Below are 57,671 nucleotides of genomic sequence, written 5' to 3' on the forward strand. Positions count from 1 at the left end.
TGTGAATGACCTGAAAACGTAATAACTTGTGGGTATTCTTTTAATACCGCATTAATTTTTGCGCTATCTTGTGTTCCCCATTCATGACTACCGTATACTGTCTCTTTAATGTGTTGATGTAAAAATACAAAAATCGGTTTTTCTGGATCATCTTTTTGCGCTTTTGCCATTTCTTCTTTTAACCAATTAATTTGCTTGTCCGAATAATAGCCATGAGTTGTTCCATTCTCTGGAGACATAACAAGGAAGTGATAACCTTTTACCACTTTATGATAATAAATTGATTCCATACCTGTTTTTTCTAAGAAACGCTTCTGCGCACCTTCTACAGATAAACCGTTCCAATAATCATGGTTACCAAGAGAATTCATTCGCACAGCATCTTTATTTGCATTTTCATTGTACACTTGCATGAAACGATCATATTGCTGCACCGATCCTGTATCCGTGAAATCACCTACAATAACAAATGCATCTTGCTTCGGTGCTAATGTATTAAACTGTTCGATCGCTCTTTTCCAGCGAAACGTATCATCTGTTCCACTATTTTTAATATGCACATCACTTACAACTGGAAAAACTATCTTCTTCTCACTTGATGCCTTTTCTTGCTTTTTCTCTTCCGCCTTGACTGATGTACTCCACGGAAATGATACGAACGCTAATACAAAAACCATTAATAATCCAATAAGGCCTTTTACTTTTCTTAAAGCATTTCTGTCCACGTGAATCCTCCTCATAATAATTGATTCATTACAAGGGCTATTTTATCTAATACATGTTAATGTCGTTTAAATAACAAATGAATTTTATTAGATTTTTGTAAATATACAGTTAATTAGAAATTAAGTCCAACATTCCTCGTACTATTGTATACAACCACCTTTTGTCTAAAAGAGTCTGATCATTCTTTTCCTATGACTATTCACATATAATCTTTTCTATAACGCTAATGATAAGTTAAGGTTTAAGCCTATTAGACAATCTTAATTTTTAATATTTCCTTCTTTTTTTAACACATCGGCCATGCTTTTACATTTAATAGTAGTAAAAAACAACTTAAAAGGAGGGGTTGTATTGAAGAATAAAAAAAATATCGGCTGTTTCGCTCCTTTATCTATTATTTGTCCAGACCCTTGTCCACCGCCCCCTCCTCCAAATCCAAATTGCGAGCGAGTAACAAATGAATTTGCAGGGAATTTCCTCATAACTAATAACACCATCCCCTCTGCCAAAGATGCATCACAATCAATGATACTATGGCAAAGTGATGGGATACTACTTATATCAGGTACTGTCTCGGTTTACAATAGTACTAGCAGCACCGAAGCAATTACAATTCAAATCGTTGGAACAGTAACCAATATTTTCACTGTGTTTCCTGGTAATACAATATCGTACACAGGAAAAAACCTACAGTCGGTCAATATTATCAATATAACAAGTAATCCTTCACTATATTTAGAAGGCAAGTACTGTTGCGAATTTACATGTTGCTTATAGAATACCAATTTCATTACTTTCTCAATAAAAAAAGCATACCATTTACGGTATGCTTTTTTTATGAAATCGGATAACGTACAGTAATACAAAACTCTCCTTGATTAACAGTTGTTCCTGTCGTAGTAATTCGAACAGTCGTAAAATATCGTACAGTGAAAGTACCACTACTTTGCGGCTGTACAGTAATTGTATCAATTACTGTAGCACCAACTAAAAAATCAACTGTAATCGGGTTCGCACCTACATCATATTTCACGTAACCTGAACCATATACTTCTTGCGTGATATTATTTGTATATACAATTTGAGTACCAGCACCTGTAATAGACCAGTCTGTACATACTTGGTCTTGCACAAGTGTTTTATTAGAACAACAAGACAAACTGGAACTTCTCATTCCCATTTCGATCCTCTCCTATTCTGCTATGAAAGTGGATAACGTGTTGTAATACAAAATTCTCCCTGATACGTTCCAGCAGGTGTTGCAGGTAACACAACTTGTATACTATCAAAGCGACGATACGTAAAAGCAATACTCGTTCCTGGGTTTAATGTTTGTGTATCAATTGTACCCCCAGCAGAATCAAGCGCTTCTACAGTAATTGGGCCTGGTCCAACATCATATTTAACAAAACCAGTACCAACTACGTTTTGGTTAATATTATTTGTATAGAGAACATTATCAATTGCTGTTGCAACTACAGTAGCAGACCACGGACTACACACTTTATCTTGCACATAATTTTTATCTGGACAACAAGTTAATGCTGACCCTGAGCACTCACAAGACATAGTTGTTTCCCCTCTCTCTTTTATATTCCCTATATGTGTATGTCCCTCAGAGTCTTTTGCCTGTACTATTCATCTATTTTCAAAAAATATTCAAATGACTAGATAGATTCCGTTTTGTTTCTTTTCTTCATATATTTATAGACAAAGATACTAGCAACGATAAGAATAACGCCCCCTAATATCGGTAGCATATATTGCCCAACAACATCTGCTGCTTTTTCCCAATGCGGACCTAATTTCATTCCAAAATAAACATACAAAGTCGTTAACGGGAACATTGCTACAAATGTATATATGCTGAATTTCCATATGTTCATTTTCGCCATACCGCATGGAACAGAAATAAGCGTTCTAACTCCCGGTACAAAGCGTCCAACAAATGCTACAACTGGTCCATATTTCTCAAAGAAATCATCTGCTTTTTGAATTTGTTCTTCTTTAATAAAGAAGTATTTTCCGTATTTTATTAATAGCGGACGACCACCGTAATAACCGAGTGCGTATAACGTTAACGGTCCTGTCGTTCCGCCAAGCGTTCCGGCTAGTACAGCAAGCCAAAAATTCATATCACCCTCGTATACCCAATACCCAACCATGGGCAAAACTACTTCTGCCGGAATAAATTCAAACGTTAATGCTAACACAACTCCAAAATAAGAAAACTGCTTTAAAAACTCGATTATATCTAAAATAATTTGCTCCATATTTTTAACTCCTATCCTACATTTACGTTATGCTTTTCTTGTAATTGAACTGGCGCCATTTTTACAATTCGGTTCAAAATAAATAACACAATTCCAATATCATCTAAAATACCGATAAACGGCAGGAAGTCTGGAATTAAATCGAGCGGCATCGCAACATAACCAACTAAAAACGCAATAGATAAAATTTTCTTCTTTATTGAAACCTCTTTTGAAGTGAAAAAGTCAAATAGGAATGGAACAAATCGGCGAATATGAAATACAACTCTTAATCTACTAATAAGTTTTTTCATTTTTATATCTCCTCTCTTTGTATACGAAAAGGACCCTACCAAATATGGTAAGGGTCCTCAAAAAGACAGAAAGGGGCCTTTACCATTGCTGGTAAAGGTCTCACTAACAACGAAACGTTGCCAATAAAGCCGAGGGTTTCTCCCTGTAATGACGACTTTACTGTAATAAGTTACTCCCCTTTATACACAATTTTATACACTCACATTAAAATATTTCAGAGGGCTTGTCAATATATTTTATATCCCAATCCCTTTCGTAAAAAACAAAAAACGTATAGGAAATTTCTTACTATCTCATAATATACATAATCATTTTTGAACGAAAGGAGATGTTTCATTTGCATACTGTATGGAAAGGTGCACTTTCACTTGGACTATTAAATATAGGAATCAAACTATATAGTGCCGTAGAAGAAAACGACATAAAATTTTTAAGTCTTCATAAAGAATGCTTAACACCTATTAAATATAAAAAATTTGCTCCTGATTGTACGGATGAAGAAATTGATGATAAAGATATTGTAAAAGCCTATGAATACGCACCTCATAAATATATTATTATGGATGAAAAAGAATTAGCTGAATTACAACAAGCTCATGAACCACGATCCATTCGTATTATATCTTTTGTCCAAAATAACGAAATTGATTCTGTTCTCTATGATCGCTCTTATTTTATAGGACCTACCCTAGGACATGAAAAATCATATTTATTATTAAAAGAAGCTCTTGAACGTACGAATAAACTTGGTCTTATCCATATTTCCATTAGAAAAAAACAACATTTAGCTATTATCCGTAACTTTGAAGATGGGCTTATATTACAAACTATTCACTACCCTAATGAAATTCGCGATATAACAAATACACCTAACTTACCAAGTAATGAAAATTATCCAATTCAAAAACAAGAACTCACAGCAGCAATCAATTTAATCCACCATCTTACAAATCCTTTCGAACAAGAGTTATATACAGATGAATATAAAGAAGCTCTTACCGAATTAATCGAAAATAAAATTGAACAACAAGAAAAAACCGAAACCATCTCTCCTGCTCCAAACATCATCAATATTATGGAGACATTACAGGCAAGTATTGAACAAGCAAAAATAAAAAGAGACAATAAAACAGAAAAAGAGGCCAAATAAAATTGACCTCTTTTTTCTTTAAAGCGGATTACATTTTGGCATCTCAAGTCCAGAAGATTGTGCTAATTTTAATAAGTAATAACATTCTTCTCTTGCCATATGATCCGCCATTCTAGCAGATAATGCACTTAATATTTCATTCGATAACTCCATCTCTTCAACCTCATGGAGAAAATGCGAAAATAATTTTAACTCAAGTGAAACATCTTTTGTAAACTTCTTTAATGCAGGAAAATGATGAAGCTCTGTCCGTAAATAACCTGTCATCTCAACTGCCTTTAAGTAAAATTGTTCAAAGTGCTTCGTAAATTCTTCACTTTTCTCTTTCAATCTTTTTTCAACAAGATCTAATCCACCAGAAATAGAGCCTGCATGACCAGCCGCATCCGTTAACCAAACGAGATGGTAATGTAATTCATGAAAAACAGGCGGAACTTCTCCTTTCTTTAAAAATTCTAACACCGTTATATATTCTTCTACTTCGTTTACCATATGATTGATGAAAGTTGGTGTAAAATGAATAGTGATTTTTCCCTCGAGTTGTTTCTGTATAATACTTAATTTAAACGTTCGTATTTCCTTTGCGGCTCGTTCTGCCTCTTTTGAAAATGCAATGAGATTCACATTATGAACTTTATTTAAAAGATTCGTAAATGTTTCAAGAAAATATGTGGCCTTCTTTATATCTTCTTTTTCCTTCGGAGCTAATGCATCAAGTAAAAATTGCGAATGATCAGTAAGCACCCTTAGCCAAAATTGATGCTCAAACAACGCACTTTCTTCATAATTCCTCTCCACTAAATCGCCTCCGTTTATTCATCCTTCTCTATCACTTGAAGTTTATATCCATCTGGGTCTTGTACTACAATACTCTTCTCACTTTTGTTTTCTGTATATGCAATTTTATAAAACACTAACCTCTTCTTTAAATTCTCTATGTTAGAAATTGAAAACATTAGAACATCAACCGCATCCGTAACACTCTTCTCACGCCCACCCAAACTACGATTCATTACAAAACTAATTCTCGTTGAATCAGTATCATACCAAACCCCTGTTACATCTAATTGGGGTCTTTCTAAACTAGGCTTGATTCCTAAAATCCCTTCATAAAAATACAGAGTTTCCTTTAAGTTCTTTACTTCTAACACGATTAAATTCTTTACATTCTCCACATTCATTCCCCCTGTACTTATTACTTTTTTATATGTGTCATAAATGCTCATTATGTCTGAATACAATACGTAGTAATGAACATGTAAGGAGGTTTATTCATGAATAAATATATGAGATCATTCGTGCCCTATCATAGTCCTCTCGATCCTTGTCCTCCTATCGGAAAAAAATATTATTCTACTCCTCCTAATTTATTTTTAGGCTTTCAACCGCCAAACTTGCCTCAATTCACACCAAAAGAAGCACTACAAAAAGGGACTTTATGGCCTGTTTTTTATGACTATTATGAAAATCCTTATAAAAAAGGGCGGTGACTACTGACGTGAATCAATCGCTACCAGAAGAATACTATCAGCTTTTACTGGAGCTTCAAGAATTAGACTTTGTACTAGTTGAACTCACTCTTTATTTAGATACACATCCAGATGACACCGCCGCGATTAATCAATTTAATGACTTTTCCTATAAGCGGAGAGTATTAAAACAAAAGATGGAAGAAAAATACGGACCACTCCAACAGTTTGGAAACAGCTATTCTAATGCCCCTTGGGAATGGAGCAAAGGTCCTTGGCCATGGCAAATATAAAGGAGAGAAACTATGTGGATTTATGAAAAGAAATTACAATACCCAGTTAAAGTGGGAACTTGTAATCCCGCACTTGCAAAATTATTAATCGAGCAATACGGTGGTGCAGATGGAGAATTAGCTGCTGCACTACGTTACTTAAATCAACGTTATACAATTCCTGATAAAGTCATTGGCCTACTTACTGATATTGGTACAGAAGAATTTGCTCACCTTGAAATGATTGCTACGATGGTTTATAAGCTGACGAAAGATGCGACCCCTGAACAAATGAAAGCTGCTGGTCTTGACCCTCATTACGCTGATCATGACAGTGCTCTTCATTACCATAACGCTGCTGGTGTTCCATTTACTGCAACCTATATACAAGCTAAAGGTGATCCAATTGCCGATCTATACGAGGATATTGCAGCTGAAGAAAAAGCACGCGCAACATATCAATGGCTCATTAACTTATCAGATGATCCAGATATAAATGACAGCCTACGCTTCTTACGTGAACGAGAAATTGTCCATTCACAACGTTTCCGAGAAGCAGTTGAAATTTTAAAAGAAGAACGCGATAAAAAAATATTTTTTTAAAACACGTATCCTAGCGATATGTGTTTTTTTATGTTAAAAGTTAAATCCTTCCTATTAAACATATAAATAGTATATTTATTCGATTTAATGCATTATTTTTTAATATTTTCAAAATTCCCTATTGCTTTCTAGTCATCAGACCTTTAAAATAATAACAGTTACTCGACAAATTATTTGAATTTTCGACAAAAACACTCATTAGGAGGATTTTCTTTATATGCATACAACTTTAAAACCAGCGCAAATACTTTCGATTAGTTTATTACTATTCGCAGTTTTCTTCGGTGCTGGTAATATGATTTTCCCGCCCCTTCTTGGTCTTTCTTCCGGAGAAAATATGTGGGTTTCCATTACAGGGTTTATTATTACAGACGTCGGTTTATCTTTACTTGCTATCGTTGCTGTTGCCCTTGCTGGTGGTAGTTTTAACACTTTAGCGAGCCGTGTTCATCCAAAATTCGCAGCAGTATTCGCTATCATTATTTATCTTTCAATCGGCCCACTATTTGTTATTCCACGAACTGGATCTGTATCTTATGAAATCGGGATTGCACCACTTTTCCCAGATCAATGGTATTCTATGTTAGTTTTTAGTGCGATTTTCTTCACAGTCGTTTACTTCTTATCATTAAATCCATCCAAGCTAGTAGATCATATCGGTAAAATATTAACGCCAATTTTACTTGTAATTATTGCAATTATGGCAACAAAAGCGATTCTTTCACCAGGGACGTTTGCAGAACCTATCGGTGACTATAAAGACATCCCGTTTTTCAAAGGATTTCTTGAAGGATTTTTAACGTTAGATGCAATTGGGGCTCTCGTACTATCAACAATTGTTGTAAATGCAATTCGTCAAAATGGTATACAAGAGAAGAAATCTATCGCAAAATATACAATCATTTGCGGAAGTATCGCTGCTCTATTCTTAACAATTGTTTACTTCTTACTCGGTTATATTGGAGCTTCAAACGGAAACTTAGGACAATTCGAAAACGGTGGGCAGCTATTAGCTACTGTTATGTATCAATTCTTTGGGACAAGCGGTAATGTTTTATTAAGTATCGCCATTATCTTCGCTTGTTTAACAACAGCAATCGGCGTTGTAAGTGCGTTCGCCAACTATTTCGCAACAGTACTAACAAACGTTTCATATAAGAAGCTCGTACTATACGTTTGTATTTTTAGCTTCGTGATTTCAAACTTAGGATTAAGCTTATTAATTAAAATCACATTACCTGTATTAATCATTTTGTATCCAATTACAATCATTTTAATTTTCGTATCATTTATTGATAAATATACGAAACGTAAACCTTCTGTCTACATCGGAGCAATGCTCGCAGCATTCATTATTAGCTGTATTCATGCACTTGATAATGTGGAATTGATACCAAGTTTTATCGCTAATATCGTACACACAATTCCTTTTTATAACCTAGGAATTGGCTGGATCATTCCAGCAATAATCGGTGGTATAATCGGATACTTTATTCCGCAAGCAGAAGCGGAAGGCGAAGTCTCTACAAAATAAAGAAAAGAAGCAAGCATGAAATACATGCTTGCTTCTTTTCTTTATTTTCACATCGTATGCTTAAAAGTAAATAACTCTTCTTTCGACTGCACAACAGATTGTTCCTCTTCTACAACATCCTTCTTTAGCTCTCCTCCTAACCTTACTTTCATCATCGCCTCTTCGATACTTTTTACAATCATATTTCCTGAAAAAATAGTAAGTCCAAAAAATGTAATCGGAACGAGAGGGATCCACGGATTCACTGTTAATGACCTAAAGTATACTCCAATTAAACCTGACCATTCATGCGTATAAGATTCCACCTCTTTTATTTGTCCACCAAACATTACAGTCCCACCAAAGAACACTTCAAGTAATCCTAAGTGCAGTAAAATAGTAAGAGTCTGCGTAAACTGCTGAAGAAATACGAGTATAAACGGCATATAGAGATGCGGAAAAATATGTTTTATAACAATATGTCTTCTCGATCCACCTAATATGCGCGCGGCATCAACAAATTCTTCCGTTCGCAATTTACGAACTTCCTTCGCCACATACAGTGCAATAACTGGCATTACAAGCAGTACAAGTAATACCACTTGAAACGAAGCCCTTTCAAAAAAGGTTGTTGTCTCCTCTCCGCTTCCAAATGCATTTGCAGATTGAAGAAAAAAATACGCAATCATAACTGTCGGAATAACTGTAAAACTATCAAAGAAAGCCTCAATTTTTGAAAATCCTCTTTTTATATACGTTCCGAGTACGACACCGAAAAACACACCTATTACCATTCTAAGTGCCGCAATTAAAATAGATATACCAATCGTCCACTTCGCGCCCTCAATGACTAAATGTAACAGGTCATACCCTTTCCGGTCTGTCCCGAGTAAAAATTGTAATGAAGGTGGAAACGGTGGCACTTGTGGATTTTCATCCGCATCATATTGCAATGTAACTTGTCTAATATGTCCATCATTCCATAACGTATTTCCGATGCTCAAAAGAACTAATAGGAGAAGAAAACCAATGCTTATCCAAAATCTTTTATCACGTTTTATATACGTCCACATATTATAATCTCTCCTTCATCGCAGCCGGAATGAGATAATGAAACAATTTAAATAAAATAAAAATCGGAATATATATAAGCAGTACACTCACTATGAAAACCTCAACTCTAATACCGAAATACGATTTCAAAAACATAAAAATACCACCCGTATTAAAAATCCATTCTATAATATATAAATTAGATAACATAAAAAAGATATTCGTTTTCGCAAAGAATAATGTACTAAGCAACACATTTCGTAAAATATGACGATTTAAAATATGAAAGCGCCCCAGCCCTTTCGCCTTAGCAAATAGTACATAATCTTTTTCTAGTTCATTTTCAAAACGAAGCACGACCATTTTTACAAACATAATCGTAGTCGGGATGCTCAAACACAATATTGGCAACCCCCTAATCGACTCGCCTCCAATTGAAGCAATTTGAAAAGGTAAAAAACCTGTTTGTTTAAAAAACCATACAACTAAAATTTGTGATACTAAAATAAGAAGGATATCTGGAATGGATTCCAGGAAGATAAGAAATGATTTAATTCGATGTTGTATACGCGGTGAACTACTCATAATTACATAAACAATACAAAATGCTACAAATAATGAAATAAAAAAAGCAGCTAAAAAAATAATAATCGTTTCTTTATAATGGACGAACAACTGCGGAAATAAAAATTTACCTCTCACATATTGCAAATTGGAAATATCCATTAAGTTCACAAACACTTCTTTTAAACTCTGTATGTACTTTGATACATCCAGCTTAAATCCATAAAACAATTTCGGCAGAGCCCCTAACATAATAATCCCCAAAATCGAAATAAGAAATTGAATCGTCACTTCCATTCCATTCAAAAATACTTTTTTGACCATTTTCGCCCTTCTCTCTCTATAATTTACCCCTTAATTTTATTCTTAATTTTCTGAATTGTAAATATTTTAAGAGCGAAAAATCACTAGGCTATGATCCTAGTGATTCCTTATGCGCATGCCTTTCTCTTTTCGCAAACGGCATATACAAAACCAAACATCCAATAAGCGCAGCTATTTCCAATGAAATAATATAGTAAGGATGCGGCCCTAACATATCAAGTAATGAAGCTGTTTCTGGCTTATGAGCTAAAAACATATAATTACCACCTGTTTTGTAATTTACAAACGAAACAATTGGAATCAATATGTTTAAAAATATCATTGTGCGTTTAATAGATTGTACTGTCGGACGATATCCTTCCACCCAAGTCATAAAGAGTGGTGCCCAAATGAGCAATATATGCGCACTAAAATATTCAATGAAACGAAAATGCGGAAAAGCATACTGCAAGTTTGGCGTTAAAATAGCTTGTGATGCACCAATAATTCCCGTGAAAAATACAATCTCATATATGCGGTAACTTTTCGTTACGATCATAATCGACGCTAATAATAAACTAATCGTACATAATTCAAACGGTAATGAAGTAGCTAGCTCAAAAATCCCCGCTTTCCACTCCCACATATGAAGCCCAATTTCACTACCTATAAATAAAAATGCAATTGCATATCGAACCGTTATATTCCACTCACTTTGACGTAATACATCTTGGTATTGATACAGAAAAAATATCCCCACCAACATAATAAATAATATAATGGCATGTTGCCTTGAGTATGGAATAAACGATTTTAATGGATGCGCACTAAAATAAGCTTCCATCTTCCTTCCTCCTCTCCTTCATACAATATTATTGTAAGAAAGAAACGACGAGTCAATTCATTTGCTTACACTTGGACAAGCTCTACCTTACATTTACATATTCATACCTTACAAAACTGTAAGGTTATTGTAAGCTAAAACGATTTGTCAGATTCTTCACCTCTTCTATACTTAATGTAGATACTAAAACGAACGAAAAGGTGATAAATAGATGAAGAAGAAAAATAAAGTGTTAATTACTAGTGTAGTAGCAATCGGAATTGCAGCTGGATCATACTTTGCATTTGCTGGGGGCGGTTCAGATGTAGCGATGGCATATAGCGGATATAAAGTAACTGAAAAACAAATCCAAAACGCGCAAAAATTTGGTGGCGAAGTTATTCCAAACGGAATTGAAACTATTTCATTCGATCCAACAAAAGGAACATATGAATTAGCTGTGAAAAAAGGCGATGAAGTGAAAAAGGGTCAGCTTCTATTTAAATACAATGATCCGACTGCGAAACAAGGTGTAACAGAAGCAGAAATGCAAAAGAAAATCGCACAAAAAGAAGTAACGTTGCTCCAAAAACAAATTGATGCAGCGAAACAAAAATTACAAAAAGATAAAAATGCAGGCCTTCCTGCTGAAGCATTAAAAGCATCAGAAGCCGAAGTTGGGCAATTAGAATCACAAATTGAAATGAAAAAGTTTGAAGTTGAAAAAGCTGATGAAATGATTAAAGTAGCAAAAGAGAAAGCAAACAATCTTTCTGTAACAAGTCCTGCTGATGGCGTAATTGATGATATCGTAAAAACTGCTGACGAAAAAACAGGTATGAGCGGAATTACTCTTCGTCACGCTGGTCAATTTAAAGTAAAAGGTCAACTTTCTGAATATGAGCTTGCTAGTATGAAAGTTGGGCAAGAAGTAACTGTTTCCTCAAAAACTGTCGCTGGTAAGACTTGGACAGGAAAAGTAACAGAAATCGGTTCTACACCTTTAAAGAGCATGGATGAAAATAAAACTGTTTCTAATTACCAATTCACTGTCACATTAGATAATAGTGACGAACTACAAAACGGCTTCCACGTTTACGTAACAAGTAAATCTGGCGAAGCAACTGGTACAATTATTCCGAAAAGCAGTATCGTGAAAAAAGGTGACAAAAATGTTGTCTTCGTTGTAAAAGACGGTAAAGCGAAAGAACAAGCAGTTACTGTTGAATTCGAGACTGATAGCGAAGCAAAAGTTTCTGGAGTGAAAAAAGGAGAGGAAATTATCTCTAAGCCTGAAAAAGACTTAAAAGATGGTATGGAGGTTGTCGCCCAGTGATTAACTTAAAAGGCATCACGAAATCCTTCCAAAATGGTGCAGAGTCCGTTCAAATATTACACGGGATTGATGTAACACTGAACCAAGGAGAATTCACTTCGATTATGGGACCTTCTGGTTCTGGTAAATCAACATTAATGAACATTATCGGTTGCTTAGATAAACCGACGACAGGTACGTACGAACTAGCTGGTCAAAACATTTCAAACATGTCTGAAACAGAACTTGCACACGTACGTAATAAAGAAATCGGATTCGTATTCCAAAACTTCATGTTATTACCTAGACTTACAGCACTTCAAAATGTAGAGCTACCTCTTATTTACGCTGGAGTCGATAAAAAAGAAAGACGTGAGCGCTCGTTAGCTGCTTTAACAAAAGTAGGCTTAGCTGATCGCGCTACTCACTTACCGAACGAATTGTCCGGTGGGCAAAAGCAGCGTGTCGCTGTTGCACGTGCAATCGTAAATAACCCAAAATTCATTTTAGCCGATGAACCGACGGGAGCACTTGATACGAAAACAAGCACACAAATTATGGACCTCTTTTACGAATTAAATAAACAAGGCTCAACAATTATTATGATTACCCATGATCGTGAAATCGGGGAAGCTGCAGCACGTCAAATTGTAATTCGTGACGGAAATATCGTCCAAGATTGGAGGGGTTAATTTTGAATACGAGTGAAAATATACGCATGGCCCTTTCCTCTATCTTTGCTCATAAGATGCGTTCTATCTTAACAATGTTAGGTATTATTATCGGTATTAGTGCCATTATTACTATCATCTCAATGGGTGATGGTACAAACGCAAAGTTTAAAAAAGAATTAGGCCAAGGAAAAGATAATGAAGTAACGATTTACTACAACAACCCTGATTACGGAACAGATAGTGCCAAAATCACACCTGATATGCTAAACCGTCTGCAAACTGTACCAGGCGTTAAAGATGTATATCCAGACGTAAGTATGAAAGTAAAAGCAGCTGCTGGTTCAAAAGATGTAAATCTTGATTTAAAAGGTGGAACAGGCGCCTTTATGAAAGATTCGAAAATAAAATTAGTTCACGGTCGTGAATTAAATGACAGTGAACTAAACCAAGCAATCCCTGCTGTTATATTAAATGAAGAAGCTTTCAACAAATTATTTAGTGGTTGGGAATCAAACCAATACACAGATATAAAAGGAAAGCCTTATAAAATAGTCGGTGTATACGAAACGAAAAACGACTTCGGAATGCCTATGCCTGAAGGTTATACGTCACTTGAAAACGCGCCTGTCATTTCAGGAGTAAATGAGTATGACTCTGTAAGATTAACAATGACCTCTCCGACAGAACGTAAAAGTGTAGAAAAACAAGCTGTTTCTGTCTTAAACGAAATGAAAGCTCCTAAATTTGAGCACAAATTCGAAGCACAAGATTTAGGTGAATTTACGAAACAACTAGACGAATCAATCGGTATGATGAAAATGGTATTCGGTGGTATTGCTGCTATCTCCTTACTTGTTGGTGGTATCGGTGTAATGAACATTATGCTTGTATCTGTAACAGAACGTACGCGCGAGATTGGTATTCGTAAAGCACTTGGTGCAACACGTGGTAAAGTATTAACACAATTCTTAATCGAATCTTGTATTTTAACAGGACTTGGTGGTTTCATCGGATTCATGCTCGGTATTTTCTTCGCTTGGATCGTCTCAATCTTTGCTGGATGGCCACTCGTTGTCTCAAAAGAACTTGGACTTCTTGCAGTAGGTATTTCAATGCTAATCGGTATTGCATTCGGACTATTACCAGCTAACAAAGCTGCAAAACTTGATCCAATTGAATGTTTACGATATGAATAAACAAAAACGTAGGAGTTTACACTCCTACGTTTTTTATTTACCTATTAAATCGAGTTTCTTCTATTATATATGTTTCACGTTACAACTATCATTCTAATACTCTTCATTATTTATAGGTACTAAGGCTATTATCTAATCCTATTATTGCAAAAATACTATGTAACAGACGAAAATCAAGGCGTAATTTTTTCCATGCTTCGACTGATTTTGTAACAATTATATCGATATTTCATTAAATTTCACCTCATTTATATCTTTTCCCATCTAAAAAGGTTATTATCCCATAACTATTTTTTCATTTAAACAGTAAAATAAGCTGTTTTCGTAACACTATAGATATCCTCAAGAAACATTACTGTAACATTATTAATGTTACAGTAATTGAAATACTACTCATTTTGTGTTTTACATGCCCTAATACGCCAAAAAACAACAAGGAAGCGCTATCAGGATATTTATGGAATTGTTACAGAATATTAATGACCCGTTACGAAAGCTTTGTAATTATATGTTTTTCGCAAATAAGAAAATAATGGTTGCTATAATGAGGTCAACGAAAACAAATGCAATGGAGGCTATTATGAAAAAATTTATGGGTATAGCAACAGCAGCGGTTTTTGGTCTTGGGATTTTCACAACATCTGCTAAAGCAGAAACGATCGTAACGACTGACGTACTAAACGTACGAGAAAACCCAACTACTGAATCAAAAGTTGTAGGAAAATTATTAGATGGATATAAAGTAAATGTTTTACATACAGAAAATGGTTGGTCAAAAGTTCAATTGAATAGCGGTAAAGAAGCTTTCATAAACGCTGACTATACAAAAGACACTTACTACGTAACAGCAAACGTATTAAACGTACGTGCTGGTGCAAACACAGACTCAGAGATTCTTGGTAAGTTGAAAAAAGATGATATAATCGAAACAACACACCAAGTACAAAATGATTGGATTCAATTTGAATATAACGGAAAAACAGCTTATGTTCATGTTCCTTACTTAACAGGTAAAGCACCAGTTAAAGTTCAACCAGTAGTTAAAGCTGAAAAAACAACTACAGTTCAAGATACAGCTAAAGTTCGTGAAGCTGTTAAAGCTCAGGAAGTAGCTGAAACTCAAGCAAAAGCTAAAGCTCAAGAAGCAACTAAAGCTCGTGAAGCGGCAGAAGCTCAAGCAGAAGTTAAAGCTCAGGAAGCAGCTAAAGCTCGTGAAGCAGCTAAGGCTCAAGAAGCAGCTAAAGCTCAGGCAGATGCTGAAGCTCAAGCAGAAGCTAAAGCTCAAGAGGCGGCTAAAGCTCGTGAAGCAGCTAAAGCTCAAGCAGATGCTGAAGCTCAAGCAGCGGCTAAGGCTCAAGAAGCAGCTAAAGCTCGTGAAGCGGCTAAAGCTCAAGCAGATGCTGAAGCTCAAGCGGCTAAGGCTCAAGAAGCAGCTGAAGCTCGTGAAGCGGCTAAAGCTAAAGAAGCAGCTAAAGCTCAAAAACCAGCTACACAACAACCTGCTGCAAAAGAAACTGAAACAAGTGCACCATCATCTTCTCGTGAGTTACGTGTTGTAGCAACAGCTTATACAGCAGATCCACTTGAAAATGGTTATAAAGCAGGCGACCAAGTAAAATCAGCTTTAGGCCACAACTTAACAGCTAATCCAAACATGAAACTAATTGCAGTTGATCCAAGTGTCATTCCATTAGGTTCAAAAGTATGGGTTGAAGGTTACGGAGTAGCAATCGCTGGTGATACTGGTGGAGCTATTAAAGGTAATAAAATCGACGTTTTAATGCCAGATAAAGGCACATCAAGTAGCTGGGGACGTAAAACAGTTACAGTTAAAGTATTAAACTAGTTATAAAAAAGAGTCAGTCTCATCGTTGAGGCTGGCTCTTTTTTTACTCTATTAAACTACTGAAAAATGACATAGTAAATGAAATTATATCAACGATTTTTCAAATATATCTATCGTAACCTACAATATATCAACGATTTTTCGAATATATCTATCGTAACTTATAATATATCAACGATTCGACAAGAGATATCGATTTACCGACAAATTTTGACGTTAAAAGTACTTTAATATTAAAAAGGCGGTCCAAAATTTGGAACGCCCCCTATCTTCCCTATTCCACACAAGTAAACTGCGTCCAAGCTCCTACATAATTTAGTAAGAATAGCTCCTCTTCCGCAATTGTACCGACGATATTTTTCCGTTCATCTATCGGCATTTCTTTTAGAATGATTTGCAGTTCACCTTTATACTTTCCGAATGAGTTATTACCAATTACAACTTGCCCTCTTTCCTGTAGCACACTTTCGCGCATTGGGAAGTCATAGTCTTTATATTTTTTACGCACTTCTGTAGAACGTACCATATACTCTGTTATGTCACCGCGTCTTACGTGTAATTCTTGCAGCGTAGCTCTCTTCTCTACTTCTGTTGCTTCGTCTACAAAGTGCACTTTTAGCTGCAACATGTAACGATTTAAGTTTCCTAGTTTCTCTAATTCTTCTTCACTCGCATAAGCATTTCCGATAATGACATCATCAATTAGCCCTGTCGCCCATAAATGCTTCGCTTGTACTTCAATTGGTAAATTCCGATGTTGTTCTAACGTACATAATCCGTCGTTAATATCCCATGGACCGATGTTTGCGGCATGTGATGTAATAAATGCTGCACTGCGAATACCATGCTTTTTAAAGCGTTCACTACAGCGAATGAAATAATCGTACGGAAGACCAGTGAATTTTTGCGGATAAAAATTATGGCAACCAATTAAAGCTGATTTATTCGCTTGATGCGAAAGAATATTTTCTAAGTACGCAATATCGTTACTTACATTTAACTCAATTTTTAAACCGTACGGATTATTCGTCATTTTCGCTTCCGTTAATCCGTCAAAGCCTACATCTAATCGAATACCATCTGCACCTAACTCTGCGAAAAATGATAGATCACTATAGCTAATACCAAGCTGATCAAACACAGCTGGAGCTACATCTAGAATAACTTCCATATTGTTATCTTTTGCGTGATTAATAATCTCTTTAAATTCAGCTACAATTTCTTCTTTCGGACGATTCACAGATAACAAACAAGTAAATATTCTTGAAAAACCGTGTCGTGCCGCTGCGGAAATATAAGCCATATCTTTTTCTTTCGTTGAATGTTCTGGATAAAGTGAAATTCCTAATTTACGCTCCATGCTTTTGCATCTCCTTCACACGTTGTATTAATGCCATGCTCGTAAATCTATATTTTGCAGATAAACACGTTGCACATAAAATTGTCGGTACAATAATTACGTACGGTGAGTGTAGACCTAACATTACATATGCACCCATTGAACAACCGATAAATAAAACTGATACTAGTAGTAACACTAATAAAGATTTACTTTGTACCCATTTCGAATAATGGGCAATACACTGTCCGACCACGAATGTAATTAAGATGATAATTGCTCCGAGCATTCTGTTTTCTCCTCTCCTGCTAATTGTTGTTTCTCATACATTTTGAAGAATGGATAGTAAATAACGAATGAGATTACAAAGTTAACAAGTACAAGTACACCAGCCATAATTGTCCAGTCCGTACTAATTACCGCTGCAATTGGTGCTAACATCGTAAATGGCAATTTCGCCATCATGAGTGGAATCATACCTGAAACAACTGCGAAATATGATACTGTCGTTGTCACTAACGGTGTAATAACGAACGGAATAATTAAGATTGGGTTCATTACAATTGGTGCCCCGAAAATAATTGGCTCGTTAATATTGAATAAACCTGGTACGAATGATAATCTACCTAACTCTTTTAGGAACTTAGATTTAGAGAACATAAACATAATTACTAAAGCTAACGTTGAGCCAGATCCGCCAATCCATACGAACCATTGAATGAACTGCTCTGTAAATAAGTTTGGTAACTGATGTGCATTTCCTGTAGCCGTGAACACTTCCATATTTTCAAGAATTGCGGAATCCCACATCGGACGAATGATTGGTCCTAAAATTGCCGGTCCATGTATACCAAATGACCAGAAGAACACGATTAAGAATACTGTTAATAAACCACCGAATAAGTTATTTCCTACTAGTACTGATTTTAATGGTGCGATTAAGTATGTAATTGTTGTATTTACATCGAATTTCAAACCGTAGCGAATGCCCCAGAATAAAAGAATAACTACTAATGTTGGAATTAATGCTGCAAACGAATTTGAAACTGCTGGTGGTACACTGTCTGGTAATTTTATTGAAATATTATGCTTAATCATAAAATGATAAATTTCTACTGCAATTAATGCTGTAACAATTGCGCCGAATAAAGACGTTGCACTTAATGTTCCTACTGAAATATATCGACCTGCATCAATAACACCTGGTACAGCTTTCGTAATTTGAATTGGTTCAACTGATGCTAGTAAAAAGGCGAGTACAGATAGTAGCCCTGCACTTAATTGATTGAGCTGATAAAAGTTCGCGAGCGAAGCCCCTACACCAAACGCTGCGTATAAGGCCATTAGTCCTACTGTAAATCGGAATGGAATATCTAAAATATGGCGGAACGGTGCAATCCATTCCATATATGCATCAATTGGTAAATTTAAAAAGATAACGAAAAATGACCCGACGATCGTTAACGGTAATGTAGAAATAACCCCATTTCGAATTGCCAATAAATGTCGTTGTCCTGCAATCTTTTGCGTTGTTGGCATAATCTTTTGTTCCATAAAACTCATAAACCCATTCATCAATAGCCCTCCTCTTTCTCTCTACTATAAAAGAATGAAATAAACTTTATAACATTATAATGTTTATATTTAAAAAGATATAATTATGTTAAAACTAATTGTTCTGCTTGCTTAAGCACCTTCAAACCATCACACATGCCATAATCTCGTTGGTCTATAATTGCAACTGGTATGTTGTATGAGTTTGCAAGAAACTCTACAGCTGGAAATAAATATTTCACTTGTGGACCGATTAAAACGACATCGGCTTCTTTTATTTCAAGTTTCACAAGTTCTGAATCAACCGCCTTAATTTTATAATTCTTCCCCTGTTTCTTTGCCTCTTCTTGCATTTTTCTTACGACCATACTCGTTGACATGCCTGCTGCACAACATAATAAAATATACATCTTATACTGTCACTTTCTCTTCTACTCGTTTATGAAGAGTAATAAATTCTTCAGCTAGTTCTTTCACTGTAATTGCATTCATTAAATGGTCTTGTGCGTGCACTAACAGTAAACTGATTTCTGCATGATTTCCTCTTGCCTCTTCTTGAATTAAATCCGTTTGAATACGATGCGCTGCTGAAATTTCCTCACTAGCAAGTTTCATCTTTTCACCCGCATTCTCAAAATCTCCTTGTCTTGCAAAAGCGATTGCTTCAAGCGCTGCACTTCTCGCATTGCCACCATGTAAAATTAACGCAAATGGAGTTTGCATATCAGCCATTTTAAATTCCCCCAAGCTATATGTTTTCTATATTTTTATCTTATTATGAAAACGCATACAATTAAACATAAAAAACTTCCGTTATGTAACGGAAGTTTTTATATACTTTTTCAAAATGATAATAAAATCTCTTGAAAATCTTCAATTACCTCGGTCTGAGTAAGTTTCTCTATCGTAGTTTGACTAGACATAATATCATATAAAAAATCATAAAGCCTTTGCAAATCTTCATTATTATTGCGCTTTACACTAAATAAAATAATTACTTGTACTTTTTTATCTCCCCAATCAACAGCCTTTTCAAGTGTGCAAAACATCAAAAAAGTTTCCTCACTTAATAACTGCATCGGATGCGGGATTGCAACTGAATTCCCAACCGCTGTCGGAGACGTATTTTCTCTTTCCATAACAGAAGCATAAAAGTTTTCTTGTACATAATGTTTCTCAGCAGCTTTCTCACATAAAAACTGAATAACATCCTCTTTCGTAGAAGCACTATGATTTAAAAAGATTAAATCTTCCTTAATATATTGCCGCACACTATTATTTACATGCGTAAACAACCGCTGACCAATCGATTTAATCTCTTTATCATCAAATATTGAATTCACTTTTATAACTGGAACAGGCAAGCCACTCGGTATATGAATCGTACTAATAATACAATCTATTTTTTCTTTATAAAGATCTTCTACTTTCAATTGATAATAGCCTGTAATACCTACAATCTCTAATTTATCTCGGAACTGTGATAAAATTTTATATTTTAATAGCTGTGCACTTCCTTGACCAGTCGCACAAACTAATAAGCATCTTTTCTTTTGATTTTGCTCCTGCAAACGGCTCATCGCTCCGCCGAAGTGAATTGCAATATAGCCAATTTCACTTTCAGGGATCGATTCACCCGTATATTCACCAATGATATCTCCAACAAGAACCGCAATTTCAAAAGCATACGGATAATTCTTTTTCACTTCTGCCAAAAGAGGATTTCTCGTATTTAACTTATACTTCAAACGATTTAATAACGTTTTTAAATGAATACCAAATCCAAATAATAATTCTTCGTCATAATAAAAAATAAGATTCCGTTCTTCCGCTACTTTAAAAAGAATATGTTGCATAAATGCATATATATCTTTCCCTAATAGCTCTTCTACATTTTCATAGCGATCTCTCGTTGTAACAGCAGTACTTAATAAATGCATCGTCACATATAATACTTCTTCTTCTGGAAATGAAAATTTTAACTCTTTCTCTAAATCTCCTAAAATCTGCTTCGCAATTGTATATTCTTTCTTTATTATAAGTTCTGATTGCTCCGCATGCAGTCCTTTCATATAATGTTGACTTTGACAACGCTTTAATGCGATTGCAATATGAATGACTAAATTATCAATTTCTATATCAGATAAATATATTGTTCCGCCTTCAATATACTTTAATATAATTGAACGAATGAGTGATATATGAGGTAGCGATAAATACGTCTCCGTCTGCTCAAATTGCTCATGAAACGGAGTATGGTCATAACGCGGTAAACCATATTGTGATAAACAAGAACGAATATTAAATTCCTTTCCAACAATACGTATACCATAATACGGTCTCTTCTCAATTTGTAATTTATAGCGACTACATATATCTGTAACATCTTTCATAATTAAATTGACCGTTGATTTGCTCACATAAATCTCTTCCGCTAATTCTGAAAGCTTCACATATCCCTCTGTCGTTAAAACACGCTGCAGAATGTACGCTATTCTTTCTTCATAAGAAGTTGGAATCTTTTCCGTCTGTTTTTGAAATAGACTCACACAAAATTCTTCAAATTTCTTCATTTGTATAATTTCTAATTCGTACCCAGTCCCTCTTTGCGATTCGATTTTCGCTCCGTTTTCTTCCAATATATCATTTAATAATTTTATATCCTTTTGAATCGTCTTCGTCGATACATGTAAACGGCCCGCTAAAAAAGCTCGATTTAACATCGATTTCTCTTCTAAAAACTCCTCTAAAATAGAAATTAATCGCTGATGCACCTTTGTCATAGCTCTTCCTCTCGCTCTTTATATATAAATGGGGAAAAGCTGCTGAAATCAGTAGTTTTTCCCCTTTATATTCTCTCTATTTCTTTAATGTGAACCCGAATTTATCCCATGCTTGTAAATAATCTAATAAGAAAATTTCTTCTTCTATAATTCGACCAACTACATTTGTTTTTCCTGTATTCACCATATCTTTTAATGCAATTTGTAATTCGCCTTTATACTGGCCATATTGTTCATTATCAATTAATAAATCTCCACGCTTAATTTCACGCGTATTATGAGGTTTAAACTCTTCTTTTTTATATTTCACACGACTTTGTGTAGAACGAATCATATATTCAGATACATCTCCGCGATAAAAATGTGGTTCGTCTAATACGATAATTCTTTCTAGTTCTGTCGTTGTATCATATAGTTCTATATCAAATGTTTGTTTCTCTTTATTTAATGCACCTAGTGCTTGTAATTCTTCTTCTGACGCATATGCGTTTGCAATAATAACATCATCAATTAATTCCGTCGCGAATAAATGCTTCGCCTGTGTTGTCATCGGTAATTCACGATGCTGCTCTAATGTACATAACCCTTCTGTTACTGGCCAAGGTCCGTATGTTGCATCAAATGATGAAATAAAAGCAGCCGTTCTCATACCGTAATCTTTAAATTGTTTCGAGCATTTAATGAAATGATCGTATGATAACCCTGAATAACGATGCGGATAAAAATTATGACAACCAATTAAATTTTCACGATTTGGTCTATGACTCATAATGTTATCTACATACTTCGTACCATTACTCATATTAATCTCAATTTTCAAACCATACGGATTATAAGTCATAATTGATTCTTCTAATCCTGAGAAACCAACATCTAAACGAATACCGTACGCACCTAATTCATGGAAGAATGATAAATCATTATACGAAATACCTAATTGTTCAAAAACAGATGGACTAATATCAACTAATACTTGGAACCCTAATGCATTCGCATGAGAGATCGTTTCTTTAAATTCTTCTATAATTTTCTCTTTTTCTCCATCCACAGATAATAAACATGTGAACACACGTGTAAATCCATATTTACTTGCTAATGTTAAATACTCCTTATCTTTCTCTACTGTTGAATGTTCTGGATAAATAGAAATACCTAATCGTCTCATATGTACACGCCTCTTTCTTCATCATATTGTAAACCTTTTCAAATATATGTAGTGAAAAAGTATATATCCCCTTCTTGTTCACTACCCTTTTGAATCCGCTTTCTTTAAAGAAAAAACAATTTCTATCATTCTTAACACCTACAAGTCTATACATCTATACTTTACATCTTTTTGTCATAGTTGTGTAGCTTTTACACAAATTTGTCAGTTTTTCATCTTAAAAATTGTTATCCGTTTTCAAGACACCTTCCTTGACTGTTTCATTGGCCAATACATATACTCGAAAGAAAAGAGAAAATTTTATATAGGGGATGAATATATGGGAGAAGCAATACTCGTAAAACGAGAACCGTTATGGACAAAAGAGTTTGTTGCTTTAATTTTTGCAAACTTATGTATGTTTTTAGGGTTTCAAATGTTAATTCCAACCTTACCTGTTTATGTGAAAGAAATTGGTGGCACAAGTTCCAATATCGGATTGGTTGTCGGCATGTTTACCGTTGCGGCACTTTTTGTTAGACCGCTAACTGGGAACGCCTTGCAAAAATTTAATAAAAAAATCATCTTAATGATCGGTACTGCTATTTGTTTACTCGCTATGGGCAGTTACCTTTTCGCCTCAACAATCTTTCTCTTGCTTGCTGTTCGTATTTTACACGGAGCTGGTTTCGGTATTACAACGACTACATATGGAACTGTCGTTTCTGATTTAATTCCCTCAGCTCGCCGCGGAGAAGGCATGGGATATTTTGGTCTTTCTGGAACAATCGCAATGGCCCTCGGTCCACTTATCGGACTATGGCTTATGCAAACATATAACTTCACAATTCTTTTTTTATGTGCATTATCGTGCACAATTGTTTCATTAATATTAACGAAACTACTTCAAATCCAAAAAACGAAACAGCCTCCACAACAATCATCTAGTTCTTTTCTCGATGGATTTATTGAGCGTAAAGCTTTACTTCCTTCATTATTAATATTATGTATTACATTAATGTACGGAGGAATCGGAAGTTTTATAACACTATTTGCTACAGAAGTCGGCATAGCTGATATTAGCCTTTTCTTTTTATGTAATGCACTAGCAATTGCTGTGACTCGTCCATTCTCTGGAAAGCTATATGATGCGAAAGGCCATACTTTCGTCATCATTCCGGGAGTTATTATAACGTTTACAGGTATTATTTTATTGTCGTATACGACGACAATTCCGAGCTTAATTATTGCTGCAGCATGTTACGGAAGTGGTTTTGGGGCGATCCAACCTGCACTACAAGCATGGATGATTGACCGCGTAGCGCCGCATCGACGTGGCGTAGCAACGGCTACATTCTTCTCCGCATTTGACCTTGGTATCGGCGCTGGAGCTATTATATTTGGATTTATTGCTCATTTTACAAACTATGCAACTGTATATCGTTACTCCTCTCTGTTACTTATTGCTTTTCTCTTCATTTACATTACAAGCATAAGAAAACAAAAGCATAGCGATAAAAACACGGAAAAAGCTGCTGGATAAATCAGTAGCTTTTTTATCGTGTTAAAAAATTATTTTCCCTCATTTTGCTGTTATAAAACTACATGCATTTTCCTACATATTTTTTTAACTTTCATCAAAAAATATACGATGAACTCGCAGACGCTTTCCTTGATATTCAACTGAACATTATTATTCTAAAAAGTGTGATTTCTTTACAAAATTAAGATTTTCACAAGATGAAAACCAATAAAATACAGCTGTTTCTTTAAGGGATTGTAAACTTTTCTTCTCTTTGTAAAATTAGTGTAAATTTTACTAGCAAACCGTTTACAGTGCCTCAAGGTTCAGTTAATAATTACATCGTACATGAAATTTAAGGAGTGGAATGCGTGGAATATAATGTTCAAGATATGATCTTCCAGTTCATTGGTGGATTAGGTATTTTCTTATTCGGGATTAAATACATGGGCGATGGACTGCAACAAGCAGCTGGAGATCGTCTTCGAGATATTCTAGATCGTTTTACAACAAACCCACTTATGGGTGTACTAGCAGGTATGTTAGTTACTGTATTAATCCAATCAAGTTCAGGAACAACCGCTTTAACAGTCGGACTTGTAAGTGCTGGATTTATGACATTAAGACAAGCAATCGGTGTTATTATGGGTGCAAACATCGGTACGACAGTTACTGCATTTATTATCGGAATTAAAATCGGAGAATATGCTCTCCCAGTTATGGCAGTTGGAGCAATCTTACTATTCTTCTTTAAAAATAAAAAAGTACATTCTGTAGGTCAAGTTGTATTCGGTTTTGGTATGCTATTCTTCGGTTTAGAATTAATGAGCGCAGGTATGAAACCTCTTCGTTCTTTAGAGTCATTCCAAGATTTAATGATTAGCATGAGTGATAATCCAATTTTAGGAATTGTTGTCGGTACAGTCTTCACTTTAATTGTACAGAGCTCAAGTGCAACAATCGGTATTTTACAAGAACTATTCGGTCAAGGTGCAATCGATTTACAAGCATCTCTTCCTGTATTATTCGGTGATAACATCGGTACGACAATTACAGCAGTATTAGCAGCTATCGGTACTTCAATTGCAGCAAGACGTGCAGCATTAGTTCACGTTATCTTTAATATTATCGGTACAATTATCTTTACAATTTTATTAGTACCATTTACAAGTTTAATTCAATATTTCCAAACATCATTAAACTTGAATCCAGAAATGACTATTGCATTTGCACACGGAACATTTAACGTAACAAATACAATCATTCAGTTCCCATTCATTGCAGTATTAGCATGGATTGTAACAAAAATTATCCGCGGCGAAGATTCTGCTATTAATTTCAAACCGCAACATTTAAATCCAATCTTTATTGAACAATCTCCAGCCATCGCTTTAACTGAAGCTCAAAAAGAGATTATCCGTATGGCTGAGTTCTCATTACATGGATTAAAAGAAGCAAATCAATTTTTAAATACACAAGACAAAAAACACGCAAACATGGCTACTCAATTAGAAGGAGCTATTAACAATTTAGATAAAAAAATTACCGAGTATTTAGTTTTACTGTCAGAAAAGCCACTTTCACCTACGGATTCTGAAAAACATTCTGTTTTAGCAGGTGTTGTTGGAGATATTGAACGTGTCGGTGATCATGTAGAAAACCTTGTAGAACTTGTAGATTTCCAAATTTCAAACCGTGTTTCACTATCAGACGAAGCATTAGCTGAATTAAACGAAATGCTAGAATTAACGATTTCAACACTGCAAGACTCAGTTGAAGCTTTAACAAACTTCGATACTGAACTAGCTCAAACTGTTATTGCAAAAGAACGCAAAATCGACCAAATGGAACGTGTTCTTCGTAAACGTCACGTATTACGTCTAAACGAACGCAGCTGTTCAGGTGATGCAAGTATCATCTTCGTCGATATGGTAAGTAACTTAGAGCGCATTGGCGATCACGCTGTAAATATCGCTGACGGTGTTTTAGGCGAACAAGGAAAAATCAATTTAAAACAATCATTATAATGAAAAAAGAGACGCTAACTTAAGCGTCTCTTTTTTCATTATATTTTAACAACTGTTCTTCCTTTTAACTTTCCTTGCAATATAAGTGTAAACTTCTTCTCTAATTCTTCTAATGTACATTCTTCTGTATAAGATAGTAATTCTTTATTTCCCCATTCTTTCGCTAAAAGCGTCCACACATCTCTTCTCACATCCACTGGACATTGCACGGAATCTACCCCTAAAAGGCTTATGCCTCGTAAAATAAATGGATATACTGTTGTTTGTAGTTCCTGGCCTGCCACATTACCGCATGTCGTTACACAACCACCATACTTTACTGTTTTTAAAGCTGTTTCTAACATATGTCCACCTACAGTATCGATAACTCCGGCGTATATCCCTTTTAACATCGGTCTTCCTGATTCATCATTCAATTCCGCGCGATGAATCACTTTTTTCGCTCCTAGACGTAGTAGCATCTGTTCCTCTTCCATTTTCCCTGTCGCTCCTACTACGTTAAACCCTAACTTACTTAATATACTAACAGCTACACTCCCTACGCCGCCTGTAGCACCCGTTACTAAAACATCTCCCATACTAGGCTTGATTCCTGCTCCAATAAGCTTATATACCGATAAAGCAGCAGTAAAACCCGCTGTCCCATACATCATACTTTCCTTTAATGACATTCCTTCTGGTAAAGGCACGACCCAAGATGATGGGACCCGAATATATTCTCCGAAACCACCAGAGGTATTCATACCTAAGTCATATCCCGTTACAATAACTTGATCTCCTACCTTAAAGGAGTTATCTTCACTACTCACAACTTCTCCTGCGGCATCAATTCCTGGCGTATGAGGATACGTTCTCGTAACACCTTTATTACCAGTAGCTGAAAGGGCATCTTTATAATTTAATGAAGAATAATGAACTTGTATGAGTACGTCTCCCTCAGGTAAACTACTTACTTCTCTCTCAACAACTTTTCTTACAAACTGATGATTTCCCGTTTCGTTCACAACGATTGCTCGGAATGATGTATGTTTCATTATGCTCTCTCCTTTATCCGTCAAATTCTTCTTTATTATATAGAAAAAATAAGTAAGCTTACTCATTTCTTCTTGGCTATATTTCAACAAATCTTACTTCCCTATCACTTTCTCATAATATATATTTTCATTTCTACTAATAGCCCTTATACTTATTCTACATCTACAAAATAATATATAGAAAATCTGACTTTTTATAAATAAATTGAATTTTTACGAAATGTAAATGATTTGTAATGTTTTTTTTCGCTAAATTTCATTATAATAAGTGGATATGAGTGTCGTATTTCAATCCAAATGAAGGAGTACAAGAAATGGAGCAAAACCCATCTTTGCAAGAAAATACACGCAGTAAACCGAAAAAAAATAAGAAAAAAATAAAAATTATTATAAGCGCTATACTATTCGTTTTATTAATAGGCGGCGGTTATACTTGGTTTTTAGTAAATAAAGCATCTTCTGCTGTTCGAAATGCCGCACACGATTTAGCACGCGGTGATAAATCTGATTTACGAGATAAAGCTGTAAAACCTATTACAAATAACGTCTCTGTTTTAATAATGGGTGTTGATGAAAGCGATGTCCGAGGAAAAGAATATGGTGAAGCTATAAGAACAGATGCGCTTTTACTTGCAACATTTAATAAAGATAGCAAAACTGTTAAACTATTAAGTATCCCACGTGACACATATACTTATATCCCAATAGAAAAGAAAAAAGATAAAATTACACACGCTCATGCATTCGGTTCTGCTAAAAACGGAAAAAATGGTGGACCACAAGCAAGCATTGATGCAGTTGAAAAATTAATGAATGTTCCTGTCGATTATTTTGTGAAATTTAACTTTAAATCATTTATAAAAATCGTCGATGACTTGGGCGGTGTTGAAGTTGATGTACCAGTTGAATTTACTGAGCAAGATAGCAATGATAATGCTGAGGCAATTCACCTAGAAAAAGGTGTTCAAAAGTTAAATGGCGAAGAAGCTCTTGCTCTTGCTAGAACAAGACACATCGATAGTGATGCAATGCGTGGACAACGTCAACAACTCGTTATCGAGGCTATTTTAAAGAAACTAACAAGTGTTGGTTCTGTAACAAAAGTTGGCAACATCATTGATGATATTAACGGACAATTCGTTACAAACTTAACATTTGATGATATGCTTTCATTCTATAAATATGGATCGGATTCGGAAATTGAGAAATTACAAATCCAAGGTGATGATTGCTATATGGCAAAAGGTGACGATACATGTAGCAAATCTGCTGGTGGTGGTCGAACTTACTACTACAATCCAGATAAAAAAGAATTAGCTAATGTTACAAATGAACTTCGTACTCATCTTGGGCTACCTGCATATACAAAGTCTGACTCAGACTCTGATTCGAAAAAGACAAAAGAATCTAAGTCTGAAAATTCAAGTGAACGCGAATCAAGTAACAATGAAGTGAAAAATAAGAACAAAAATAGCAGTGAAGATACAGAAACATCGTCTAACGACAATGAATAGTAAAGAAGCAGTACTCTATGGAGGTAGAGTACTGCTTCTTTTTATTTCTTCAGAATCAAAAATCAGAACTTTCTAACTATCTTTTTTAATATTTTTAAATTATAATAAATAGTAGCAATCTATTCCAATTATCAGGGGGCTCATACATATGAAAGCTGCAGTAAAACATAACATCTCAGATTTTAAAGACTACTTAAAATCCAACGATATATACATGGAAGAAAATATAGATGAAAATGATGGCTCTGTTCATTTTTCAGTAGGATTAGAGACAGAAGCTGGCGCAAAAATTCAACTTATCGCTGCTTTCCAAAACGAACATCCTACGGTAGATATATACTGCTTCAATGTTGCTCACGTGCCTGATGCAACATCAACAAATGATATTTTACATGTTATTAATGAATTAAACACATCTTATCGCTTTGCAAAATTCACATTAAACAAGCAAAATGCAATTGATATTTCAGCATCTCTTGCATTCTCAGAACCAAACTTTAATCCAGCACTTGTCTTTGAACATACGAGAATGCTATATAAATTAGCAAATGACGAATATAAAAACTTAATGAAAGTTATTTGGGCATAAAGTAAAACTATAATCCGTTAGGTTTACGGGCAATAAATAAAAGGATGGGCTGTAAGCAGCACCATCCTTTTATTTTGATATCATATCGATCCACATTTTAACAGCAGTGCCTACAATTAAAGTGGACAATACATATTGCAGTACTTTTTGATTTAGCCTCTTCCCGACTCGTGCTCCAAGTGGCGCAGCAAATATACTGGCAACCGCAATAATTAGAGCTGGAATGATAACTACTTGCCCAGTAATCATTTTTCCTGTAGTAATCCCTATTGAGGAAATAAACGTAATAGCGATAGATGTCGCGATCGTCATGCGCAGTGGTAATTTTAAAATAACTAGCATAATGGGAACTAAAAGGAATGAACCTCCAGCTCCTATAATGCCTGAAGCTCCCCCTACAACGAACGCTAACAAGCTTGCTAACCATTTATTATACTTCACATCTCCACTATTATTTTGTTTCGGTACAAACATCATAATAGCTGCAATTGTAGCTAATGCTGCATAAACAACATTGACTGTATGTTCCTCTAATATGTTAGCACCGAAACTCCCTATGAAGCTTCCTATTAATATACTAGCTCCCATATACATAACTAACGTTTTATTCATGTCATTACTTTTCCGGTATGCCCACGCGCCTGCAAAAGTTGCAAAGAATACTTGTACCGCTGTAATACCGCTCACTTCATGTGATGTATAGCCAGAAAATCCCAGAAATACCGGAATGTATAAGATCATCGGATAATTAATAATCGCACCGCCAATTCCAACCATTCCTGATATAAACGATCCTATAAATCCAATTATAAAAAGTACTACGACTAAGCTCATCTTACATCCCCCGCCTTCTAAAAAGAAGGTGATTTAAATGAATAAGTTTACATTCCCATCCGAAGCATCTGCTAAATATGCCCCTACGCCTGCAAACTCTACCCCTTCCATAATCTCTTCCTCTTTTAACCCTAATAAATCTACTGTCATTTGACAAGCTACAAGTTTAATTCCTTGTTCTTTCGCCAAATCAATTAAATCTGGCAAAGGCATTGCGTTATGTTTTTTCATAATGCCTTTAATCATCTTTGGCCCCATGCCAGCAAAATTCATTTTGGATAATCCCATCTTATCGGCACCGCGTGGCATCATTTTTCCAAATACTTTTTCTATAAATGTTTTCTTTACATTCACATGTTCATCTTTCCTTAAAGCATTTAATCCCCAGAAAGTATGAAAAATAGTTACCTCTTGGTCATACGCCGCTGCACCATTTGCAATAATATAAGCAGCCATTGCTTTATCATAATCTCCGCTAAATAAAACGATTGTTGTTTTCTTCTGTTGTTCCATGTTGTTCTCCCTCCGATTACCTATAGGGGTATTTTATCATTTATAAAAAGGCTCAAATCATGTATCTCTGTACTATACGACTTTACCTTCCCATGCTAACATACCACCTACCATATTAATTGCTTGAAAACCGTAGCTCTCTAAAAACTGAACTGCTCGTGCACTTCTTCCGCCAGAACGACAAACGATAATATACTCTTTCTTTTTATCCAACTCATGCATACGAAACTCTAATAGTCCTAGTGGAATATTACACGCTTCTCGAATTTTCCCTTCGGCTACTTCTTCTACTTCACGTACGTCCACGATATTTACTGCTTCTTTACGTAACAATTTTTCTTCCAATTCTTTTACTGTCATTTCTTTCATTTTAAATTCCCTCCTCACAAACCATTCATACCGCCTGAAACATTGATAACGTGCTGAAATCCTAATTTCTTTAATACCTTTGCTGCTTGCTTACTTCTCATTCCACTTTGGCAAATAACGATTACTTCCTTATTCTTATCTAATTGATTCGCCTTACTTGCTAGATCATTTAGGGGGATATTTTGAAAGCCTTTCATATGATTCCCTCTATATTCACCTACTGTACGGACATCAATAAAATACTTCCCCTTTTTCCCCACTATACTTTTCAATTCTTTGCCATTTATATTTTGAACACCTTTCACTGGTAAAAATCGTGAAATAACAAACCATGCAGCAAGTACAATGAAAAGCGTACTTAATATTGTGTTCATATAACCAACCTCTCTATATTTACAAAACTATTGCTTCACTACGCCTTCCTAATCCAAAACTTCAGCACATCGCCTTCTTCTTCAAGCTTTACGATGTCATGGCCACATTTATTTGCCCACGCTGGAATATCCTTAACTGACCCTTTATCCGTTACATGTATTTCTAACACTTCTCCAGTTTGTAGAGCATCCATTGCTCTCTTTGTTCTTACAATCGGCATTGGACATGCTAAACCTTTCGCATCTAACACTTGTTTTATATTCATCATCAATTCCTCCATTTTTTATTTATTTCATTATTCGTGCACTGCACAACGATTTGGACCAATCTCCATTTCACGCTCTTTATCCACACTTGGGTGAATTTTACCCATATTGGTTTGACGAATTTCTTCATATGCATTTGGCTGAGGTGGTAAGTTTTCTGTTACAACTTTACGGAACTCTCCCTCATCCTCAATATTTAATCCTGCATTATGCTCAAATAAATCTTTTAATTTTGCACTAACGATACCACTTTCGTTCATTTCACTTATTTTTGAATAATGAGCCGGTAACACAACTAAATTTTGAGATAGCTCTTTATATCGGCTATACAAAGTATTACGTAAATCACTCACCCAATCTTCAGCCTTACCAGCAAGATCAGGACGCCCAATTGAATCTACAAATAAAATATCGCCTGATAATAAATAAGAATCATCTACAATGAATGACGTACTTCCAATCGTATGCCCTGGTGAGTATAATGCGTCAATTACAATTTTAGTACCCCCCACCGTAATAACAGATCCTTCAACAAGCGGTTCGTATGAGAAAACAACTTCCTCTGCATCTTTTGGTGGTAACCAATACGTACCACCTACCTTTTCCGCTAACTTACGTCCTCCGGAAATATGGTCTGCATGTAAATGTGTATCCATTACATTCGTAATCGTAACGCCATGCTCTTTCGCAAATTCTTCATATGCTTCAACTGTTCTTACTGCATCAATAACTGCTGCTTCACCATTTGAAACGACCATATAAGATAAACAGCCTTTTCCAAGGCGGTTAAACTGATACATACTTCCACCATTTTTTAAATCTCCAACTTTTATAGGCTTTACATATTCACTCCAAGCCTTCATGCCACCAGCTAAATAATAAATATTTTCTAATCCAGCCTCTGTTAATTGCTCTGCTACAAATATAGAAGACCCTTCTTTTGCACATACTACTAAAACATCTTTATCTTTAGGTAATTCACTTACAATATGATCTACACCATCTAACAAGTCAAAGTAAGGTCTATTAATAGAAGAAACTTGTTTCCCTTCAATTTTCCAATCTTCATAATCCGCCTCATTACGAACATCTAAAATGAATAACTCTCCGAATAACACTTTCTCTGCCACATCTTTTGCTTGTAACGGTTTAACACTCACTCTATTACCCCCATAGGTATATTTTTATTCAAAAAAATTTATTTCTCTATATTCCCTTGCCACTCTAACATACCTGGAATGACATTTTTCACATTTGAATAACCTTTCTCTTTCAACATTTGGCAAGCTATATCACTGCGATTACCAGTTCGGCAAATAACATAAATTTGCTTCGTCTTATCTAATACTGCGCTGTCTAATTCACCTAATGGTACCGAAATGGCGGATGGAATATGGCCAAAAGCAAATTCCGCTGCTTCGCGAACATCTAATACAATGTTCTCTTCTCCATTAGACAATATAGACTGTAATTCTGCATTCATAATTGTATGAGGATATTTCACAATTTCATTCACTTCATGCTCGTTTGCTTTCCTAACATAATGCACCAATACATCACCCTCGTGTTTCGTCCCGATATATTGATGTCCTACTTTACCCGCCCAACTTTTTATATCTACCGTAGATCCTTTATCTGTTGCCTTAACTTCAATCACCTGCCCTGGTGTTAACCCTTCTATTGCCTTCTTAGTTTTCACAATAGGCATCGGACAAGCCAAACCTTTACAATCTAAACTCATATCCACTTTTATACTCATAATCGATTCCTCCACAATTTATATACATATACCTGTAGGGGTATATTAAAACGTTTTTGAAAATCTGTCAACACTTACGTTTGACAGATTATCGGCTTTTTACAAGTAATTGAACAGCTTCTTTAATTAACTCTTCATTTGAACCATTACCACTTTCAAACTGTTCACGCAAACACTGCTCTAAATTCGTTCCAACAACGAGTCCAATTGTACGATCAAGTGCAGAACGAGATGCTGTTAACTGTGTAATAACTTCTCGGCAATCTTTTCCTTCTTCCATCATACGAAGCACACCACGAACTTGACCTTCAATACGTTTCAATCTATTTTTCATATCTTGATTATATTCCATTCTATAATCACCTCATTACCATTATGTCACCATTTATAACCTATGACAATACATTATACCCTATAGGGTATTTTGTAAACCCCTATTTTTAATTTTTGTCTTATATGTTCGCAAACCAAAAAATAAAACCTTAATCTATAGATTTTCATCTTCCACTAAATTTTTAAGTAGAAGATGAAAAATATCAATATACAACACGTTCTGGCAATACTGTCCCATACAACTTAAAACCACCATCTACATTCTTTACCTTATATCCCTTTTCCATTAACATACGCGCTGCAACATACCCTCTCATACCAAGTTGGCAAGTGATATATATTTCTTTGTCCATTGGTACTTCATCCAATCGATCACGTAATTCATCTAATGGAATATTAATAGAGCCTTTAATCATTCCCTGTTTTAGTTCATTAGGTTCTCGAACATCAATAAGGTACCCACCATTTTCAACAATGTGATCTATTTCATGCCATTGCACTGTGTCCACAAAACCATCTACTATATTACTTGCAGCATACCCCACCATGTTTACTGGATCTTTTGCAGAAGAATACGGCGGGGCATATGATAATTCTAAATCTGGTAAATCGATTACAGTTAAATTTGCCTTCATTGCCGTTGCAATAACATCGATACGCTTATCTACTCCATCACGCCCTAAAGCCTGTGCTCCGTAAATTTTTCCGCTTTCTTTATTAAAGATTAATTTTATTAGCACTGGCGTAGCATTCGGATAGTATCCAGCATGCGAATTCGCCTGTACATGTACTACCTCATAGGGTATATTTAATCGTTTTAATATTTTCTCATTTACTCCAGTCGAAGCAACTGTTAAATCAAAAACTTTAGCCACAGAAGTTCCCATCGTACCTTTATATAAAGACTCCGTATGACCATGAATAATATCTGCTAACATGCGACCTTGACGATTAGCTGGCCACGCTAAAGGAATCATCGTTTCTGTTTCTGTAACAAAATCTTTCACTTCAATCGCATCACCAATTGCATATACATATGGGTCAGATGTTTGAAATTTCTCATTTACCTTTATCGTTCCTCTAACTCCTAATGCTAATCCTGCATCTTTCGCTAAACTACTCTCTGGTTGTACACCAATTGCTAAAATAATCATATCTGTTTTTATAAGTGAGCCACTTTTTAAACGTACAACAGTCCCATTCTCTTCTAACGCATCTACACCATCTTCAAAAACAAGCCCAACATTGTGCACCTTCATATGCTCATGTACATATACTGCCATTTCATAATCGATTGGTGGCATCACTTGATTCGCCATCTCTACAAGAGTAACTTCAATCCCACGTTCTCTTAAATTCTCAACCATTTCCACTCCAATAAATCCACCACCAATAACCGTCGCATGACGTGGTTTCTTCTCATCAATATACGCTTTTATACGATCTGTATCAGGTACATTTCGTAACGTAAACAACGCCTTTGCTTCTTCAATGCCCGGAATAGGTGGAACAATTGGTTTCGCCCCTGGTGAAAGAATCAAAACATCATATTCCTCGTTATATGTTTTACCTGTAGTTACATTCTTTATAGTAATTGTTTTCTCTTCTTTATTAATCTTTACCACTTCACTCAATACACGTATATCTAAATTAAAACGCTTTGACATCCTTTCAACAGTTTGTACTAATAATTTTTGTCTTTCTGTAATGACACCGCCAATATAATATGGCAATCCACAGTTTGCAAATGAAATGTATTCACCGCGTTCAACCATAATAATTTCATCTTCCTCACTTAAACGACGAAGCCTTGCAGCTACTGATGCCCCGCCGGCAACTCCGCCTACTACAACTATTTTTCTGGACATATTTTAAACCTCCATATTATTTAATTTTCTCATGTACCACAAAAACCTATACCTGTATGGGTATATGATAGAGTATAAAAAATTTAATTTCAATCAATATGTCTTTCTTTCACAAATTTGAAACAAAAAAAGAACTTAGATATTTCCAAGTTCTTTTTCATATAGCTCTGTTCTATAACTTTCTTTACTATTACATCAATACCTAAAGATGGTGTAGTATGAGGGCATACTTGTTTTAGATAACTGAACTACACCTACATTTAAATTTCCAAACTCAATAGTTTCACTTGAAGTTAAATATATTTCGCTTAAATTTCTTAAATACCAAAGTCTAAGAAAATGAATCCAAATGGATTTACTATATTTATTCAGACCATCTTTTAATATTATTAAACACATTGTCTGTTATCCGATTTCCAAAATTCATATTTTTATTCCCTCTTGTATGAATGGCTATTATTTTGATACCTGTATCAAAATAATGATATACAGGTGATCCACTTTGCCCTTCATAAGTATCAATCTTGTATGTTAGTCTGCTAGGATTAACATCTTCAATTGGACCATAATCTCTCCACATTGTGTAACGTTCATTTCCTATTTTATCAGCTGGATATCCAGGAATCACCGCAAGTAAACCTTTTGGTGATTCTACATAGGTAGTTCTATATCCAAACCAACCTGTATAATCTCCTGGAGACCCATTTAATTTAATCGTTCCATAATCATAATTTGAATTTTCGTTATCAGTCCATCCACTTACCGAGTAAAGTTTTGTTCCTTTATAAGGTAAATACGGTGCTTGTCCTCCATTACGTCCTGGAGTTACAATAACATTTGTTGCCCATCCACCAATTTCTTTATTGTAAATACAATGTCCAGCTGTCAGCACTGTATCTTTACTAATTAGTGCTCCTGTACATCCATAAATTTCTCCACTATTATACTGAGTTGCTATATGGACTACGGCACTATACGGATATGAAGTTGTATCATTAACCCGTATTCGATCATCTATTCCTATAACAGAATAGGTAAGAATGTTAGGTGAATAATTTAACTTCGTATTTTCTAAGAAGGCTCCCCAATCTTCCCTACCATGTTTACGCCCTTCAAATGAAGGCGAAACAAGATCTTCTCCCCCTCGATCATCACTATACAAAGATTGTTCTTGAAAAAGTACACGTTCTCCCTCATTTGAAACTGATGTCCACGGTACATCTTCTGCATACACCTTTTGATTCACCAAAAATACTATACAAAAAAAGATAAAAATAACACCAAAACTATAAAGAGCCAACCTACATCTTATAGAAATAAAGCTATACACCATAACTTACCTCCTATACAAATGATAGCGAACAATTGAAGATCCCTTTATAAATTCTAGTTTTTCTTTTTTTAAAAGTCAACGTAATTAATAATGATAATCATTATTAATTACGTTGACTTAACAAAATCACACACTTAGTCATATTCTTTACTCTGCGTTCAAAAATCTGTCTCATTAAAGGTTCACTTTATTACATAAACCCGTAACCTTCTTCACAATCAGCTCCGCAGTATTCTCTCCCGGTGGCATTAACAAATTTGTAACTGTTCCATACACAATAGGACTTAATTCTACTTCATATCCGCCATATGCATATTCGTCTTTTGTGGGTAAATAACCAAGATATCCGTTCATATATCCACCAAAGAAAACTAATTCATTTTGAAGGATTTCTTTCATTTCTAGGGCAGTTTCTGAAAATGGTTCCATCGGTATGCCAGAGAAAATCCCATCATTAACTTGAAACAGTTGCACTTCTAAATCAATACTTAACCGCCGAATACCTTGCCTATATTTCTCTAATACGATAGTAAGCCATTCGTCCGTATTCACGCCCCACTGCTTCTCGGCTAATCGAGCCATGCTTCGTATCTCATCAAATTCAGGAATATCATTCAACTTCATTTGCATCATACTCGAAACTGTTCTTAAATTTACAATTGGGCTATATGTAACTGTTGGCAACATCGTTAATACATGTCCACTAAGTAAATAGGCCATTTGTTTTAACGCTTCCCTTGAACCGCGATATTTCGCATTCACATTTCCAGCGGCACCTTGAACGATAATAACAGGGCAGTTCACTATCTGCTCTAGAATCTCTCTCGTCATTCCAGGATAATCCGCTGATAATTCATCACTATCACCTTTTAAAACATTCGGATGCGCAGTACAAAATACTAAAACCCCAGATAACTCCTTCGTTTCAGCATCTCTTATTGCTAACATACCAATTCGTTTATCTACAACACCATCTATATTTGTTCCCATCTTCGCTTTTCCATCAGATGTTCTCTCTCTTCGATTGACCCCAATATCACCTGTCGTAACACCCCATCCAACTTCGCATCGCTTTAAATTGTTATTTGCAGTAACAGCACCATGTACTACATTATTTACTAAAATCATTTTATACGACTGCACTAGCGGATCATCACCGACTGTCTCTGGACCGGAATGCGTATGAGTATAAACAACAGTTATTCGCTCAACTGGCACATGAACCTCACTCGCTACTCGTTCACGAATCATATTCGTATCTTCTACTAACATACCGATATTATCAATGCTTATAAACACAGTCTTCATTTCATCTTTTTCAAATACAAAAACTGTCCCGTAAATACGTTCTTCAACATTATTTATGCCTGCCTCTCTATGATATCCGACAAAATCAATACCTACAGGCGGCGTAATATCAACCTTACATACCCCTATTTTGCTCATTTGAATCGCTCCATTTCTCTATGTAACTCCCTTTTTTAAAGAATAGCATATTTGACCTTGTTCCAAATAAAAAAGAACGGACACAGTATCCTATGTCCGTTCTTCCCCTCACACATACTTCCGGTGCACCATCTTCCCATCATAAGAAAACACAACGCCCTTACTCTCCACAATGGACTCCATATGCACCGTTCTTCCCCATAGCTGATGAAGATATGGTAATACTTTTTCTAAGTATTTTAAATCGAGCTCGATTCCTTCGTAACTATGTTTAATGTATAATTCTCCGTTCTTTAAGTAGTCTCCATCTTCTACTACTAAGTACGGGAACCCACCATTTGTCCGCATATTTACGAGTTGATCACGCACATTCTCCCATTCTTTATCTATTACTTTATATTCTTTTCCTTGGCGCTGGAATAAGTACATATCTTCTCGCATAACAAGATCTTTATTTAAGTAGTTTCTTAGGAACGATACGTCCCATTCAATTTCGCGTACTTCAAACATTTTATCACGGCCAGATCCTGGTTTTACGCCTCGTCGTTTCATTTCTTCTGTTGGATTGTTGTACCGTTCTTCAATATCTTCAAACATTTTAATACCGAGGTAGTATGGATTAATGCTTGTTTTTGATGGCTGTACAACACCCGCATTTAATTTTGCAAATTCAATTGCTTCATCAGATGTTAAGTCCATTTCACGAAGTATGCGTTGATGCCAGTAGGACGCCCAGCCTTCGTTCATGATTTTCGTTTCAAGCTGCGGCCAAAAATATAACATTTCCTCACGCATCATCGTTAATATATCACGCTGCCAATCTTCTAGCTCACGGCTATATTCTTCAATAAAGAGGAGTAAATCTTTCTCTGGTTGCGGCGGGATTTTCTTCTTTTTACGTATATTAGAGCGTTCTTGTTTTTTATTTCGGTTATCTAAATTCCATAAGTCATCGTATTGTGATACCTTTTTCTTTTCTACTTCGTCCTCTTCTAAATCATCAATACTCCATGCGAGCTTCGGACGCATAAGCGACGGATCAATATGCTCTTGAATGGCAAGTACGGCATCTAAAAATGTTTCTACCTCTGCTTTTCCGTACTTATGCTCATACGCTTTCACACGGTCCGCTGTTGCCGCCATACTCTCTACCATATCTCGCTTCGTATTTGAAAAACGAATATTATTTTTGAAGAAATCACAGTGTGCTAAAACGTGCGCTACAATTAATTTGTTTTGAATTAAAGAGTTCGTATCTAATAAAAAGGCGTAACATGGATCAGAGTTAATAACGAGTTCGTATATTTTACTAAGTCCCAAATCGTATTGTAATTTCATTCTGAAAAATTGTTTTCCAAAACTCCAATGTGAAAACCTTGTCGGCATCCCATATGCACCAAATGTATAAATAATTTCCGCTGGACATATTTCATAACGCATTGGATAAAAATCAAGCCCAAATCCAGTCGCAATTTCCGTAATTTCCGCAATCGCATATTGCAGTGCTTTATCGTCACTTGCTCTCATTATTTTCCCTCCTTACACTTTCCCTTAAGAAAGTGTATGATGAAAAACAAGCTTTCATGAGGATTGATTGCATAATAAAAAGACACCCCCGCAAAAACGAGAATGTCTCATCTATTAACCTTCAATAATCTCCATCTTCTCCGTAATCGGAGTACGAGCTTTTCCTTCTGGCGCTTTATCGAAATAGCCGATATGAAGAATTCCAACGATACGTTGGCCTCTTGTTAAACCGATTCCTTCTATAAATAATGGATTGTAGTTTAATCCGCCTGATTTCCAAACGCAACCTAATCCACGTTCCCAAGCAAGAAGTTGGAAGTTTTGCATAAATGCACATGTTGCAGCGTAATCTTCATCACGTTGAATTTGACGCGGATCTTCATTTATATATACAACGATTTGTGCAGGCGTGCTTAAGAAACGATCTGATAAAATTTTACCGCGTTTCGCTCTTTCTTCTTCTGTGAAAGAATTTAATACTGCATCTACTAATTTCTTGCGGCCTTCTCCGATGTATAGTTTACAATTCCATGGTTCACGGTGCTTATGATTAGGTGCCCATGTTGCATCATTTAATAGTTCAATTAATAAATCTTTTTCTACTGCTTTGTCTGTAAATGTACGAACAGAGCGTCTTTCTTTAATCACATTAGCGATGGAAGTATATGTAGTCATATTTATCTCTCCCTTATTTTTATCTATATGTATAAGTTTATCGTTAGTATTGATATTGATTTTCAATTTCGATTATACCTTAGTTTTTTACTATTAATCAATGTTTTATGTTGGAAAACTTCTAAAAACGTCATTCTATGCTGTGAATAAAAAAACTTAACTTGTTCACAAGTATTTCACATTTTATGGAAATGATATGTGTACAGTTTTCTACATTATCCATCTAGGAGGAGTTTACATGTACAAAAAAATCGCTGTTTGTATGACTATGGCAGCATTATTATGCGGAGCAATTATCTTCCCGGCTTCCGCTGCCACACCGAAAGAAGTAACAATGCATCACCATAAACCAATTTCAGAAGAAGAAATGCAGTCGCTAGAAAAGCTCGGCTATAACAAACATGAAATTTGGAAAGCTGCTCACATTGCAAGAATCAGTAAACAAGAAATAAAAGATGTTTTATCTTACTATAAGCAAAATAAATCTTGGGAGAAAACAGCCGAGCATTTCGGTGTAGATCCAAGTAAGCTGAAAAAGCATCATATGAATAAAGAAACAAAGCAAGCACTGCTACAACAGTTAGCAACTATGCAAAAATCCACACCGGATCAGCTAAAGCAAAAAATGAAAGAATATAACATCAAATTGCGTCATCTTACTGTGTTAACAATCATCTCTCAAAAAAGCAATACCCCTCTTGACGATGTATTAAAAATGAAAAAAGATGGAATGGACATTAAACAAATTGCCGAAAAATTAAATGTAAAAAAAGAAGATATACGAGCGGAAATGATGAAATTAGTGAAGTCTATTAAAGAACAAAAAACAAATTAAAATGCTAAAAAGGAAGAGCCATTCACCACTCTTCCTTTTCTTTATGAACTTTCAATTTTTAAGTATAAATTCCCGTCTTTCCCAAAAACTAACACAAGTAAATGATGTAAGTTAGGGGTGAGAAAATGTTCGGTTTATCATCTAAGAAATCAAAAAAGACTAATACAAAAACACTTTGTTCTATTCCAGAATTTATACAAACCATGAAAGAATCAAGCGATTTTGTCTCTTATAACATACTTAAAGATGAAACGTTGTGCTTGTTTTATTATAAATCTGTCGTGGAAGCACTTATTATTAAACAATTCATTTTAACTCCTATAAAAAAGGAATCGGAACAAATCCAAAACATCTCTGATTTATGTAATATCATCTCTATTGAAGACATTATTACCTCCCCTTCTATTGATGATATTCGTGAAAAATTATTAGGTGGATATATTTTAATACGATTAAAAAACAATTCGAATCCTGATCAATATGCTTTAATTCGTGCCGAAAGTACTGTTTTAGGAAAACGATTATATAACGATACAGAAAATGAGTATAGCGTAATCGGGCCTAAAATCGGTTTCGTTGAAAACCTTGATACAAATATCCACTTATTACGCCGAAATATCGTAACGGAGCAACTCATTTTTAAAGAAGTTACCGTCGGATCTATATCAAAAACGAAAGTAGCAGTTGCTTATATAGAAGGAATTACAAATGAACAATTCATCAACACCGCAATACAACGGCTAGAAGACATTGACTTTGATGTCCCATTTGATTCAACTATGATTGAGCAATTTATTAGTGATAATAGCAATTCACCTTTTCCTGTTCTATTACCTACAGAACGATTAGATCGAGCTGTATTTGCGTTAATTAACGGGGAAGTTTTAATTTTAACAGATGGCTCTCCATATGCTTTATCAGGACCAACAACGTTACTGGATTTTTTCATTTCACCAGAAGATTATTATTTACCGTGGATGATTGGATCGTTCTTTCGTATTATTCGTTTTTTCGGAGCTATATTTTCTCTGTTTTCCTCCGCTATTTATACAGCGGCTTTAACATATCATTATCAAATGATTCCTGCCGATTTACTAGGTCCTATTATTTTCTCGAGAGCTAACGTACCTTTCCCTCCTATTCTAGAAGCACTCTTTTTAGAAATTACAATTGAATTGCTTCGTGAAGCAGGAGCACGTTTACCGACAAAAGTCGGACAAACGATTGGGATTGTTGGGGGGATTGTAATTGGACAAGCATCTGTTGAAGCAGCTTTAACAAGTACAATTTTATTAATTGCAGTTGCTTTATCCGCCCTTGCATCTTTCACAACACCGACTGTAAAGATGTCTTCTACTATCCGGTTGTTACGCTTTCCGCTTATTCTTTTAGCCGGTGCATTCGGAGGATTAGGCCTTATTGTCGGATTTGTATTTATTTTAGCTCATTTAATTAAATTAAAATCACTTGGATCACCTTATTTATTACCTTTATATCCATTTCGTGGTTTAGGTACAGCAGAAGGTTTTCTTCGATTACCATTTAGTCAAACGGCACAAAGACCTTCTTTTCTTAGACCAAAATCAAAATGGCGCTACAATCCAAACAAATCGAAGCAAAAACGTGATGGTGAGAATGAATGAAAAAAATTTTATTGCACCTTATCATTATCTTCTTCGTTTTACAAACTGGCTGTACACAAACGTATATAGTGGATGCACAGCGTATTATTCATATTGCTGGATTTGACATCACAAAAAACAAAAAATTCCAAGGAACTATTCTATTCCCAGAGTACACACATGGTGTAAAGTCTAAACCAGAGACGCAAACAACATCTGCCCGTTCACTTGAAACAATTGCTTCACGATTAAATGCGAAATCTCCTCACAATGTTGTTGTAGGTCAAATGCGTGTCGTCCTATTTGGAAAGGCTCTAGGGGAACGCGGAATGGGAGAGATTATTACTAACTTACAACGTGACCCAAATATCGGGCGTGATGTACAACTAGCAATTGTAGATGGATCGGCTGAAGAGCTTTTAAATTACGGAAAAAAAAATGGGTCTTTATATATTGCTGATTTACTCGAGCAAAATATAAGAAATGAGAACATTCCACAAACTGAATTAAACATTTTTTTATATAATTATTACTCTTCTGTATGTGATGCCTATGTTCCTTATATTAAAATGGACGATAATCATTCTGTCGCTGTCAAAGGACTTGCCTTTTTAAAAGGCGATAAAGTCGTCATGTATACGGATAAAAGACATTCTGTTTTAGCAAAATTACTTATTAATCCTACGAAAAATGGACGTTACGAAGCAGCAATAAAAAAGGATAAACATAAAGGTATGGTTGTTATACAAAACTTAGCTGGGGAAAATAAGTATGATATAGATCAAACTGGCGACATACCAAAAGTAAAAATCCATTTAAAACTAAATGGATTAATTAAAAACTCTCCTAATTGGATTGATCTAAGAAAAAAAACAAATATCAACTATATAAAAAAACAAATTGAACGAAATGTCGAAAAAGACTGTGAAGATTTAATAAAACAATTTCAAGAAAAGGAAATTGATCCTTTAGGAATACGAGATGAAATTAGAAGCCATACAAGAAAATGGAATATAAAACAAATTCGAAATATGTATAAAAATATAGCGGTGGATATAAATTTAGATCTTAATATTGTACAATCTGGAATCGGAGAATAGTGAGGTGAAATAAGCAATGAATACAATAAATAAAACAAAGACAGTCTCTCCATATTTTGCATTTATTTTATTGCATTCTCTCCAGATTGGTATAGGAATTCTCGGATATCAACGTGTAATTTTAAAAAACGCTGGTTATGATGCCTGGATTTCTCTTATTATTGCGGGAATTGCAACTCATATTGTGCTGTTTTGTATGTTAAAAATGCTTGAAAAAGACGGAGATTTAATTAGTATTCATACAACAACCTTTGGAAAGTGGTTTGGCTCTATATTTTCTGTAATTTTCACTCTTTATTGCTTATTATTTTGCCTTACTGTTCTTCGTACATATATGGAAGTGATACAAGTTTGGATTTTCCCTACCATTAAGTTATGGAAACTTACGCTTATGTTTTTGTTAGTCACTTACTACATTATAAAAGGTGGCTTCCGTTCTGTGACAGGGATATGTTTTTGGGGTATTGTTCTTCCTATTTTCGTTGTATTCTTTTTAATCTATCCAATGAAATATGCTCATTTCCGTAATATTTTACCTATTTTTACACATTCACCTTTTGACATGCTTATATCTGCAAAACACTCTGCATTGGAATTTCTAGGGTTTGAAACAATTCTTATCTTTTATCCCTTTATTGAAAAAGGAAAATCTTTAAAGCGATGGGCCCATGCTGGAATTGCTTGTAGCACCTTAATTTATGTAGTTTTAGCTATCGTATCTTTTATGTATTACAGCGAGGGACAATTAAACCGTACTATTTGGCCTACTTTAACGATGTTAAAAATAATTAAAGTTCCTTTTATTCAGCGCTTTGAATATATTATTATTTTCGTTTGGTTTTTAATTATTTTACCAAACCTTTGCTTAACCATTTGGTCATCATGTCAAACGATGAAGCGTTCCTTTCATATTTCATTTAAATTTACATTACCGTTTTTTATTTTCATCATATTTTCAGCTTCTCTACTTTTCACAAACCGTGAAAGTATCAACACATTAAATACCGTACTATCTCAAGCAGGTTTATATATTGTATACGCTTATATCCCACTTTTATTTCTATTCCATTCGCTAAGATGGCGCTTCAAAAATCAGTCGAAAAAATCTTCAACCGATACACCGTAATCTCTGATACAATTTGATTAATACATTTGTAAAGGGGACAAGCGAATGAAAAAGTATGTATTTTCTTTACTTGCAGTACTAAGCTTAATTCTTGCTGGATGCGGAAGTACTGGTACAAATGACCAAAAATCTTCTGAATCAAAAAAAGAAGAACATGACCACGCATCGCACACTCAGCAAGCTGACATTCAAGAGAAAACAAAAGGAGTCGACACACTTCCGACCTTCCTAGATAAGCTTGATCCACAAATGAAAGATATCTACACCGTCGCTGGACAAAATGCAGAGCTATTAGATTGGATTCCATGCTATTGTGGTTGCGGTGAAAGTGTAGGACATAAAAATAATAAAAACTGCTTTATTCGTGAAATTAAAAAGAATGGTGAAGTTGTTTGGGACTCCCATGCAACGACTTGCGTCAATTGCCTAGAAATCGCAGTTGAATCTGCTTCCATGAAACAAAAAGGAAAATCAACGCTTGAAATTCGTAACTATATCGATAATAAATACAAAGAAGGCTATGGCAAACCAACACCTACGCCAATGCCAAAAGCTTAAAGAACGAGGAAACTCCTCGTTTTTTCTTTTCATTCACTTTTTTTCTTAACAAATTCTTTCAAGTGTATTTCTCCTTACTTATCACACACTATATATAACTCTCGGTAAGGAGGGTACACAGTGCAAACATATAACGACTATGATAAAGCTCTCTATTACACGTATTGCTGTAACTGGGATAAATTACTCGTTCTCATGGTTCAAACGAACGATCAATTATTTTCTAAGCGTATTGAGCATTTTTTACACGCTTATCAATACAGTAAAGAACTACCAGAAGTTGATAAACAATTACAGCTCCTATTTCAATATATTGACCACGCATCCCAAAAGTCGCATGTAGAAGAAGTAGAACAAATTCAAATGTAAACTATAGCGCTATTCTCTTCCGGAGAATGGCGCTTTTTTAAAATATTTATATCAATAAAAGTTTCTCCTTATAAAACTTTTATTGATAAACATATTTTTTCTTTCTTTTCCATACCACTTCATACTATAATTTAGTATGTAACTATTATAAGAGAGGTATAAAATATGGGACGAGAAAAAAAGCAAGAATATGCTTTACTTACCGCATGGGGAGCTTCTTTTATCGCTACACTAGGAAGTCTGTACTTTTCCGAAATCATGAAATTTGAGCCTTGTGTTCTTTGTTGGTATCAACGTATTTTTATGTATCCATTCGTTTTATGGCTCGGTATCGCTGTGGCAAAGAAAGACTATCGCATCGCAAATTATTCTTTACCAATCGCAACTATTGGTGCTTGTATTTCTTTATATCACTATGCAATTCAAAAAGTCGCAGCATTTTCAGCTGCTGGGGCAGCTTGTGGACGTGTACCATGTACGGGAGAATACATAAACTGGTTCGGCTTTGTGACAATCCCGTTTTTAGCACTTATCGGCTTTATTACAATCGCTGTTTGTAGCTTTATTGTCATCAAAAACAAATAAGGAGATGAAAGAATGAAAAAAATGCTTATATTTGGTGGTATTATTATCGCCTTGTTTGCGGCAATTTTCGCTGTAACACAAATGGAAGAAAAAAAAGCTTCAACTAGCCAAAAAATTGATAATGCTACTGGTAGTCAAACAGATGGTCCTGACTACTACACAAATAAAATCTCTCTTTCAGATCTTCAAAAGAACTTAAAAGAGAAAAAAGAAGAAACAGTATACTTTTATCAAACATCTTGCGTTCATTGCCAAAAATTATCTCCTGTCGTAGTGCCAATGGCTAAAGACTTGAACGTTGATATGAAAGTTATGGATATTGAAAAATTAGATGTTCCTTGGGATGAATATAAAATTCAAGGTACACCAACAATCATTCATTTTAAAGATGGCAAAGAAGTGAGCCGTATTAGTGGTGAACAGCCGAAAGACAAATTAAAAGAATGGCTTGAACAAACGAAAAAGTAATAAGAAAAGGAAACTCCTTCTACACATGAAATGGGCGTAAAATCCCACACTAATGTATAAGGAGGGGGTTTTATGCCAGAAGTAAGATGTTCTGTTTCCAACTGTTCTTTTTGGGGACAAGGTAACTTTTGTCAAGCAAGTGCGATCATCGTTCAGCCTGATGCAGATGAAACTGGTCAAACTGAAAATGATTCATATACAGCTGCTGTTTTAACAAACGAGACGCTAGAAAGTTCTGTAGCAACGAGTGTAGAGACTTGTTGTCATACATTTAAGCCTAAATATTAAACATAAAAAGCATACGATTCATCGTATGCTTTTTTACATCCCTCTCCAAAAATCATGCATAATAAAAAAGTACAAAATAACGAGAACGGCCGTCCCGCATAGGGTAATGCGCCGATATATACTCTTCTCTCCTTCCCTCGCTTTCACAAACGCCCAAATAAATCCGAAGAACAATATTAAATCAACATATGGAACATAAAAAGAAAAGACGAGAAACGCATATAAATACACGATAAATAAACAGGTCGTTACTAAGAAAACTTTAAACGCAAATTCACTTTTCATAATATAACCGCCCCCTATCTGTACTGTATTATATTCAGCAAAATACAATAGTTGCAGTTAAACTCCAAGTATAAATAAGCTACCGTCTATAATACGGTAGCCATTACGGAACATTGTATTTCCGTTTATATATATTACTTAAAATCGAAGAAGGAATTTGCTCGTAACGAACTTTCTCTCCTGTTTCATCTATAATATACGAATTGTTTCCTATATAATATATTCCATCTTTTCGTTTTGAGTACACTGGATATCTTTCATTTGGCAATACAGTTTTTACCTTCGTTAACTGCCCATTTGGTTCTTGCCAATATATATCCGCGCGGTCTACTAACGTAAGTACTCCAATTTGTTCTTTTTCTATTTTTCGACCATTCCAGCTCACAACGCGATAACCAAGCTTATTCGCTTCATATTCGGGGCTCGTATGAAAACGAGAAATGATTACTTTTGTTTGTAATTGTACTCGGTCATATAACCATTGTATATCCCTGTCATGCATGCGAATACAGCCATTTGATTCCCTACTTCCAATCGTCCATTCCCGGTTCGTCCCGTGAATCGCATATTCATTCTTATCTAGTCCAAGCCACCTCGTACCGAGAGGGTTATTCGGTGCACCCCCAGCTATTTTTTTTCGATGGTATTCTTTATTTTTAAATTTCGTTATAATACAAAAATTACCCTCAGGCGTAGGTGTACGATCTCTTCCAGTCGTTACTGGAAATGTTTTTGTATAATTTCCATTCTCAAAAAAAGACAACTGATTTGTCGTAAGATTCACTAATATTAAATGATCTGTATCAGCAAAAGCACTAACCGGTAGGAAGAAAAATAATAGTAAAACGAAACATACCCTTTTCACCTACATCCCCCCTAGCGCTCGCCATAATAATTGTAATTAGCTTTACTTTGCTCTTATAAATGAAAACTATCCATTTACAATAACGCCCCCATTTACATGTATCATTTGTCCAGTAACATAAGATGAATCGCCAGACGCTAAGTATACGTATGCCGGCGCTAATTCATATGGTTGACCAGGTCTTTGCATAGGGACATTGCTCCCAAACTGAGAGACTTTCTTCTCATCAAAGCTCGATGGAATAAGTGGTGTCCAAATCGGTCCTGGTGCAACACCATTTACACGAATCCCTTTTTGCACTAACGATTGTGAAAGTGATCTTGTAAAAGCTACGATTGCTCCTTTCGTTGCGGAATAATCAATTAAAGTTTCATTTCCTTCGTATGCAACGATAGACGCGGTATTTATAATGACATCCCCTTGCTTTAAATGAGAAAGTGCGGCTTTCGCAACGTGAAAATAAGAAAAAATATTAATACGAAAAGTCTTTTCTAGCTGTTCTGCTGTAATATACTCTAGTCCTTGCTGCGGATATTGCTGCGCGACATTATTTACTAAAACCTGTAAACTACCTAGCTGCTGGACGGTCTCTTGAACAACATCTTTACAATGCTGTTCATCACTTAAATCACCCGGCAACAATACACACTTTACACCTTCTTTCTCAACATATTGCTTCGTCTCATTAGCATCTTCTTCCTCATCTAAATAAGCAATCGCAACATTTGCTCCCTCTTTTGCAAAAGCGATGGAAACTGCGCGTCCAATTCCGCTATCTCCTCCCGTAATTAACACATTCTTTCCTTTTAACTTTTCACTTCCTTTATAATTTGGATCTTCAAACTGCGGAAGTGGATTCATTAATGATTCAATCCCCGGCTGCTTATTTTGATGTTGCGCAGGCATTGTTATAAAGTTTTTTTGCTGTGGCATAGCTGCTTTCAACTCCTTTTCCTTATCATGTGCACAATAAAAAGCTGAAATTCACACATCGTTTTACGATTAATATTCGAATTTAAGACACAAAATATGAATTGTTATAAACTTTTTATGCAAAACTATTGCAAAATAGTTTAAAAACGAATATTATATATAACTGTTGTGAAAATTATTCGTAAACAGAAAGGATGTTTATATGTTTAACCTTTCAAAACATAAAACTTCTATTAAAACTGAAATTATGGCAGGTATTATTACCTTCTTAACAATGGCATATATCATTGTCGTAAATCCTGTTATCCTTGGGGATGCAGGTGTTCCATTTGAACAAGCATTTACAGCAACAATTATTGCTGCTGTTGTCGGAACATTATTTATGGCAATCTTTACAAACTTACCAATCGCAATCGCGCCAGGTATGGGATTAAATGCTTACTTCTCTTACTCTGTTGTAAAAGCGCATGAAGGCATGACTTTCGCAATTGCATTCTCTGCTGTATTCGTAGCAGGTATGATTTTAATTTTGCTATCATTTACATCTTTCCGTACAAAATTAATGGAAGCAATTCCTGAAAACTTAAAACATGCAATTACTGCTGGTATCGGTCTTTTCATCGCCTTTATCGGTTTACGTTTAACAGGTATCGTTACAAAAAATGATGCAAACTTAGTTGGACTTGGTGATCTTCACTCTGCTCCAGTTCTACTAGCACTAGCTGGACTTGGAATTACTATTGTTCTTATGTCTTTAAATGTAAATGGCGCACTATTTATTGGTATGCTCTTAACTGGTATTATCGCTTTCTTCACAGGACAGTTAACATTCTCAAACGGTGTTACATCAATGCCTGGATTACCAGAAGGAATTATCGTTTCAAATCCAATTACTGCTGTATCTGACGTAATTAACTACGGATTATATGGCGTTGTATTCTCATTCTTCCTTGTTACACTATTCGATACAACAGGTACATTACTTGGCGTTGCACAACAAGGTGGATTTATGAAAGACGGAAAGCTTCCAAAAGCAGGACGAGCTCTTCTATCTGACTCATTCTCAGCAACTATTGGTTCTATGTTCGGAACAACACCATCAACAGCTTACATTGAATCATCTGCTGGTGTTGCAGCTGGTGGTCGTACTGGTTTAACAACTGTTACAGTAGCTGTTCTATTCGCACTAACAGCATTCTTCGGCCCATTAGTAAGTGCTGTTTCTGGTGTATCAGCTATTACTGCACCATCATTAATTATCGTTGGTAGTCTTATGATGGGTTCAGTTCGCCACATCGATTGGGACGCATTTGATGAAGCATTCCCAGCATTTTTAGTAATCTTAAGCATGCCACTTACATCAAGTATTGCAACAGGTATCGCACTTGGATTTATTTCATACCCACTTATGAAAGTGGCAAAAGGTAAATTCCGTGCTGTTCACCCACTTGTATATGTATTTGGAATTTTGTTTGCTTATCAATTGATATTCTTACCACATTAAAATCCCTCTTCCTGAGGGATTTTTTTATAAATACTGTTTGACAACAACATTTGTTTGTGGAATAATTCAAAATAGTTAAATATTCGATGTCTTATCAAGAGCAGGTGGAGGGATGAGCCCTACGAAGCCCGGCAACCGACCCATTTACGGGCACGGTGCTAATTCTTACAACACATTGTGTTGAAAGATAAGAGTAATATGATAAGGCGTCTTTTCTATATGAAAAGGCGTTTTTTATTTTCACTCCCTCCTCTCTCTTCTTAGTTTAGGAGGGATTTTTTTATGAAAAAATTATGTTCCATCGTACTTATTTTTCTCTTATTTACATTAGCGGCTTGTACAAATGAACAAGATGCTATCTCTTCACAAAAGCAACAAACTGTGAGAAAGGCGACTACAACGGTAGAAAATCAATTACATACAGAAATTCCAAGCCAAATGAAGAAGCCATTAAAAATCGCATTAATTATGCAAATGTCCATCGGAACTTTTTCCTCTCAATATATTGAGGGTGTCAAAAAACAAGTTGAGCTATTTGGCGGCAGTGTACAAGTCTACAATTCTGATAACGATTTAGCAAAAATGGCTGCAAATTTAGATACTGCTATTAATTCAAAAGTGGATGGTATTTTAATTGATCATGGCCGTTCTGAAGCACTAAAACCTGGAGTAGAAAAAGCGTTACAGGCGAACATTCCCGTAGTTGCGTTCGATAACGATCTACGCTTGCCAGGTGTGACAATTATTGATCAAGATGACTATAGTCTTGCATGGAAATCATTAAAAACGTTAGCGGAAGATTTGAATGGACAAGGAAATATCGCAGTTGTATGGGTCGGCGGATTTGCTCCAATGGAACGTCGCAATGTTATCATTGATGCTTTTTATAAACGGTATCCAAATATAAAAGAAGTTGCAAGATTCGGTACTGCTAGTAATAACACACCGCTCGATACACAAACACAAGTAGAAGCTTTACTAAAGAAATATCCGAAAAAAGGCGATTTACAAGCTATTTTCGCTTCGTGGGATGAGTTTGCTAAAGGGGCTGTTAAAGCACTTGAACAAGCTGGTCGTACAGATATAAAAGTATATGGCATTGACTTAAGTAATGAGGATTTACAACTCATGCAAAAAGAAAACTCACCTTGGACTGTTACAGCTGCAACTGATCCAGCTGAAGTAGGTAAGGTTCAAGTACGATTTTTATACAAAAAAATTGCTGGCGAACAAACGCCAGATATTTATTCACTAGAACCTTATTTAGTAAAGAAAAATAGTTTACCAAAAGAAAATATAACAATGGATCAGTTATCAAAATATATAAACGGTTGGGGAGACTCAAAAGATGCATATTCCCCTTGGATGAAAAAATTAGAGAAGGAGAAAAAATGATGACGTTCTCTCTTCAAAACATTACACATTCTTATCATGTCGCTACACCTGTTCTAGAAGATGTTTCTATTCATATTCAAAAAGGAAAAGTACACGCTTTACTAGGCATGAACGGTGCGGGAAAAAGTACTTTACTAAAAATAGCAACTGGTGAAATTCAACCAGTTGTTGGCGATATAAAAATTGATACTCAGTCTGTTTCCTTTACTTCACCGCGCGATGCAAAAAAGCATGGCATTTCTTTCGTAACACAAGAAGTAGATCACGGACTTATTCCCGGATTATCTGTATTAGAAAATGTACTAATCGATCATTTAGCAATGCAAAATAAAGTACTATTTTCAAAGTCCAAATTAATCGCACTTGCTAAACAACATTTGCAAACTGTACAGGTAAATTTAAATGTTTCGGAAGATGTTTCAAACTGTTCATTACATGAAAAACAATTACTTCTTATCGCAAGAGCTTTATCTAACAATACAAATTACCTTTTATTAGATGAACCTACTTCTTCTCTTGGACCAAAAGAAGTTGAAACCTTTGGGAAACTATTAAAAGATTTAACATCAAAAGGAATTGGCATCCTTTTAGTTTCTCATCGTTTATCAGAGATTCGAAATTTCGCGGATGATGTAACTGTATTACATAACGGTCAAGTTGCCCTTTCTGAAACCATTACAACGATTACAGATCAACAAATTGTGGAAGCAATGACTGGAAAACAACTTACACTTCCTATTAATACCGCACCAAAAACCGGGAGCGAGGAACTATTTAAAGTACAAGAGCTTCTATTACACGAAGGTCATTCTCCCCTTTCTCTTACAATACGAAAAGGAGAAACTGTTGTGATATACGGATTAATTGGAAGTGGAAAAACAACACTTGCTGAAACGTTATTTGGTGCTCTTCATACTTATCACGCAGAAATAGACGGTCAAAAACTAACGATTAAAACACCACGAGATGCGATTAAAGCGAAAATCGCACTTGTACCAGAAGAAAGAAGAAAACAAGGCGTATTTCTTTCGGAAGATATTATAAGTCACACAAATTTACATCAATCAGGTTGGAAACGAAAACAAACCGAATTAAATGATGCTACTACAGCAATTTCTTCTTTCGGTATTTCACCAAATGACCCAAAGGCACATATTCATTCACTTAGCGGTGGAAACCAACAAAAAGTCTCAATTGCAAAGTGGCGTGGATTCAAACCTAATCTATTTCTTTTAGACGAGCCAACTAAAGGTGTAGACATCGCTGCGAAACAAGACATTTTTCAATTCATTCGCAACATTACAGAAAACGGAAGTTCCGTAATTTATTTCACAGGAGAACAAGATGAAGCGTTGCATGTTGCTGATCGCATTCTTATACTGGCAAACGGAGAATTTGTAGGTGAATACTTACCAAGCGAACTATCTCCTGAACAGCTTTTACATTTATCTGAAGGGAGCTATTCCATTGAATCTCGTTCATAAAACGAAAACTAAGAAACTATATTTACCTACTCATCTTTTTTATCAATTTAGTACAATTGCTATTATTATAGGTGTTACAATTTTTTTCTCTATCGTCAATGATTCTTTTTTAACATATAACAATATTAGTGATATTTTACGTTCTATCTCCATCGTAACGTTACTTGCAATCGGCGTTACCTTTACATTGATTGTAGATGGATTTGATTTATCAGTCGGCTCTACCGCTAGTTTAGCAACAATTGCAGCTGCTTCTTGTCTCGTTTTATATCGACAAGAACTATTAGTTACACTCCTTGTTCCTATTCTTTGCGGATTATTAGTTGGATTATTAAATGCACTACTCGTTATCCGAATTAAACTACCCGATTTACTAGCTACATTAAGTATCATGTATATCGTTAATGGACTACACTTAACATTTTCAAAAGGATCCTCAATTTATGAAGGAATGTCCGGTGCAACAGGACATTTTATTCCATCCTTTTTATTTATCGGTCAAGGTTCCGTCTTAGGAATTCCAGTCCCTGTCATTATCATGCTTACTGTCGTTTTAATTGCACATCTATTTTTAGAAAAAACAACGTACGGTCGTTTCTTTTATATGACTGGTGGGAATCGAGAAGCTGCTAGATTAGCCGGTATTCCTACTGATCGTTACCGTGTATATGCTTATATGATTAGTGGTTTACTAGCTTCTATTGGCGGCATTATTCTATGCAGCCGCGTTGGAACAGGACAAGTTTCAGCTGGTGCTCCATTATTAATGGATGCAGTCGCAGCTGCCTATATCGGTTACGCAATGTTCGGTGCCAAGAAACCAAATATAGTCGGAACATTCCTCGGCTCGGTATTAATTGGAATTATATTAAATGGACTCACAATGATGAACGTCCCTTATTATGCACAAGATATCATTAAAGGCAGCATTTTAATTACAGCTTTAGCCTTTTCATTTATTAAAAAGAAGCGTAAATAAAAAGTAGAGCATCGAATTCGATGCTCTACTTTCCCTTTGCAACAATCACACGAACTACTTTGAAGTAAAAGACCGTTCACTATCGCTGCAACCCCTAAAGAGACCGATATCATCAGCTCTCCCATTCCATTATTCAATACAAACATAGCAGAAGAAATGAAAGCCAAAATAAACAATACTAACGTTGGTATATATTTAATAACAGGCTTCTTATATGACTTTTGTGAAAGAAGAAACGTAATTACCAACGTCATAATGAAAACAAAATATACTACAAATAAGAAAATCACACGAAAGCCTCCACGATTACTAAACTATGAAAAAGATAACAGCAGTTAAAAATTATTAATATTTCTCATTCATCTGTAATTCTTTACTATACTTTTGAATGAAAACTGACGAAACAACCATTACCATTCCTACACTAAATCCAATAAGCTGATCCAGTAGCATCTCATCATGTATGAGCCAGCGAAGTAGAAATACCCCTCCAAAAATAAGCATAGCAGTAAATCCGGTATGCCTAAGTCCTTTATATACATTTTCCATATGTATCACCTCTTCGCACAACATTATCCATATTATACCATACAACCATTAAGTAACCGTATCGTCCTCTGACAATATGCAGCTACCTTTTGATCATGTGTAACAACTAGCACTGTTTTTCCTTCTTTATTAATCTCTTGTAAAATACTCATAATTTTTTCCCCATTTTCTTGATCAAGAGCACCAGTCGGTTCATCAGCAAGTATAATTTTTGTATCTTGTGCTAAAGCCCTTGCTATTGCTGTTCTTTGCTGTTCTCCTCCTGATAACTCGTAAGGATATTTGTTAATATGCCTCTCAAGCCCTACCATTTTCAGCATTTCTTTTGATATTTGCATACGTTTCTTATGAGAAATTCTTCTATATATAAGTGGCAGCATTACATTTTCAATAATCGTATAATCATCGAGTAGCGAAAAGTTCTGAAACACAAATCCAACTTCCGTGTTTCTATACTTATGATAGTTTTGCTTTAATGTACTCGTATCCATTCCATCTAAAAAATACTTTCCAGCAGAGGGGCTATCGATTAAGCCAATAATGTTAAGGAGAGTAGACTTCCCCGAACCAGAGGGGCCCATAATGGCTATCATTTCGCCTTTTTCTATTGTAAGATTAATATCTTTTAAAGCACTAAAATTATTCTTTCCAAAGCCCTTAGCCACATTTGCGAGCTGAATCATCTATAACACCTCTTTCATATATGTATTTTTTATTTTTAGTACATTGAAATAAATGATTGCATATATAACGAGGATCATTACAAGTGATAAAGCACCTATAACAACCAATGATTCTATAGAGACTTTTAACGTTCCAAAGAAAGATACTATACTATTTTCTAGCCCTTTCTGAATTTCAATTACTCCGCTATTCTCCCATTGAAAATACATTATTCCTATACATATCGCTAAAACGAATAGCAACATATACTCAATAATAAATGGAAGACATATTTGAAAAGTGCTTGCACCTAACGCTGATTTAATAGAAATATTTTTACGCTCCATATAAAGTGCTGCCATTGATGTCAATACAATAGATAGAAATGAAAAAAATAAGACTGTACCGCTTAATAATAAGGGGTATGACATATTATCAATACCTTGTTTTTCATTTTCTAACAATTTATTCGGATTTGTAACATAATACGAATAACCCTTACCTTCCGTTACCTTTAATACTTTCTTTTGAAATTCATTTATATTTATCTGCTCCTTTGTTTCTATAATTAACCCATTGTATAAAAGTTCTACACTATAGAACTCTATTTCTTCTGTTCCAATTGGTAAAATCGCCATGTCATCTAATAATGTAATACGATTATCCGATATTTCACCACTTCGAGGATATGTAAATGGTGAATTTTTTTCTAAAAAGCCAATTACTTTTAGCTTCATTTTTCCAGATGGTATAACATCACCAATAGATACCTTTTCTATATAATTAGCCCCTAATATAACAGGTCTAATATCAAATACTGATTTATGAAATTCCGATTCCTCAAAATATCTTCCTTGTGAAATTCGTATATGAAAGTACTTATTAATATCTTTATCAACAATAAGAGTCTTTATCGTTCCATTTTCTTTTTTTAAACTAAGTGAATAGTTACGGAACAAATAATTTGTTTTATTTGTTATTGGTATCGTATTAGATAACCCTTGCATGAAATGTTGATAATCACTTTTTGCTTTTTCTTCGCTAAACAATGTTATATCTTGCGTCGCATAAAGTTCATAGAAATTTTTATGAGTCGATAAATTATTTGCTACCGTCATCATTTTTCGATATCCCGAAAGATTACTAACAAATTCTATTGCTGAAGAAAATGCAATAATTAAAGAA

At 35.2% G+C, this 57,671-nt stretch carries 65 protein-coding genes, 1 pseudogene and 1 riboswitch (2 of these 67 running past the window's edge); of the genes and pseudogenes, 27 read left to right on the top strand and 39 right to left on the bottom strand.

The window, feature by feature from the left end; all coding sequences use genetic code 11:
• On the bottom strand, nucleotides 1-725 hold the start of the coding sequence (locus BUA87_RS13275; RefSeq protein WP_065228345.1) for a LamG-like jellyroll fold domain-containing protein. 1,735 nt of this gene lie to the left of the window's left edge; the window shows 725 of its 2,460 coding nt (coding positions 1-725); its start codon is at nucleotides 723-725; its stop codon lies off the left edge, out of view.
• Nucleotides 726-986: 261 nt separating this feature from the next.
• Nucleotides 987-1,235 (bottom strand): hypothetical protein, encoded by a 249-nt coding sequence (locus BUA87_RS31835; protein WP_033657453.1) that lies wholly within the window; start codon nucleotides 1,233-1,235, stop codon nucleotides 987-989.
• Here BUA87_RS31835 and BUA87_RS13280 point away from each other — a divergent pair.
• Nucleotides 1,123-1,503, top strand: coding sequence for an S-Ena type endospore appendage (locus tag BUA87_RS13280; protein ID WP_240522936.1), 381 nt, complete (start codon nucleotides 1,123-1,125; stop codon nucleotides 1,501-1,503). The genes BUA87_RS31835 and BUA87_RS13280 overlap by 113 nt on opposite strands.
• A gap of 58 nt (nucleotides 1,504-1,561) precedes the next feature.
• On the opposite strand, the gene BUA87_RS13285 is transcribed toward BUA87_RS13280, so the two are convergent.
• From BUA87_RS13285 to BUA87_RS13300, 4 genes are all read right to left on the bottom strand, one after another.
• On the bottom strand, nucleotides 1,562-1,906 hold the full coding sequence (locus BUA87_RS13285; protein WP_000525814.1) for a DUF3992 domain-containing protein: 345 nt from the start codon (nucleotides 1,904-1,906) through the stop codon (nucleotides 1,562-1,564).
• Nucleotides 1,907-1,926: 20 nt separating this feature from the next.
• Nucleotides 1,927-2,295 carry a DUF3992 domain-containing protein gene (locus BUA87_RS13290; protein ID WP_001277540.1) on the bottom strand — a complete coding sequence of 123 codons (369 nt, stop codon included), beginning with the start codon at nucleotides 2,293-2,295 and terminating at the stop codon, nucleotides 1,927-1,929.
• A gap of 98 nt (nucleotides 2,296-2,393) precedes the next feature.
• A complete protein-coding gene (locus BUA87_RS13295) occupies nucleotides 2,394-2,999 on the bottom strand; it encodes a DedA family protein (RefSeq protein ID WP_000435017.1) in 606 nt (201 codons plus the stop codon).
• Between the two features lie 11 nt (nucleotides 3,000-3,010).
• Nucleotides 3,011-3,292 (bottom strand): YkvA family protein, encoded by a 282-nt coding sequence (locus BUA87_RS13300; RefSeq protein ID WP_000733837.1) that lies wholly within the window; start codon nucleotides 3,290-3,292, stop codon nucleotides 3,011-3,013.
• A 338-nt stretch (nucleotides 3,293-3,630) separates the two neighbouring features.
• Between BUA87_RS13300 and BUA87_RS13305 the strand changes: the two genes are divergently transcribed.
• A complete protein-coding gene (locus BUA87_RS13305) occupies nucleotides 3,631-4,443 on the top strand; it encodes a non-homologous end joining protein Ku (RefSeq protein WP_065228343.1) in 813 nt (270 codons plus the stop codon).
• 18 nt (nucleotides 4,444-4,461) lie between these two features.
• On the opposite strand, the gene BUA87_RS13310 is transcribed toward BUA87_RS13305, so the two are convergent.
• On the bottom strand, nucleotides 4,462-5,241 hold the full coding sequence (locus BUA87_RS13310) for a DUF2935 domain-containing protein (RefSeq protein WP_000440991.1): 780 nt from the start codon (nucleotides 5,239-5,241) through the stop codon (nucleotides 4,462-4,464).
• 14 nt (nucleotides 5,242-5,255) lie between these two features.
• Nucleotides 5,256-5,669 carry a VOC family protein gene (locus BUA87_RS13315; RefSeq protein WP_072939912.1) on the bottom strand — a complete coding sequence of 138 codons (414 nt, stop codon included), beginning with the start codon at nucleotides 5,667-5,669 and terminating at the stop codon, nucleotides 5,256-5,258.
• Between the two features lie 48 nt (nucleotides 5,670-5,717).
• Here BUA87_RS13315 and BUA87_RS13320 point away from each other — a divergent pair, with 48 nt between their 5' ends.
• The 4 genes from BUA87_RS13320 (at nucleotide 5,718) to brnQ (ending at nucleotide 8,321) form a co-directional block, all read left to right on the top strand.
• Nucleotides 5,718-5,933 (top strand): spore coat associated protein CotJA, encoded by a 216-nt coding sequence (locus BUA87_RS13320; protein WP_001046257.1) that lies wholly within the window; start codon nucleotides 5,718-5,720, stop codon nucleotides 5,931-5,933.
• Nucleotides 5,934-5,941: 8 nt separating this feature from the next.
• Nucleotides 5,942-6,205 carry a spore coat protein CotJB gene (locus BUA87_RS13325; protein WP_001076510.1) on the top strand — a complete coding sequence of 88 codons (264 nt, stop codon included), beginning with the start codon at nucleotides 5,942-5,944 and terminating at the stop codon, nucleotides 6,203-6,205.
• Between the two features lie 12 nt (nucleotides 6,206-6,217).
• On the top strand, nucleotides 6,218-6,787 hold the full coding sequence (cotJC, locus tag BUA87_RS13330; RefSeq protein ID WP_000265273.1) for a spore coat protein CotJC: 570 nt from the start codon (nucleotides 6,218-6,220) through the stop codon (nucleotides 6,785-6,787).
• 217 nt (nucleotides 6,788-7,004) lie between these two features.
• Entirely contained in the window at nucleotides 7,005-8,321 is a 1,317-nt protein-coding gene (gene brnQ, locus BUA87_RS13335) for a branched-chain amino acid transport system II carrier protein BrnQ2 (RefSeq protein WP_000557554.1), read from the top strand.
• Nucleotides 8,322-8,368: 47 nt separating this feature from the next.
• Here brnQ and BUA87_RS13340 read toward each other — a convergent pair whose 3' ends face one another.
• The 3 genes from BUA87_RS13340 to BUA87_RS13350 all read right to left on the bottom strand — a co-directional run bounded on the left by BUA87_RS13340 (nucleotide 8,369) and on the right by BUA87_RS13350 (nucleotide 11,064).
• Nucleotides 8,369-9,373 carry an ABC transporter permease gene (locus BUA87_RS13340; protein ID WP_000269952.1) on the bottom strand — a complete coding sequence of 335 codons (1,005 nt, stop codon included), beginning with the start codon at nucleotides 9,371-9,373 and terminating at the stop codon, nucleotides 8,369-8,371.
• Nucleotide 9,374: 1 nt separating this feature from the next.
• A complete protein-coding gene (locus BUA87_RS13345; RefSeq protein ID WP_000239699.1) occupies nucleotides 9,375-10,241 on the bottom strand; it encodes an ABC transporter permease subunit in 867 nt (288 codons plus the stop codon).
• Nucleotides 10,242-10,329: 88 nt separating this feature from the next.
• Nucleotides 10,330-11,064, bottom strand: a complete 735-nt coding sequence (locus BUA87_RS13350; protein ID WP_072939915.1) for a YwaF family protein — start codon at nucleotides 11,062-11,064, stop codon at nucleotides 10,330-10,332.
• Nucleotides 11,065-11,275: 211 nt separating this feature from the next.
• Between BUA87_RS13350 and BUA87_RS13355 the strand changes: the two genes are divergently transcribed.
• From BUA87_RS13355 to entC, 4 genes are all read left to right on the top strand, one after another.
• Nucleotides 11,276-12,379 (top strand): efflux RND transporter periplasmic adaptor subunit, encoded by a 1,104-nt coding sequence (locus BUA87_RS13355; RefSeq protein WP_000728805.1) that lies wholly within the window; start codon nucleotides 11,276-11,278, stop codon nucleotides 12,377-12,379.
• Nucleotides 12,376-13,050, top strand: a complete 675-nt coding sequence (locus tag BUA87_RS13360) for an ABC transporter ATP-binding protein (protein ID WP_000609100.1) — start codon at nucleotides 12,376-12,378, stop codon at nucleotides 13,048-13,050. The genes BUA87_RS13355 and BUA87_RS13360 overlap by 4 nt, the downstream gene beginning before the upstream one ends.
• Nucleotides 13,051-13,052: 2 nt before the next feature.
• The gene (locus tag BUA87_RS13365; RefSeq protein ID WP_001097712.1) at nucleotides 13,053-14,228 is read left to right on the top strand and encodes an ABC transporter permease; all 1,176 of its coding nucleotides are present in this window, start codon (nucleotides 13,053-13,055) and stop codon (nucleotides 14,226-14,228) included.
• A gap of 457 nt (nucleotides 14,229-14,685) precedes the next feature.
• Nucleotides 14,686-16,074: a cell wall-binding protein EntC gene (gene entC / locus BUA87_RS13370; RefSeq protein WP_025118402.1), complete on the top strand. Its 1,389-nt coding sequence runs from the start codon at nucleotides 14,686-14,688 to the stop codon at nucleotides 16,072-16,074.
• Nucleotides 16,075-16,348: 274 nt separating this feature from the next.
• On the opposite strand, the gene BUA87_RS13375 is transcribed toward entC, so the two are convergent.
• The 7 genes from BUA87_RS13375 to BUA87_RS13405 form a co-directional block, all read right to left on the bottom strand.
• On the bottom strand, nucleotides 16,349-17,434 hold the full coding sequence (locus tag BUA87_RS13375) for a DUF871 domain-containing protein (protein WP_072939918.1): 1,086 nt from the start codon (nucleotides 17,432-17,434) through the stop codon (nucleotides 16,349-16,351).
• Complete coding sequence (locus BUA87_RS13380) at nucleotides 17,424-17,702, bottom strand: hypothetical protein (protein ID WP_000900046.1); 279 nt, start codon at nucleotides 17,700-17,702, stop codon at nucleotides 17,424-17,426. The genes BUA87_RS13375 and BUA87_RS13380 overlap by 11 nt, the downstream gene beginning before the upstream one ends.
• The gene (locus tag BUA87_RS13385; protein WP_001013060.1) at nucleotides 17,678-18,988 is read right to left on the bottom strand and encodes a PTS sugar transporter subunit IIC; all 1,311 of its coding nucleotides are present in this window, start codon (nucleotides 18,986-18,988) and stop codon (nucleotides 17,678-17,680) included. The genes BUA87_RS13380 and BUA87_RS13385 overlap by 25 nt, the downstream gene beginning before the upstream one ends.
• Nucleotides 18,989-19,071: 83 nt before the next feature.
• Nucleotides 19,072-19,377 carry a PTS sugar transporter subunit IIB gene (locus BUA87_RS13390; protein ID WP_000275643.1) on the bottom strand — a complete coding sequence of 102 codons (306 nt, stop codon included), beginning with the start codon at nucleotides 19,375-19,377 and terminating at the stop codon, nucleotides 19,072-19,074.
• A gap of 1 nt (nucleotide 19,378) precedes the next feature.
• On the bottom strand, nucleotides 19,379-19,699 hold the full coding sequence (locus BUA87_RS13395) for a PTS lactose/cellobiose transporter subunit IIA (RefSeq protein WP_000774623.1): 321 nt from the start codon (nucleotides 19,697-19,699) through the stop codon (nucleotides 19,379-19,381).
• A gap of 110 nt (nucleotides 19,700-19,809) precedes the next feature.
• Nucleotides 19,810-21,750: a BglG family transcription antiterminator gene (locus BUA87_RS13400; RefSeq protein ID WP_072939921.1), complete on the bottom strand. Its 1,941-nt coding sequence runs from the start codon at nucleotides 21,748-21,750 to the stop codon at nucleotides 19,810-19,812.
• 76 nt (nucleotides 21,751-21,826) lie between these two features.
• A complete protein-coding gene (locus BUA87_RS13405) occupies nucleotides 21,827-22,915 on the bottom strand; it encodes a DUF871 domain-containing protein (protein ID WP_001253350.1) in 1,089 nt (362 codons plus the stop codon).
• A 319-nt stretch (nucleotides 22,916-23,234) separates the two neighbouring features.
• Here BUA87_RS13405 and BUA87_RS13415 point away from each other — a divergent pair, with 319 nt between their 5' ends.
• Together BUA87_RS13415 and BUA87_RS13420 are read left to right on the top strand one after the other, a co-directional pair.
• Nucleotides 23,235-24,437 (top strand): MFS transporter, encoded by a 1,203-nt coding sequence (locus tag BUA87_RS13415; RefSeq protein WP_000503253.1) that lies wholly within the window; start codon nucleotides 23,235-23,237, stop codon nucleotides 24,435-24,437.
• Nucleotides 24,438-24,787: 350 nt separating this feature from the next.
• A complete protein-coding gene (locus BUA87_RS13420; RefSeq protein WP_000456276.1) occupies nucleotides 24,788-26,443 on the top strand; it encodes a Na/Pi cotransporter family protein in 1,656 nt (551 codons plus the stop codon).
• Between the two features lie 38 nt (nucleotides 26,444-26,481).
• On the opposite strand, the gene BUA87_RS13425 is transcribed toward BUA87_RS13420, so the two are convergent.
• Nucleotides 26,482-27,477 (bottom strand): YhdH/YhfP family quinone oxidoreductase, encoded by a 996-nt coding sequence (locus BUA87_RS13425; RefSeq protein ID WP_072939925.1) that lies wholly within the window; start codon nucleotides 27,475-27,477, stop codon nucleotides 26,482-26,484.
• A 314-nt stretch (nucleotides 27,478-27,791) separates the two neighbouring features.
• Here BUA87_RS13425 and BUA87_RS13430 point away from each other — a divergent pair, with 314 nt between their 5' ends.
• Complete coding sequence (locus BUA87_RS13430) at nucleotides 27,792-28,991, top strand: LCP family protein (RefSeq protein WP_000437406.1); 1,200 nt, start codon at nucleotides 27,792-27,794, stop codon at nucleotides 28,989-28,991.
• Nucleotides 28,992-29,139: 148 nt separating this feature from the next.
• The gene (locus BUA87_RS13435) at nucleotides 29,140-29,580 is read left to right on the top strand and encodes a hypothetical protein (RefSeq protein WP_000642361.1); all 441 of its coding nucleotides are present in this window, start codon (nucleotides 29,140-29,142) and stop codon (nucleotides 29,578-29,580) included.
• Between the two features lie 69 nt (nucleotides 29,581-29,649).
• On the opposite strand, the gene BUA87_RS13440 is transcribed toward BUA87_RS13435, so the two are convergent.
• The 13 genes from BUA87_RS13440 to BUA87_RS13505 form a co-directional block, all read right to left on the bottom strand.
• Nucleotides 29,650-30,414 carry a sulfite exporter TauE/SafE family protein gene (locus BUA87_RS13440; protein ID WP_072939928.1) on the bottom strand — a complete coding sequence of 255 codons (765 nt, stop codon included), beginning with the start codon at nucleotides 30,412-30,414 and terminating at the stop codon, nucleotides 29,650-29,652.
• Between the two features lie 33 nt (nucleotides 30,415-30,447).
• A complete protein-coding gene (locus BUA87_RS13445; protein ID WP_000437741.1) occupies nucleotides 30,448-30,927 on the bottom strand; it encodes a DsrE/DsrF/DrsH-like family protein in 480 nt (159 codons plus the stop codon).
• Nucleotides 30,928-30,999: 72 nt separating this feature from the next.
• Nucleotides 31,000-31,296 carry a rhodanese-like domain-containing protein gene (locus BUA87_RS13450; protein WP_072939931.1) on the bottom strand — a complete coding sequence of 99 codons (297 nt, stop codon included), beginning with the start codon at nucleotides 31,294-31,296 and terminating at the stop codon, nucleotides 31,000-31,002.
• A 14-nt stretch (nucleotides 31,297-31,310) separates the two neighbouring features.
• A complete protein-coding gene (locus tag BUA87_RS13455) occupies nucleotides 31,311-31,670 on the bottom strand; it encodes a rhodanese-like domain-containing protein (protein ID WP_001092317.1) in 360 nt (119 codons plus the stop codon).
• Between the two features lie 38 nt (nucleotides 31,671-31,708).
• Complete coding sequence (locus BUA87_RS13460) at nucleotides 31,709-31,939, bottom strand: sulfurtransferase TusA family protein (protein WP_002093886.1); 231 nt, start codon at nucleotides 31,937-31,939, stop codon at nucleotides 31,709-31,711.
• A gap of 27 nt (nucleotides 31,940-31,966) precedes the next feature.
• A complete protein-coding gene (locus tag BUA87_RS13465; protein ID WP_000114056.1) occupies nucleotides 31,967-33,097 on the bottom strand; it encodes an MBL fold metallo-hydrolase in 1,131 nt (376 codons plus the stop codon).
• A 38-nt stretch (nucleotides 33,098-33,135) separates the two neighbouring features.
• Nucleotides 33,136-33,696, bottom strand: coding sequence for a sulfurtransferase TusA family protein (locus BUA87_RS13470; RefSeq protein ID WP_072939934.1), 561 nt, complete (start codon nucleotides 33,694-33,696; stop codon nucleotides 33,136-33,138).
• An 88-nt stretch (nucleotides 33,697-33,784) separates the two neighbouring features.
• Entirely contained in the window at nucleotides 33,785-34,048 is a 264-nt protein-coding gene (locus BUA87_RS13475) for a metal-sensitive transcriptional regulator (RefSeq protein ID WP_000456206.1), read from the bottom strand.
• Between the two features lie 184 nt (nucleotides 34,049-34,232).
• The gene (gene cdr, locus BUA87_RS13480) at nucleotides 34,233-35,897 is read right to left on the bottom strand and encodes a CoA-disulfide reductase (RefSeq protein WP_065228332.1); all 1,665 of its coding nucleotides are present in this window, start codon (nucleotides 35,895-35,897) and stop codon (nucleotides 34,233-34,235) included.
• A 364-nt stretch (nucleotides 35,898-36,261) separates the two neighbouring features.
• A complete protein-coding gene (locus BUA87_RS13490) occupies nucleotides 36,262-37,230 on the bottom strand; it encodes a trypsin-like serine peptidase (RefSeq protein ID WP_065228331.1) in 969 nt (322 codons plus the stop codon).
• 174 nt (nucleotides 37,231-37,404) lie between these two features.
• Complete coding sequence (locus BUA87_RS13495; RefSeq protein ID WP_072939942.1) at nucleotides 37,405-38,676, bottom strand: neutral/alkaline non-lysosomal ceramidase N-terminal domain-containing protein; 1,272 nt, start codon at nucleotides 38,674-38,676, stop codon at nucleotides 37,405-37,407.
• A 108-nt stretch (nucleotides 38,677-38,784) separates the two neighbouring features.
• On the bottom strand, nucleotides 38,785-40,203 hold the full coding sequence (spoVR, locus tag BUA87_RS13500; RefSeq protein ID WP_072939945.1) for a stage V sporulation protein SpoVR: 1,419 nt from the start codon (nucleotides 40,201-40,203) through the stop codon (nucleotides 38,785-38,787).
• A 114-nt stretch (nucleotides 40,204-40,317) separates the two neighbouring features.
• Nucleotides 40,318-40,878, bottom strand: coding sequence for a nitroreductase family protein (locus BUA87_RS13505; RefSeq protein WP_000214819.1), 561 nt, complete (start codon nucleotides 40,876-40,878; stop codon nucleotides 40,318-40,320).
• 238 nt (nucleotides 40,879-41,116) lie between these two features.
• On the opposite strand from BUA87_RS13505, the gene BUA87_RS13510 reads away from it, so the two are divergent.
• The 9 genes from BUA87_RS13510 (at nucleotide 41,117) to BUA87_RS13550 (ending at nucleotide 47,829) form a co-directional block, all read left to right on the top strand.
• Entirely contained in the window at nucleotides 41,117-41,713 is a 597-nt protein-coding gene (locus BUA87_RS13510) for a hypothetical protein (protein WP_072939948.1), read from the top strand.
• 125 nt (nucleotides 41,714-41,838) lie between these two features.
• Nucleotides 41,839-43,356 carry a spore germination protein gene (locus BUA87_RS13515; protein WP_072939951.1) on the top strand — a complete coding sequence of 506 codons (1,518 nt, stop codon included), beginning with the start codon at nucleotides 41,839-41,841 and terminating at the stop codon, nucleotides 43,354-43,356.
• Nucleotides 43,353-44,435, top strand: a complete 1,083-nt coding sequence (locus BUA87_RS13520; RefSeq protein WP_000722245.1) for a Ger(x)C family spore germination protein — start codon at nucleotides 43,353-43,355, stop codon at nucleotides 44,433-44,435. The genes BUA87_RS13515 and BUA87_RS13520 overlap by 4 nt, the downstream gene beginning before the upstream one ends.
• A gap of 16 nt (nucleotides 44,436-44,451) precedes the next feature.
• Nucleotides 44,452-45,561, top strand: a complete 1,110-nt coding sequence (locus tag BUA87_RS13525) for a GerAB/ArcD/ProY family transporter (RefSeq protein WP_072939954.1) — start codon at nucleotides 44,452-44,454, stop codon at nucleotides 45,559-45,561.
• Nucleotides 45,562-45,606: 45 nt separating this feature from the next.
• A complete protein-coding gene (locus BUA87_RS13530) occupies nucleotides 45,607-46,119 on the top strand; it encodes a PCYCGC domain-containing protein (protein WP_000761026.1) in 513 nt (170 codons plus the stop codon).
• A gap of 120 nt (nucleotides 46,120-46,239) precedes the next feature.
• Nucleotides 46,240-46,488 carry a YhdB family protein gene (locus BUA87_RS13535; RefSeq protein ID WP_001195459.1) on the top strand — a complete coding sequence of 83 codons (249 nt, stop codon included), beginning with the start codon at nucleotides 46,240-46,242 and terminating at the stop codon, nucleotides 46,486-46,488.
• A gap of 165 nt (nucleotides 46,489-46,653) precedes the next feature.
• Nucleotides 46,654-47,073, top strand: a complete 420-nt coding sequence (locus tag BUA87_RS13540) for a disulfide formation protein C (RefSeq protein ID WP_000532261.1) — start codon at nucleotides 46,654-46,656, stop codon at nucleotides 47,071-47,073.
• Nucleotides 47,074-47,085: 12 nt separating this feature from the next.
• Nucleotides 47,086-47,541 (top strand): thioredoxin family protein, encoded by a 456-nt coding sequence (locus BUA87_RS13545; RefSeq protein ID WP_000738432.1) that lies wholly within the window; start codon nucleotides 47,086-47,088, stop codon nucleotides 47,539-47,541.
• A gap of 72 nt (nucleotides 47,542-47,613) precedes the next feature.
• A complete protein-coding gene (locus BUA87_RS13550; RefSeq protein ID WP_001115481.1) occupies nucleotides 47,614-47,829 on the top strand; it encodes a DUF1540 domain-containing protein in 216 nt (71 codons plus the stop codon).
• Nucleotides 47,830-47,862: 33 nt separating this feature from the next.
• On the opposite strand, the gene BUA87_RS13555 is transcribed toward BUA87_RS13550, so the two are convergent.
• From BUA87_RS13555 to BUA87_RS13565, 3 genes are all read right to left on the bottom strand, one after another.
• Nucleotides 47,863-48,114, bottom strand: a complete 252-nt coding sequence (locus BUA87_RS13555) for a hypothetical protein (RefSeq protein WP_000834195.1) — start codon at nucleotides 48,112-48,114, stop codon at nucleotides 47,863-47,865.
• Between the two features lie 103 nt (nucleotides 48,115-48,217).
• Nucleotides 48,218-48,979 carry a L,D-transpeptidase gene (locus tag BUA87_RS13560; RefSeq protein WP_072939956.1) on the bottom strand — a complete coding sequence of 254 codons (762 nt, stop codon included), beginning with the start codon at nucleotides 48,977-48,979 and terminating at the stop codon, nucleotides 48,218-48,220.
• A 66-nt stretch (nucleotides 48,980-49,045) separates the two neighbouring features.
• Nucleotides 49,046-49,912, bottom strand: a complete 867-nt coding sequence (locus BUA87_RS13565; RefSeq protein ID WP_072939959.1) for an SDR family oxidoreductase — start codon at nucleotides 49,910-49,912, stop codon at nucleotides 49,046-49,048.
• 202 nt (nucleotides 49,913-50,114) lie between these two features.
• Between BUA87_RS13565 and BUA87_RS13570 the strand changes: the two genes are divergently transcribed.
• From BUA87_RS13570 to BUA87_RS13585, 4 genes are all read left to right on the top strand, one after another.
• On the top strand, nucleotides 50,115-51,416 hold the full coding sequence (locus BUA87_RS13570) for an NCS2 family permease (protein ID WP_000482717.1): 1,302 nt from the start codon (nucleotides 50,115-50,117) through the stop codon (nucleotides 51,414-51,416).
• A gap of 88 nt (nucleotides 51,417-51,504) precedes the next feature.
• Nucleotides 51,505-51,610, top strand: a riboswitch (SAM riboswitch).
• 88 nt (nucleotides 51,611-51,698) lie between these two features.
• Nucleotides 51,699-52,811 carry a sugar ABC transporter substrate-binding protein gene (locus BUA87_RS13575; RefSeq protein WP_072939962.1) on the top strand — a complete coding sequence of 371 codons (1,113 nt, stop codon included), beginning with the start codon at nucleotides 51,699-51,701 and terminating at the stop codon, nucleotides 52,809-52,811.
• Nucleotides 52,808-54,295, top strand: a complete 1,488-nt coding sequence (locus tag BUA87_RS13580; RefSeq protein ID WP_072939987.1) for a sugar ABC transporter ATP-binding protein — start codon at nucleotides 52,808-52,810, stop codon at nucleotides 54,293-54,295. The genes BUA87_RS13575 and BUA87_RS13580 overlap by 4 nt, the downstream gene beginning before the upstream one ends.
• Complete coding sequence (locus BUA87_RS13585; protein WP_001054980.1) at nucleotides 54,279-55,274, top strand: ABC transporter permease; 996 nt, start codon at nucleotides 54,279-54,281, stop codon at nucleotides 55,272-55,274. The genes BUA87_RS13580 and BUA87_RS13585 overlap by 17 nt, the downstream gene beginning before the upstream one ends.
• 25 nt (nucleotides 55,275-55,299) lie before the next feature.
• Here BUA87_RS13585 and BUA87_RS13590 read toward each other — a convergent pair.
• The 4 genes and pseudogenes from BUA87_RS13590 to BUA87_RS13605 form a co-directional block, all read right to left on the bottom strand.
• Nucleotides 55,300-55,564: pseudogene (locus tag BUA87_RS13590) on the bottom strand (sugar ABC transporter ATPase).
• Between the two features lie 55 nt (nucleotides 55,565-55,619).
• A complete protein-coding gene (locus tag BUA87_RS13595; protein ID WP_072939990.1) occupies nucleotides 55,620-55,847 on the bottom strand; it encodes a hypothetical protein in 228 nt (75 codons plus the stop codon).
• An 8-nt stretch (nucleotides 55,848-55,855) separates the two neighbouring features.
• Entirely contained in the window at nucleotides 55,856-56,506 is a 651-nt protein-coding gene (locus tag BUA87_RS13600) for an ABC transporter ATP-binding protein (protein WP_072939965.1), read from the bottom strand.
• A protein-coding gene (locus BUA87_RS13605) for an ABC transporter permease (RefSeq protein ID WP_000465078.1) crosses the window boundary here: on the bottom strand, nucleotides 56,507-57,671 show its 3' portion. The gene runs 68 nt beyond the window's last position; only the last 1,165 of its 1,233 coding nucleotides appear in the window; its start codon lies off the right edge, out of view — the gene reads right to left on this strand; it ends in the stop codon at nucleotides 56,507-56,509.

It is taken from the genome of Bacillus sp. bc15 (assembly GCF_900142585.1).
Lineage (GTDB): Bacteria > Bacillota > Bacilli > Bacillales > Bacillaceae_G > Bacillus_A > Bacillus_A cereus.

Coding starts and splice junctions, on each gene's coding strand:
- BUA87_RS13555 (WP_000834195.1), bottom strand. CDS start 48,114: ATGAAAAGTGAATTTGCGTTTAAAGTTTTCTTAGTAACGACCTGTTTA.
- BUA87_RS13490 (WP_065228331.1), bottom strand. CDS start 37,230: ATGGTGTATAGCTTTATTTCTATAAGATGTAGGTTGGCTCTTTATAGT.
- BUA87_RS13470 (WP_072939934.1), bottom strand. CDS start 33,696: ATGAGTATAAAAGTGGATATGAGTTTAGATTGTAAAGGTTTGGCTTGT.
- BUA87_RS13385 (WP_001013060.1), bottom strand. CDS start 18,988: ATGAATGGGTTTATGAGTTTTATGGAACAAAAGATTATGCCAACAACG.
- BUA87_RS13460 (WP_002093886.1), bottom strand. CDS start 31,939: ATGATGAATATAAAACAAGTGTTAGATGCGAAAGGTTTAGCATGTCCA.
- BUA87_RS13350 (WP_072939915.1), bottom strand. CDS start 11,064: ATGGAAGCTTATTTTAGTGCGCATCCATTAAAATCGTTTATTCCATAC.
- BUA87_RS13395 (WP_000774623.1), bottom strand. CDS start 19,699: ATGGCTGATATGCAAACTCCATTTGCGTTAATTTTACATGGTGGCAAT.
- BUA87_RS13295 (WP_000435017.1), bottom strand. CDS start 2,999: ATGGAGCAAATTATTTTAGATATAATCGAGTTTTTAAAGCAGTTTTCT.
- BUA87_RS13575 (WP_072939962.1), top strand. CDS start 51,699: ATGAAAAAATTATGTTCCATCGTACTTATTTTTCTCTTATTTACATTA.
- BUA87_RS13320 (WP_001046257.1), top strand. CDS start 5,718: ATGAATAAATATATGAGATCATTCGTGCCCTATCATAGTCCTCTCGAT.
- BUA87_RS13510 (WP_072939948.1), top strand. CDS start 41,117: ATGTACAAAAAAATCGCTGTTTGTATGACTATGGCAGCATTATTATGC.
- BUA87_RS13505 (WP_000214819.1), bottom strand. CDS start 40,878: ATGACTACATATACTTCCATCGCTAATGTGATTAAAGAAAGACGCTCT.
- BUA87_RS13340 (WP_000269952.1), bottom strand. CDS start 9,373: ATGTGGACGTATATAAAACGTGATAAAAGATTTTGGATAAGCATTGGT.
- BUA87_RS13525 (WP_072939954.1), top strand. CDS start 44,452: ATGAATACAATAAATAAAACAAAGACAGTCTCTCCATATTTTGCATTT.
- spoVR (WP_072939945.1), bottom strand. CDS start 40,203: ATGAGAGCAAGTGACGATAAAGCACTGCAATATGCGATTGCGGAAATT.
- BUA87_RS13285 (WP_000525814.1), bottom strand. CDS start 1,906: ATGGGAATGAGAAGTTCCAGTTTGTCTTGTTGTTCTAATAAAACACTT.
- BUA87_RS13300 (WP_000733837.1), bottom strand. CDS start 3,292: ATGAAAAAACTTATTAGTAGATTAAGAGTTGTATTTCATATTCGCCGA.
- entC (WP_025118402.1), top strand. CDS start 14,686: ATGGAATTGTTACAGAATATTAATGACCCGTTACGAAAGCTTTGTAAT.
- BUA87_RS13400 (WP_072939921.1), bottom strand. CDS start 21,750: ATGACAAAGGTGCATCAGCGATTAATTTCTATTTTAGAGGAGTTTTTA.
- BUA87_RS13375 (WP_072939918.1), bottom strand. CDS start 17,434: ATGGAGCGTAAATTAGGAATTTCACTTTATCCAGAACATTCAACGAAA.
- brnQ (WP_000557554.1), top strand. CDS start 7,005: ATGCATACAACTTTAAAACCAGCGCAAATACTTTCGATTAGTTTATTA.
- BUA87_RS13540 (WP_000532261.1), top strand. CDS start 46,654: ATGGGACGAGAAAAAAAGCAAGAATATGCTTTACTTACCGCATGGGGA.
- BUA87_RS13425 (WP_072939925.1), bottom strand. CDS start 27,477: ATGAAACATACATCATTCCGAGCAATCGTTGTGAACGAAACGGGAAAT.
- BUA87_RS13595 (WP_072939990.1), bottom strand. CDS start 55,847: ATGTTGTGCGAAGAGGTGATACATATGGAAAATGTATATAAAGGACTT.
- BUA87_RS13390 (WP_000275643.1), bottom strand. CDS start 19,377: ATGTATATTTTATTATGTTGTGCAGCAGGCATGTCAACGAGTATGGTC.
- BUA87_RS13345 (WP_000239699.1), bottom strand. CDS start 10,241: ATGGTCAAAAAAGTATTTTTGAATGGAATGGAAGTGACGATTCAATTT.
- BUA87_RS13475 (WP_000456206.1), bottom strand. CDS start 34,048: ATGGAATATAATCAAGATATGAAAAATAGATTGAAACGTATTGAAGGT.
- BUA87_RS13415 (WP_000503253.1), top strand. CDS start 23,235: ATGGGAGAAGCAATACTCGTAAAACGAGAACCGTTATGGACAAAAGAG.
- BUA87_RS13405 (WP_001253350.1), bottom strand. CDS start 22,915: ATGAGACGATTAGGTATTTCTATTTATCCAGAACATTCAACAGTAGAG.
- BUA87_RS13290 (WP_001277540.1), bottom strand. CDS start 2,295: ATGTCTTGTGAGTGCTCAGGGTCAGCATTAACTTGTTGTCCAGATAAA.
- cdr (WP_065228332.1), bottom strand. CDS start 35,897: ATGTCCAGAAAAATAGTTGTAGTAGGCGGAGTTGCCGGCGGGGCATCA.
- cotJC (WP_000265273.1), top strand. CDS start 6,218: ATGTGGATTTATGAAAAGAAATTACAATACCCAGTTAAAGTGGGAACT.
- BUA87_RS13440 (WP_072939928.1), bottom strand. CDS start 30,414: ATGAGCTTAGTCGTAGTACTTTTTATAATTGGATTTATAGGATCGTTT.
- BUA87_RS13495 (WP_072939942.1), bottom strand. CDS start 38,676: ATGAGCAAAATAGGGGTATGTAAGGTTGATATTACGCCGCCTGTAGGT.
- BUA87_RS13445 (WP_000437741.1), bottom strand. CDS start 30,927: ATGGAACAACAGAAGAAAACAACAATCGTTTTATTTAGCGGAGATTAT.
- BUA87_RS13315 (WP_072939912.1), bottom strand. CDS start 5,669: ATGAGCATTTATGACACATATAAAAAAGTAATAAGTACAGGGGGAATG.
- BUA87_RS13515 (WP_072939951.1), top strand. CDS start 41,839: ATGTTCGGTTTATCATCTAAGAAATCAAAAAAGACTAATACAAAAACA.
- BUA87_RS13355 (WP_000728805.1), top strand. CDS start 11,276: ATGAAGAAGAAAAATAAAGTGTTAATTACTAGTGTAGTAGCAATCGGA.
- BUA87_RS13430 (WP_000437406.1), top strand. CDS start 27,792: ATGGAGCAAAACCCATCTTTGCAAGAAAATACACGCAGTAAACCGAAA.
- BUA87_RS13550 (WP_001115481.1), top strand. CDS start 47,614: ATGCCAGAAGTAAGATGTTCTGTTTCCAACTGTTCTTTTTGGGGACAA.
- BUA87_RS13450 (WP_072939931.1), bottom strand. CDS start 31,296: ATGAAAGAAATGACAGTAAAAGAATTGGAAGAAAAATTGTTACGTAAA.
- BUA87_RS13435 (WP_000642361.1), top strand. CDS start 29,140: ATGAAAGCTGCAGTAAAACATAACATCTCAGATTTTAAAGACTACTTA.
- BUA87_RS13520 (WP_000722245.1), top strand. CDS start 43,353: ATGAAAAAAATTTTATTGCACCTTATCATTATCTTCTTCGTTTTACAA.
- BUA87_RS13380 (WP_000900046.1), bottom strand. CDS start 17,702: ATGCTCGGAGCAATTATCATCTTAATTACATTCGTGGTCGGACAGTGT.
- BUA87_RS13570 (WP_000482717.1), top strand. CDS start 50,115: ATGTTTAACCTTTCAAAACATAAAACTTCTATTAAAACTGAAATTATG.
- BUA87_RS13565 (WP_072939959.1), bottom strand. CDS start 49,912: ATGCCACAGCAAAAAAACTTTATAACAATGCCTGCGCAACATCAAAAT.
- BUA87_RS13600 (WP_072939965.1), bottom strand. CDS start 56,506: ATGATTCAGCTCGCAAATGTGGCTAAGGGCTTTGGAAAGAATAATTTT.
- BUA87_RS13545 (WP_000738432.1), top strand. CDS start 47,086: ATGAAAAAAATGCTTATATTTGGTGGTATTATTATCGCCTTGTTTGCG.
- BUA87_RS13580 (WP_072939987.1), top strand. CDS start 52,808: ATGATGACGTTCTCTCTTCAAAACATTACACATTCTTATCATGTCGCT.
- BUA87_RS13530 (WP_000761026.1), top strand. CDS start 45,607: ATGAAAAAGTATGTATTTTCTTTACTTGCAGTACTAAGCTTAATTCTT.
- BUA87_RS13455 (WP_001092317.1), bottom strand. CDS start 31,670: ATGAACACAATATTAAGTACGCTTTTCATTGTACTTGCTGCATGGTTT.